Genomic DNA, 57,671 nt, shown 5'->3' with positions numbered 1-57,671 from the left:
TCTTCTATGGCAGGTTACAAGAACCAGGCATGGCAGAACATCGGTTCCTTGAAGAATACCGGTGTTGAAGCAGCTATTACCTGGCGTGCTATCCAGACCAAGGACTGGTTCTGGACCATGACATACAACTTCACTTACAACAAGAACGAGATTACCGACTTGAATGGTGTATCTGAGAATGGTGCTCCTGTTGTTAATACAAACATCAAGGTAGGTGATGGTTCTGGTGCTTATCTGCAGGCTAACCAGGTGGGTTATGCAATGAACTCATACTATGTTTACCAGCAGGTTTACGACAAGAACGGCAAGCCAATTGAGAACTGCGTAGTTGACCGTAACGGTGACGGTAAGATCAATGAAAGCGATAAGTATCTCTACAAGAGCCCAGCAGCTCCTGTAACTATGGGCTTCTCTTCTCGCCTGGAATACAAGAACTGGGACTTCGGTTTCTCTTTGCGTGCAAGCCTCGGCAACTATGTATATAACAATGTTGAGCAGGGCATGAGTAACATGAATACAGGTGAGTGGTTCTCTAACTCTTTGAAGTACTTCTCTAACCGTTTGAAGAGTACTGTTGAGAGAAACTGGCAGACCTACGAGATTACTTCTAAGTTGTCTGACTACTATGTGAAGAACGCTTCATTCCTGAAGTGTGACAACATCACATTGGGTTACAGCTTCAACAACCTGTTTAAGTCAAGCGGCTGGCATGGACTTTCAGGTCGTGCATACGCTACTGCATCAAATGTATTCACAATTACAAATTATGACGGCTTGGATCCAGAAGTAGGCGATGGTAATGACAACAACCTCTACCCACGTCCATTCTCTGTTGTAGTTGGTCTTAGCTTGAATTTCTAATAAGAAAGGATATTCATTATGAAAAAATATATTAAAAATATTGTTCCTGTAGCAGCACTCCTGCTTACAATGGGAACAACAACATCATGTGTCGGTGATTTGGATGTTACTCCGATTAACCCAAACATCCAGACAAACCTTAACATCGATGGCCTTTTCAACAAGTGCTACGCTAACTTTGCCATGGCTGGTAATGGTGGTGCTAATGGTGACTGCGACATTGATGGTATTGACGGTGGTACATCTGGTTTTGTACGCCAGACATTCAATGCAAACGAATTACCAACCGATGAGGCTATCTGCGGTTGGGGTGATGATGGTATAGCTGGCTTCTGCTATAATAGCTACAATGCCACAAACCCAATGTTGACCGGTTTGTATGCCCGTATTACAACAGGTATTGCTTATTGCAACCAGTATCTTGCTGAAGCAGGAGATCAGGATGCAACCAAGCTTGCAGAGATTCGCTTCCTGAGAGCATACGAATATTTTAGCTTGATGGACGGATGGGGCAACATCCCATTTACACTTCAGCCATTGACCAAGCCTGAAAGATATACCAGAGCACAGGTTTACGAATGGCTCGAGAAGGAGCTTCTTGAAATAGAGCCAAACCTTTCTGAAGCAAAGGCTAAGAAGTCAACAGATGCCGGTTACGGCCGTGTAGATAAGGCTGCATGCTGGTTGCTTCTCTCCCGTCTCTACCTCAATGCAGAAGTTTATACAGGCACACCTCAGTGGGAGAAGGCTAAGTCATACGCCAAGAAGGTGATGGATTCTTCTTATAAGCTGAACACCACAAGCGTAAACGGCTGGAGTGCTTACCAGATGCTCTTCATGGGCGATAACGGTGAGACAGATGCTGCTTACGAGGGTATCTTCCCTCTCTTGCAGGATGGTTTGAAGACCACAAGCTGGGGTACTACACTCTTCCTGTTGGCTTCTACCTACGATCAAGATATGCACGCAAATCCAAACAACCCTAAAGCTACCAATGGTACTGACCAGGCTTGGGGTGGTAACCGCGCTCGTCCTGACTTGGTGAAGAAGTTCTTCCCTAATGGTAACGTTCCAAATCTTGAAAGCTACGCTACAGCAGAAGCTGCCGGTGACGACCGTGCTCTCTTCAATGGTGTAAACCGTTCATTGGATAATGATGACGTTTCTACTTTCAAGAGCGGTTTCGGTGTTGCTAAGTTTACCAACTTCAAGACAGACGGTAGCGCAGGTCATGATGCTACATTCCCAGATGCAGACTTCTTCCTGATGCGTGCTGCAGAGGCATACCTGAACTTTGCAGAAGCTGATGCCCGCCTGCATGGTGATCAGACTACAGAGGAAGGTACCGCAGCTATCAATGCTATCCGCAAACGTGCACATGCCTCTACTCGTGAAGACAAGGGCTATTCTCTGAGCGATATCTGCGACGAATGGAGCCGTGAGTTCTACTTCGAGGGTCGCCGTCGTATGGATCTGATCCGTTTCAACCGTTATGGTGGAAATGTCAACTACAACTGGCAGTGGAAGGGTGGCACCAAGGAAGGCCGTAACTTCTCTAAAGATTTGAATATCTTTGCTATCCCAACCAACGAGTTGACATCTAACAAGAATCTGATTCAGAACCCTGGATATTAATTCGCAAACATAAAAAGGAATTCATTATGAAAAATATAATTAAATCAGCTCTACTCGTTGTCATGAGTTTAACTCTCATGACAGCTTGTAGCGACGACAATGACTCTAATCCGTCTATTCAGACACCAACAGAGTTCAAATTGAATACTCCAGCATTGGAGAATACACCAATCGATCTGGCGAATTCGTCTAAGATTATATTGACCTGCTCACAGCCAAACTATGGCTATACAGCAAGCGTTCAATATACAGTTCAGGTTGCAACAGATGAAAATATGACTGATGCTGTTGAGCTTTCAGAAACCAGCTCAAGTGCCAAGGTTGCAATTGATGCAGCTTCATTGGCAAGTACCTTGACTAACATCTATGTGCAAAAAGGCAAGACTGAGGCTGATTTCCCTATGGACGTTAAAGCTTACTTCCGCTTGAAGGCAAATATTGTGACCAGTAATGGTAATGTTGTAGAAGGAACAGAGATTCTTTCTAATGTAGTTTCACTCAACAAGATTCACCTCTTGTTCTCATTGCCACCAGTCAACTTGCCTAGCCATGTATATACTGTAGGCAACTTCTGTGATTGGAAATGGGACAATTGCTTCGATATGGTTCAGGTTTATGGTACAGAGGATACATTCTGGCATCTTGTCTATATCGACGATAGCGGTATCAAGTTTAATACTGCAGCAGCATGGAATAATAGCGAAGTTGGTTATGCTGGTATTACTGTTTCTGGCGACTGCAAGGACGACATCATTGACAATGGAGGCAATATCGCTTCCAAGAACCCAGGCTGGTATCTCGTAATCGTAACAACTTCTGTTGTAAACCGTGAAATCCACTATGACGTTCAGTTCAACAAGCCAACAATCTGGCTCATTGGTCCTGCAGCTGGTAGCGACGATTTCGCAGAGGAAGCTGAAGGCTGGTCATTCACCGTACCTACAACCAAGGACGGAGAATTCGTATCTCCTGCATTCGTAGGTTCAGTTCCTGCTGGTACTGATAAGGGTGTACGTATGTACGTTAAGATTCCTGGACACGACTGGTGGCATTCTGAGTTCGTCACATTAGACGGTAAGATCAAGTACCGTGCAACAGGCGGCGACCAGGATAGAGCTACAGGTTCTGTAGGTCAGCAGGTTCACCTCAACATCGCTAAGGGAACAGGTGAAATCAAGTAAATAACGATTTAAAATCGAAAGACAATGAAAAAGTTATCATTATATATCTCTATCGCACTTGCAGGCCTCTTTATGGGGTCCTGCAGCGAAGATTTCAAAGACTGGGCAGATCCTCAGACTAACCCACAGGAAGATGCCATCACAATTCCTGGCTATCAGGCAAGTGCTGTTAGCGCATTAGACCTGGCTAAAGTAGCAGAAGACAGCGTGAATGTTTATACCATCAGCTCTGCCACTCTTCCAGAAGGTTTCGAATTGGGAAACAGCCGAATCGAACTGACCCCTAAGGGTGTAGAAAATGCAACTGCAACAGAAGTAAAGACTTCTAATGATGGTAAAGCTACCAAGGCAGACTTGCAGGCTCTTATTGAAAGCGTTTATGGAAAGGCTCCTGTAGCTCGTACATTCGCCGGTCACGTTTACACAACTGCCGTAAAGGATGGACAGGCTGCTTTGATTGACGCAGGTACTGTGGAGGTTACTGCTACACCTGTAGCTCCTAACATCTCACAAAACTACTATATTATTGGTGGTACTTTGGATTGGACTGCTGATGCAGCAAAGACCCAGAAGTTCAACCATAGCGACATTAATGTTTACGACGACCCTATCTTCACAATCACAATTCCTGCAAAGGAGGGTGACGATACTTGGTTCGGTATTGTAGATGACGCAGCTTGCGAAGCTATAGCTGCTAATAATGACTGGAATTCTGTTCTCGGTACAGCAAAGGGTAACGGCAAAAACGCTCTGAATGAGACAGAGCAGTTGGATACCCGTGCAAAGGTTGGCGACGATGCTTCATTCAAGGTTCCTGCAAGTGCTGGTGCCAAGTACATCAAGGTTGAGATCAATATGTTGGACTACACCTACAAGATTACTCCTCTCTCATTCGGTGAGTACTTCTATGAGATTGGCGGTGATTCTAATTGGAAGACAACAAATGCCCTCTATGGTGGAAACGGAGACGGCAAGTATCAGGGATTCTATTACCTGAATGGCGAGTTCAAGTTCAAGCCACAGGCTGGAACTGATGAATGGGCTGGTGACTATGAATTCGATGGCGAAGGCAAGATTGCAGACAATGGTAACGGCAAGAACTGCCCTGACCCAGGTGCTGGTTTCTACAAGATTGACGTTGACTTGCAAGCTGGTACATATGCTCTGACTCAGATCAAGTCTATCACTGTCGTAGGTAACCACAATAAATGGACTGTAGACGATGCAAAATGCCATATGACATATAATGCAAAGGCAGGTTACTGGGAGCTCACCACAACATTGAAGGATGGCTTCAAGTTTGCCATGAACGATGATTGGGCTATAAGCTGGGGTGGCGCCAACGGCGATGCTACCGCTTACGACAACCTTTCAGTGAAGGATGGTAAGGACCTCAACGTTCCTGCTGGCGAAGGCACTTACAAGATTCAGCTCTACCTCTCTCACGAGGGTGCTAACAAGGTGGTTCTCACCAAGCAGTAAATAAACTACAAATAGATTTACTTCATCATAATAAATCTATATATTCAATAGGCGGCTCTCCCATTCCGGGAGCCGCCTATTTTTTCTTTATCATCATCCCTACATTTTTCCCAAAAACCTTGGAAGTTACGAGGAAAAGTCGTATCTTTGCCAACGAATAGCAATATTGCGTCCACGACCTTATAAAACGTAAGAAGATGGCAAGATTTATATACCCACGTGGAGGCAGAGTGTATGGATATATTTGATTGTTGGATTTATATAATGAAGAATATGAACATGTTTGAGCAGATGCCATTCAGCGAGAAGTATCCAGTCTTCCGCAAGTTGGCAGAAATAGGCGACCTCCGCAAGCTCTCCCGAGAGGAACTTGAGCTTTATGATGAGGACATCAAGAATATGCGTGATATATATGCCACCAGAAAGTTTGATGAGAAGAGAGGGATGGAAATAGGTATGAAAAAAGGTATGGAAATAGGTATGGCGAAAGGTATGGCGAAAGGTATGGAAAAAGAAAAGCTAGCCACAGCTCACCGCCTTCTATCAATGGGCCTTTCAGATGAGCAAGTATCAACTGTCACCGAGCTTCCGCTGAAGGAAATACAGAAATTGAAGGAACAAAATAGCTTTACAAGTTAAATACAGTGAAAATATCTCCTAAGGGAAGATTTTATTTCCCTTAAGGAAAAAAATATTTTCCCTTAAGGAAAAGAATAAATATCCTTAAGGGAAAATATTCTATCTCTACTTTCCCCATTTTACGGGAGTTTCTTCTTGATTGTCTTTTACCGGAATATTATTTACATAGCGTAATATTATGCTCGTTATGCATCGTAGGTTACACTTACAGCCATTGCGCTTTTTACGCAACGCAAATTACGCAATAAAAAACGAGATAGCCAAATGTTTTCTAGTTTTTTAATAATAATTATCTCCCAAAGCCGCATCTGATGCACAGACAATGAAAGCAAAAATGCAAACGATTGCGCAAATCATTTGATTGATTTACTGCTTATTTACGCATACCTATTGGATTTAATCGTAACTTTGCAACGGGCAAAGGTAAGCCGAACGAATGGCTAAACTACTACCCCATGAACAAAATAAATGAAACAACTAACTCTTGAATTATGAAGAAAATATTCACTACTCTTGCAGCCGTATTGGCAAGCGTAAATATGTTCGCACAGGGTTGGCCAGCCAACCATAGCGGCGTGATGCTCCAGGGATTCTACTGGGATTCCTATTTCGACTCAAAATGGACCAACCTCGAAGCGCAGGCTCCTGAACTGAGTAAGTATTTCAACCTCGTATGGATTCCGCAGAGCGCCAACTGTGGTGGAGATAAATCAATGGGATACGACGACTTCTACTGGTTTACCAACTACAACAGCTCTTTCGGAAACGAAAAGGAACTCCGCAGCCTCATCCAAACTTTTAAATCCAACGGCATCGGAACCATCGCCGACGTGGTTATCAACCATCGCAAAAATGTATCCAACTGGGTGGATTTCCCTGTGGAAACCTACAAGGGCGTAACTTACGAGATGAAATCCACCGACATCTGCGCCAACGATGACGGAGGCAAAACCAAGAAATGGGCTGACGAAAACGGCTATAAGCTCAGCAGCATTTACGATACCGGCGAAGACTGGGGCGGCATGCGCGACCTTGACCACAGCAGCCAGAACGTGCAGACCATCGTAAAGGCTTATCTTGACATGCTCCTCAATGACTTCGGCTACGCCGGATTCCGTTACGACATGGTGAAGGGATACAGCGGCAAATACACGGGCATCTACAATAATGCTACCAAACCTAACTATTCCGTAGGAGAATATTGGGATGGAAATGTATCTGTAGTCAAAAACTGGCTCAACGCCACCAAGGTGAATGACCAGATAACAAGTGCTGCCTTCGACTTCCCTATCCGCTACGTGGTGCGCGATGCCATCAAAGCCAACTGGTCAACCGTAAAGACCGATGGTCTGGCTAACGACCCAGCTTACAAGCAGTATGCCGTTACCTTCGTGGAGAATCACGATACAGAATATCGCTCAGCCAGCGAACAGCAGGACCCTATCCGCAAGGATACCCTGGCAGCCAATGCCTACATTCTGGCTTCGTGCGGAACCCCATGCGTATTCTACAAGCACTGGATTGACTGCAAGCAGGATATCAAGGCGATGATCAACGCACGCCAGCTGGCTGGCATCACCAACACCAGCAATACCACCTTCAATGCCTACAAAGGCAATGGCTATAACGGCATCATGACCGTAGGCAAGAAAGCTTCGCTCATCGCCATCGTAGGTCCTAACGCCAACCAGTTTGCTGCGCCTAATTCATACGCCGAACTTCTAAACGGCTACCACTACCGCTACTTCATGCCTAAGAAGGCAAACGTGGCTTGGGTTGATTTGGCTTCGGGTGATTACGAAGGCGTGATGAAGGCAAAGCTCGTGGCAGTAAGCAACGAGGATAATGCGCAGCTGGTTTACACCACCGACGGCACCGAACCTACAGCCAGCAGCAAGAAGGCAAAGAGCGGCGAAGAACTGGAGATTCCTTTCGGCGAGACAACCCTGAAAGTGGGCTTGCTGATAGATGGCGTTGTGAGCGGCGTGCTGACCCGTACTTACAAAGTAGAAAAGCCTGCAGCCTTCGAGCCATACGATATTACCGTTTATGCCAATGCCGACCAGGTGGGCTGGACCAGCGGTTTCAACTTCTGGGCATGGTGCGACAGTCCTAACGAGAACCTGACCGCTTCGGGTAAGTGGCCAGGCGACAAGGTTACCCAGAGCAAGGAAATTGAGGGAAAGAAGTGGTTCTATCAGACTTACAAGATCAAGAGCAAGAGCTACATGGTTTCCTTCGTATTCAGCACAGGCACAGGTTCTCCACAGACCGTAGATTTCGCAAATATAAATAAGGATACTTATCTGGAGATTCAGAACGAGAAGGATGGTGCGAAGTATAAGATTAAGGATGTTACAGCCGACATGCCATCTACCGGCATCAGCCATCCTATCATCGACAACAACGCCCAGAACGACCCATCCTGGTACACCCTGAGCGGTATGAAGATGATGAAGAAGCCATCACAGGCTGGCATCTACATTCACCAGGGAAAGAAGCAGATAATCAGATAAGATAAAAGAAATAAAATCAGATAAATGAGGCACGGATTACACGGATCCGTGCCTTATCTATACATAGGCTAGAAGTTTCTGTAAAAAACAAATCTATCAATTACTTAATCCACATTTCGCTTAATCTCCAGCGTCTGGTCGCAATATTCTATCACGGCAGGACGATGGGTGATGAAGATGATGGTCTTATCATGCGATGAAAGGATATTCTGAAGAAGCTGACGCTCGGTTTCCGGATCAAGCGCACTGGTAGCCTCATCGAAGAGCATGATGCTGCGATTGCGCAGAAGACTTCGGGCAATGGCGATGCGCTGCGCCTGTCCCTCGCTCAATCCGCCACCCTGTTCGCTACACAGGGTATCGAGTCCATCTGGCAAATCAAAAACGAAGTCGGCGCAACTCTGATGCAACGCTGCCCGCATCTCCTCGTCGGTGGCACCAATCTTGCCCAATCGCAGATTATCACGGATGGTACCGCTCATCAGCGTGTTGCCCTGCGGCACATACACGAAGTTGCAGCGATGCAAAGGCGAAAGCTCTGCCTGATTCCTGATTTCATCTCCTACCTTATTATATATAGTTACCTTTCCTTCCTGCGGATGGAGCAAGGCAAGAATCAGACGAATCAGCGTGGTCTTTCCCGAACCCGTTTCTCCCAATATCGCCGTACACGAACCCGGACAGAAATCGAAACTGAGATGATGGATGATGTTGCGCACCTGCTGGCGCTGGCTATCCGAGAATTCATCCTTATCGTAGGCATAGGAAATATCATCGAGACGGATGCCGCAAGGCGCAGGCACCAGGAGAGGTTCACCCTGCTCTTCCAGCGGATTCTCTTCCAGCTCCATCAATCGCTCGGCTGCCGTAAACACGCCCACGAAGGCAGGCGCCAGTTTGGTAAGATTACGTGCTGGCGTCTGTATCTTGTTTACCAATTGCAGAAAGGCGGTCATGCCACCAAAGGTAAGGGTGCCAGCTCCCATGCGCAAGGCTGCCCAGAGGAAGGCTACAAGATAGCCCAGGGCAAAGCCGAAGTTCAAGAAGAAATTACTCAACACATTGAACTTGGTACGCACCATCACATTGCCCCGCAACCGGCGCTGGGTTTCCTCCAGTTTCTCCACCATCGGCTTCTCCGCCTGCAAGGTCTTCACAAGCATGCGATGCTGGATGGTTTCCTGCAAGACGCTCTGCACCTGACTGTCGGAATCGCGCACCAAGCGAGTGAGGTATCGCATCTTGTTCATATAGATTTTGCTGAACGCCAGGAAGATAGGAATCATGATGACGATGACGACGGACAGCATCTTATCCATGGAGAAGAGATAGAAGAAGGCACCCAGGAACATCGCCAGCACACCCAGGGTGTTAGGCAATGTCTCCGTAAGGAAATCAACCACCTTGTTCACATCGTTCTCCAGGCGGTTGAGCACATCGCCCGAATGCATTTTCTCCCTGCCGTGCCACTCGGAACGCAGGATGCGATTGAGCATGCGCTGCTGCATGCGGTTTTGCGCCCTGATGCCCAACACGTTGCGAATCCAGATGCTTCCTACGCTCAAGGCGAAGTCGCAGAGAATCAGCAATCCCATCAAGCCCACCGCCCAATAGACATTGCCCTCTACGGAATGGGAGGCAACATCGATGGCACGCTTTACCGCCCATACCTGCGCCAGGCTCACGCCCACCGAAAGTAAGCCCATAGCAGCATTGAGGACAGCCTGCAGGCGGTTGCCCTTCCATACCACCCAGAGCCACACCAGCAGCATCTTGGCAGAATACTTGAATTTCGGAAGCTTGATTACTTTGAACATTGTCTTTATCTTTGTCTTTGATCAGCACCCCACATTAACTTTTCGCGGAGTGTGGAGAAGTAACGCTGGTTGCGCTGCTTCACTATCTTGATGGCATGCGGTGCCTTGCGGATGATGAGGCGGGTCTGCTCCGTCATACGCTCGCTGCGGCCATCGATGGCTACGAGATAGTTGTGGCTGCGGCTTTCCACATCTAGCACAATCTCTGCCGTATCGTTGATAACGATAGGACGGATGTTCAAGCTATGGGGTGCCACAGGAGTTAAACAGAAACTGCCGCTCTGCGGAATGATGATAGGTCCGCCATTAGAGAGGTTGTAGGCGGTAGAACCCGTAGGCGTGGAAACTATCAAGCCGTCCGCCTGATAGGTAACCAGGAACTCGCCATCCACCTGCGTGCGGATGGAAATCATGGAAGCATCATCACGCTTCAACACGGCAATATCGTTCAGGGCGAAAGGATAACCCGCCAGGATGCCGCCCTCAGGCTGCACCTGCAGCACGGCATGCTCCTCTATCTTACATTCGCCCGCATAAAGACTGTCGAGTGCCGGCTCTATCTCGCTAGGAAGCACGTCGGCAAGAAAGCCCAGTCGACCCATGTTCACACCAATGATAGGCGTACCCTTGGCACCCACCCGGCTAGCCGCCTTGAGGAAGGTACCATCGCCACCCATCGAGATGACGTAATCCACATCGAAGTTATAATCTTCAAAGACGCCTGCCGCCCTTACCTCCTGGTGCTCCACCTTGGTGAGGAAGTCGTAGAAGAGACTTTCGATATACACTTCTGCATCCTTTTTGTCGAGGTAAGAAAGGATTCTCATGATGGAAGCCGACTTCTTAGCCTGGTATTCATTGCCAAATATTGCGAATTTTAAATGTTGTTGTGCCATTTATTTTGTTATTTCAATTATTATTCTTACTTTTGCAAAGGTAATAATATTAATCGAATAATACGACAAAAAAATAAAAATTATGGCAAAGGTATATGAATTTCTTGCTAATGGCTTCGAGGAAATCGAAGGATTGGCTCCTGTTGACATCCTCCGCAGAGGTGGTGTTGAAGTAAAAACCGTGAGCATTACGGGTAGTGAATGGGTGGAAACCGCACATGGCATCACCCTAAAGGCAGACCTGAAGTTTGAGGATGTAGCCAGCTTTGAGGATGCCGACATGCTGCTTCTCCCTGGCGGAATGCCAGGCAGCACTCACCTGAACGAGCACGAGGGTGTGCGCCAGGCACTCATCGCACAGCACAAGGCAGGCAAGCGAATTGGTGCCATCTGCGCAGCTCCTATGGTTCTGGCAAGCACAGGCATCCTGGAGGGAAAGAAGGCTACCTGCTATCCTGGTTTCGAACAGTACTTCGGCGAGAACACCGAATACACCGCTACCCTCTTCCAGGAGGATGGCAACGTGATTACGGGCGAAGGTCCTGCCGCTACCCTTCCATACGCCTACAAGATATTGAGCTATTTCGTAAGCAAGGAAACAGTTGCAGCCTTGCAGGATGGCATGATGTATGATCATCTCATGAAGAACAAGCATTAGAATTCTTCACTCTTCACTTTTAACTCTTCACTTAAAATATGGATTACGTTATCATAGTAGCCGGAGGCAAGGGCCTCCGCATGGGAAGCGAGATTCCCAAGCAATTTCTGCCAGTGGCAGGCAAACCTATCCTGATGCGCACCATCGAGCGCTTTCATGAGTACGACCCAGAGCTGAGCATCATCCTGGTTCTGCCAGAGAGCCAGCAGGCATACTGGCACCAGCTCTGCGAGGAGTACCACTTCGACATCAAGCACCAGATAGCCAATGGCGGCGAAACCCGCTTCCACTCTTCCAAGAACGGACTGGCGCTCATCCCTGACAATGAGGATGGTGTAGTGGGCATCCACGACGGCGTTCGCCCATTCGTTTCCAAAGAGGTTATCGAGGAATGCTTCGAGACGGCACGCGAGGAATACGCTGCCATCCCTGTGTACGCCGTGACTGATACCCTGCGCTACATCGACCAGCACGGCGGCGGCAAGAACGTGCTCCGCAGCGACTACCGTGTGGTACAGACGCCTCAGGCCTTTGATATAGGACTGGCAAAACAGGCATTCAACCAGGAGTACAAGGAGCAGTTCACCGACGATGCATCGGTGGTAGAAAGCCTCGGCTGTCAGGTGGCAATGGTAGAGGGTAATAGAGAGAATATCAAGATTACCACTCCATTCGACATCAAGATTGCCGAAGCATTGCTCAACGAGAAATAAAACTATAAATTGTAAATTACAAATCGTAAGCTATAAACTATAAATTGTAAATTATAAACTATATGAGTAGTATTCTAGATCAAGACATCAAGTTCCTGCCCAACGTGGGACCCAAGACGAAAGAGATACTGAGCAAAGAGCTTGGTATCAACTCTTATGGTGACTTGCTGGAATACTTCCCATATAAATACGTAGACCGCTCGAAGATATTCCACATCAGCGAGCTCACCCCCGACATGCCATACGTGCAGATTAAGGGAAAGATTCTGAGTTACGAGGAGAGAGACACGGGCAAGCGCAACAGCATGCTGGTGGCCCACTTCTCGGATGGTTACGGCGTGGCAGACCTCATCTGGTTTCGTGGCACCCAATACATTCTGAAGAACTTCAAGGTGGGCACCGAATACATCGTCTTCGGAAAACCATCGGTCTATGGAGGCCGCTTCCAGTTTACGCATCCCGATATCGATGATGCCAGCAAACTGCAGATTACGGAGATGGGCATGCAGCCTTTCTACGGCATGACCGAGTTGATGAAAAAGCGTGGCTACTCTTCACGAAGCATCGAGAAGATAACCAAGAGTCTGGTGCGCATCCTCCCTCCCCTGCCCGAGACGCTGCCCGATTTCCTCATCAACCGCCTGCATCTCGTATCCCGTGATGCCGCCTTGCGCATGATTCATTATCCGCATTCGCATCAGGAGATGCAGAAGGCACAGGTAAGACTGAAATTTGAGGAACTCTTCTATGTGCAGCTCAATATATTAAGGTACGCGAGCGACCAGCGCCGCAAATACCGCGGCTACGTATTCAATCGCATCGGCGACATCTTCAACGGCTTCTATGCCCACAACCTGCCCTTCGAACTGACGGGTGCCCAGAAAAGGGTGATGCACGAGATACGAGCCGACATGTGCAGCGGCAAGCAGATGAACCGTCTGCTGCAAGGCGACGTGGGCTCGGGCAAGACGCTCGTGGCGCTGATGACCATGCTCATAGCCCTGGACAACGGTTACCAGGCATGCCTCATGGCACCTACCGAGATTCTTGCCGAACAGCATCTGCAAACCATCCGTGAATTTCTGAAAGGGATGGATATCCGGGTGGAACTGCTGACGGGCATCGTGAAGGGCAAGAAACGCAAGGAGATTCTGGATGGTCTCGCCACCGGTGCCGTACAGATACTGATAGGTACGCATGCCGTGCTCGAAGACCCCGTGTCATTCTGCCGCCTGGGCATTGCCGTGATTGACGAGCAGCATCGCTTCGGCGTGGAACAGCGTGCCCGATTATGGGCAAAGAGTGCCAATCCGCCTCATGTGCTGGTAATGACAGCCACCCCTATCCCCCGCACCCTCGCCATGACCATTTATGGCGACCTGGATGTAAGCGTGATAGACCAGTTGCCGCCAGGCAGAAAGCCCGTAAGAACCCTGCATAAGTTCGACAACCAGTTGACGAGTCTCTACCAGAGCATCCGTCACCAGATAGAGTTGGGCAGACAGGTTTACGTCGTCTTCCCGCTCATCAAGGAGAGTGAGAAGATGGACCTGAAGAATCTGGAGGAAGGTTATGAGACGCTGAAGCAAGCCTTTCCTGAATTCAGCCTCAGCAAGATTCATGGCAAGATGAAATCTGCCGAGAAGGAAGAGGAGATGGAGCGCTTCGTGAAGGGTGAGACCCAGATACTCGTTGCCACCACCGTGATAGAAGTGGGTGTGAACGTGCCCAATGCTTCGGTGATGGTAATTCTGGACGCACAGCGCTTCGGTCTCTCGCAGCTTCACCAGCTGAGGGGCAGAGTGGGACGTGGCAGCGACCAGAGCTACTGCATTCTGGTTACGAACTACAAGCTATCGGAAGAAACCCGCAAGCGCATTGACATCATGTGTGATACGAATGACGGTTTCCAGATTGCCGAAGCCGACCTGAAGCTCCGTGGTCCTGGCGACCTGGAAGGTACGCAGCAGAGCGGCATGGCATTCGACCTGAAAATTGCGAATATAGCCAAGGATGGTCAGCTGGTTCAACTGGCGCGCACAGAAGCCCAGGCCATCATCGACAACGACCCTCTCTGCGAGAAGCCTCAGAACTCCATCTTATGGAATAGACTCAGAGAACTCAAGAAAACGAATATCAACTGGGCGGCAATCAGCTAGGAGAGTTTAGAATTTACAGTTAAAAGTTTATAGTTATGAGTTTATAGTTAAGAGTAATCATAAAGTTCAAAGCTCAAAGTTCAATGTTCAAAGTAAAGAGTAATCATAAAGTTCAATGTTCAAAATTCAAAGTTCAAAGTAATGGATAGAAGACGAAAGCCTGCCATCAGGGAGCCTCGCCCCGACCTCACCATGGACGAGATGCGAGCCTATCTGATGGAGTTAAAAGAGATAGAAAGCGTTACAGGCATCAGATACATCAAACTGCACGTAACGGCTAAAATGATTATCGGAATCAGGGAGACATCGGGTAAGGAATTCACTATCAATCTCGATGATCTCTACCGTGCTTATCAGGAATGTCTCCGCTTTACAAGCCCGGAAGTGAAGAAATACATCTTCATGGGGCACTCACCCGCTGTGGCATTGCTCAGACTACTAACAAAAGTTAAAAGTTAACCAGTCACGTTAAATATAAGGCAGTTGGCGTTAACAGCCTTTGTTAATTGGAATATTTTTGTTATATTTGCAACGTCTATATAACAAAACTGCACCTTAAGGTATTTACCCACGCAGTTTTTGCAGAATTTCTTTTATGATTTTGCGCTTATTGACATCGACCTAAAAAGCAAATATAAAAAGTAGTATGAGTTTAAAAAAGCAAATAAAGAAGATTTCGGTCGTGGCGTTGTTGGCGTTAACAACTGTTCCGGTTTGCGGACAAGATCTGTTGGCAAGACAAGCACCAGTTGACCACCGTATGAAATCATTGGATACTCTTGCAGTATCACATTATCGATTGATGGAAGATAGAGAAAATCCTTCTGCTGAGTTGTACGAAGATTTCTCTAACAAGTATGCCCACAAGGCAACCGCATTGCCTGAACGTTATCGCATAGATCTCCGTCATTTCTGCATGCCAACATCTAGTCGTGTTGTCACAAGTAACTTCGGTTACCGTGCTAGCTTTGGCCGCCAACATAAAGGTATGGACATCAAGGTTTATATTGGCGACTCAATCCACGCTGCCTTCTCAGGCAAGGTTCGCATCGTAAGATATGACAGAGGTGGTTACGGAAAGTTCATCGTAATTCGTCACAACAATGGTTTGGAGACCATCTACGGTCACCTCTCTGCGCAGCTCGTTTCCGAGAATCAGGAAGTAAGAGCTGGAGAAGTGATTGGCTTAGGTGGCAATACAGGTCGAAGCACCGGTTCGCACCTCCATTTCGAGACCCGTCTCTGTGGTGTGGCATTGAACCCAGCCCTGTTCTTCGATTTCCGCAACCAGGATGTCACTGGCGATTTCTACGATTTCAAGCGTGACAGTTACGAGAACGAGTATGCTGAGGCTAACGCTGCCCGTGGCAAGGTTGGCAACGGCGGTTACACCAGAGAGCAGGTTAACGGTGGCGAAGTGGGCAGATATTCTGCCAGCCCTTCTGGCGAAAAGCTTTACCACAAGGTTAAGCCTGGCGAGACGCTCATGAGCATCGCAGAGAAGCGTGGCGTAAGCGTAGAAAAGATTTGCCGCCTCAACGGTTACAGAAAGGACAAGAAGCTTCTTCCTGGTCAGATTATCCGCTACTCTTAATCTTAAGATAAGAGCTACATAAATATAAGACATAAAAAAAAGATGTGCTAGAAAAATCTAGCACATCTTTTTTTTATGTCTTATCGATTTCTTATCGATTTAAAATCTGATTTCTAATCCGATTTTCTTTTCGTATTTCCTACCTATCTCTTACATGATTCCGAAGAATCGCAAAACATCGTTCAGGTTGGCTACCACCAACAGCAAGACGAGAATACCGAAACCTACATACTCGGCACGCTCCATGAACTTATCGCCTGGCTTGCGGCCTGTAATCATCTCGTAAAGAAGGAAGAACACATGACCACCATCCAATGCAGGAATAGGCAGGATGTTCATAAACGCCAGAATAATGCTCAGGAATGCGGTCATCATCCAGAAAGCATGCCAATCCCACATAGAAGGGAACAAGCTGCCCAAGGCTCCGAAACCGCCCAAACTCTTGGCTCCTTCCTTGGAGAACACATACTTCATATCACCTACGTAGCCTGCCAAGACGTTCCAGCCATACTTGATACCGGCAGGGAAACTCTGGAAGAAACCATAACTGATATGGGTTACCTTGTAATCGAGCATCACAGGATGATTATAGAAGCCAAACTTCACATTCTCCTTATCTGCCAACAACAGGACATTGTTCTTCAAGGTATCGCCAGAAGCCTTCATATACTCAACGCTGGCTGTTAATGCCTTTACGCTATCCTGATGGGTTGAAGCAGATGCAAGCACATCTCCAACACGTCCCAACTCCAACTGGAAGTCGTTGAACGACTCAACCTTCTTGCCATTAATCGCCAGAATCTTATCGCCCTTAGCCAAACCAAGCTTGCTGGCAGGAGAATCCTTCATCACGCTGTCAATCTGAAGCGGAATATAAACCTCTACGAAGCGAGGACTCTCCTTAATCATGCTCAGCATGTCGAGGTCGCCCGGCAAATTCAGGCTCATCGGCTTGCCATTACGGATGATATCCACACGAGAGGCGGTAGAAATATCGCGATACATATCGCCATCGAAGGTCTTGAACTCGCCCTTCTCTGTACCCACCAGGATATCATGATCCTGGAATCCAAGCGCCTTGGCCTCGGTATTGAACTTCATACCCTGGGTCATGTCCTTGGTAGAAACATAATCATCGCCCCAGTGGAAGAGAATCATAGAATAGATGAAGAGCGCCAACACGAAGTTGACCAGCACACCACCCACCATGATGAGCAGACGCTGCCAAGCTGGCTTGCTGCGGAACTCGTATGGCTGTTCTGGCTGTTTCATCTGCTCGGTATCGAAACTCTCGTCAATCATACCCGAAATCTTGCAATATCCTCCGAGAGGCAACCATCCCAAACCGTAAGTGGTATCAGAGTTCTTTGGCTTGAACTCGAAAAGATGGAACCATGGATCGAAGAACAGATAGAACTTCTCTACTCTTACGCCGAAGAGTTTGGAGAAGAAGAAGTGTCCGCCCTCATGGAGCAGCACCAAGATGGAAAGCGACAGCATCAGCTGCAACGCTTTGATCAAAAATACTTCCATTTATTTACTTTGAACTTTGAACTTGGAACTTGGAACTTTATGATTAGTCCTACGTTCTGCGTTCATTTTTAACTATTAATTATTAATTCTACATTATTAATTATTACTTGTGCATCAGCTCTGTGGCTATGCGGCGAGCCTCAGCATCTGTCTGCAGATAAACATCGAGATCAGGGTTGCTGTCGAAGGTGGCCTTTGCCATCGTTTCTTCGATGATATCCGCCATCTGGAGGAAACCACATTCGCCCTTGCGGAAACCGGCATTCACAATCTCGTTGGCTGCATTCACGATGCACGACATGTTACCACCTTTCTTAATGGCATCGAAGGCAAGCTGGAGACACTTGAACTTCTTGTAGTCTGGCTCGAAGAACTGCAAGTCCTGAGCCTTGAAGAGGTCGAGACGGTCGCCATTGAGATGCAGACGCTGTGGAAAAGAGAAGGCATACTGGATAGGCAGGCGCATATCCGGCACGCCCAACTGAGCCTTTACCGCTCCATCGGCAAACTGCACGGCACTATGCACGATGCTCTGCGGATGAATCAGCACCTCTATCTTCTCAGCAGGAACGCCAAAGAGCCACTTTGCTTCTGTTACCTCAAAACCCTTGTTCATCAGAGAAGCAGAGTCGATGGTAATCTTGGCACCCATATCCCAGGTTGGATGCTTGAGGGCATCGGCAGCAGTTACCTTCTCCAGCTGCTCGTGGGTAAAGTTGCGGAAAGGACCGCCCGAGCAGGTGAGGAGAAGTTTCTCCACCTCGTTGTCGCCCTCGCCTACCAGACTCTGGAAAATGGCACTGTGCTCACTATCCACAGGAAGGATAGGTACATGAAACTCCTGGGCAAGATTGCAGATCAACTCACCCGCCACCACGAGGGTCTCCTTGTTGGCAAGACAAATTTTCTTGCGGGCCTTGATGGCATGGATGGTTGGCTCCAAACCCGAGAAGCCCACCATGGAGGCAAGCACCATATCGATAGGTTCAGCCTGCACAATATCGCAGAGAGCCTGTGCACCAGCATAAACCTTGATATCAGGTTCGTCACTAAGCATATCCTTCAGCTCCTCGTAGCGAGCCTCATTGGCTATGACCACAGCAGCCGGGTGGAACTTGCGAGCCTGCTCGGCAAGTTCCTGCACTCGGTTGTTGGCGGTGAGGCAATACACCTCGTAAAGGTCACTATGCTGCTCGATGACATCCAGCGCCTGTGTACCGATACTTCCCGTAGAACCGAGAATACATATTTGTTGTTTCTTCATCATTATATCATTTATAAGTCAAGCAATCCTTCGGGGATTGCCATTCTGATTTCCTTCTTTTCTGCACTCACTTCCTCGATGAGGTCGTTGCTGGCAGGAATGAGGATGTCATCGCCTTCCGGGGTTGTCACCTCGAAGAGGAGATTGAGGGTAGAATCATCTACACGGTCGAGTGTTCCAACCAGCTTTCCACTTACGGAATCCACCAGGTTGAAACCGATGATTTCTGCCCAAGTCATGTTCTCTCCGTCGCTATCCGAAAGATGACGAGGGAAAAAGACCTCGCAACCCGTATAGTTGCGTGCCTGCTCCTGGGTGTCGATGTCCTCAAACTTCACGAGCACATTCTCATCGTTCTTGAAGCGATACTCCTCCAAATAGAAAGGTACGAGGATGCCATCGATGTCGAGCACCAGATACTCAGCATCTACTCTGTCGAAAACATCATCGGTGATGGCGAAAGTAATCTCGCCCTTCACACCATGAGGCTTGCCCAACTTACCTATCTTATATACTTCGTCTCGTCTTATCATACTTTACTTTGAACTTTGAATTTTAATCGCAAACACGAGTAATCTTGGCACCCAAAGCATCGAGGCGCTGTTCGATGTCCTCGTAACCACGGTCGATTTGGGCGATGTTGGCGATACGGCTCGTACCATTGGCACTCATCGCAGCAATCAGCAAGGCAATACCCGCACGGATATCAGGACTGGTCATTCTGCCAGCACGCAACTTAATCTTATGGTCGTGACCTACCACTACGGCACGGTGAGGGTCGCAGAGAATAATCTGGGCTCCCATGTCGATGAGCTTATCTACGAAGAAGAGGCGGCTCTCGAACATCTTCTGATGGAAAAGTACGCTGCCACGAGCCTGCGTTGCCACCACCAGGAGTACAGACAGAAGATCTGGCGTAAGTCCTGGCCAAGGTGCATCTGCCAGCGTCATGATGGTTCCGTCGATAAAGGAATCTACCACATAGTGCTTCTGCTCAGGGATGACGAGGTCATCACCCTCTACCTTCACCTTCACGCCCAGACGGCGGAAAGCATCAGGAATGATACCCAGGTTCTTGACCGACACATCCTTGATGCGGATGCCCTCGCCACACATGGCAGCCATACCGATGAAGGAACCCACCTCAATCATATCAGGCAGGATGCGATGCTCGGCACCATGCAATTTCTTCACACCCACGATGGTGAGCAGGTTGCTGGCAATACCGCTAATCTGGGCACCCATCGAGTTGAGCAGATGGCAGAGCTGCTGGATGTATGGCTCACATGCCGCATTGTAGATGGTAGTGGTACCTTCTGCCAGCACCGATGCCATGATGATATTGGCAGTACCCGTAACCGAAGCCTCATCGAGCAGCATATAGCAGCCCTTCAGCTTCTTGGCCTGAATCCGATACACATTGCGCTCCTCATCATGCACAAAGCTGGCACCCAAATACTTGAATCCCAGGAAATGGGTATCAAGACGGCGACGACCAATCTTGTCGCCACCCGGCTTGGCGATGGTAGCCTTGCCACATCTGCCAAGCAAAGGTCCAAACATGAGCACACTGCCACGAAGCGAAGAACACTTCTTGACGAACTCCAGACTGTCGAGATATTCCAAGTTCAGCTCATCACTTTGGAATGTATAGTCATGACGACTGTTTTGGGTAACCTTGACACCAATTTCCTTGAGCAACTTGATGAGGTTGTTCACGTCCAGGATGTCAGGCACATTGGTGATGCGCACTGGCTCATCGGTAAGGATGGTGGTACAGATCACTTCCAGTGCCTCGTTCTTGGCTCCCTGTGGCGTGATGGTACCCTTGAGCGGATGACCGCCCTCTATGATGAAAGACTCCATAGGCTTCTCTATCTATATCTTATTATAAAAAGGTGATTACTTTTTCTTCTTGTTATTGGCTGCAGCATTACGGGCTGAGGCATCCTTCACTTTCTCAAACTCAAAGGTGTCGAGATTCAACTGAATCCTGCCATCGGTGAATCGGGCCAAGTCGGAAGCCACCTTCTGCTCGTCGCAGGAACCATGGCTCCACTGAACCAGATTGCGATGCATCTGGTTGGCAGTCAATCTCACCAGTTCATCACGCTCCTCACCAGGTTCCATGGTCTTCAACTTATCGAAGATTTCGAAAAGCATGGCTCCATAATGGCGCACAGGAATTCTCTGCATCGGATAATCTATCGGTGCAGGCTTCTTGGATATCTTCTCGGCATCCTGTACATCATAAGGGTAATCAATGTCGAGCTGAAAACCGCTCATGATGGCGAGATGGTCCCAAAGCTTCTGCTCATGGTTCTCCACGCCCCTGTTTTCAGGGAACATACGGTCCATGATAGCGATGATGGCTTCAGCACAATGCTGGCGCTCGTTGCGGTCTTCCAACTGCACACAGTAGTCTACCATCTGCTGAATCTCGCGTCCATACTCTGGCATAACGAGTTTCTCTCGCTGCGTATTATAATCTAATCCTTCTTTATTCATATTTCAATTTTTGTAAATTCATTCAAGGCCGCCAAGCCCTGCGCACTAAATTAACTTCTTAGGCATCTTGGCCACAAAGTCCTTCAAGTAGAAAGGAACGAAGTAAGCCACATCCTCAAACTTTCCTTCCACAAATCGCTTCTCGGCAAGCGGAGCCATGTTCTTTGCCAATGGCTCTATGCCTTCCACGAGGTGGGCATTAGGATGGTTGATAGTCTCCATGCACTTGGCTGCACCGTTTCCGAAGAAGTATACAGGGTGCTTGTCAAGATACTCCTTGTAGGTATCAGCATCCACGATATCCGCCTGGATAGGACGAACCACCTTCAGGGCGCGGTCGAGCACTTCGGCATAAACCTCCATGCGGCGGGCATCGAGCATTGGTATGATGAGGGCGTCTTCCTCCTCTGGATGTTCGCCAAGCAATACTGGCACTGCCATCAGTTCGAGGGTAGGAACGGCGATGAGTTTCACGCCTCGTCCATAACAGATGCCCTTCGCCATACTCACTCCGATACGCAATCCGGTATAGGAACCAGGACCACAACTTACAGCCACAGCCTCCAGTGGAAGACCATGAGAATCGAGGAAATCAAGAGCCTCATCTACATACACACCCAACTTAACAGCATGGTTAGGACCTGAGTGATCTTCCTTGTTAAAAATCACCTGTCCACTATCACTAATAGCCACTGAGCACACGTCCGTACTCGTCTCAATATTCAATATACACGACATAATTAAAAAATATATTCTTAAATAAGGTGCAAATATACTCATTTTCTCGCTTTTTTTTGTACTTTTGCAGAAATTTAACGCGAAAGATTATATGATACAGTCAATGACAGGCTTCGGAAAAGCTACCGCGGCCTTTAAAACAAAGAAGATTAATGTAGAGATAAAGTCATTAAACAGCAAGAATCTGGACCTCTCTACACGTATTGCTCCTCTCTACAGAGAGAAGGAGATGGAGATTCGTCAGTATATCGCTAAGTCTCTGGAAAGAGGCAAGATAGACTTCTCTATCTGGGTTGAGAAAGATGCAGCTACAGACGCTACTCCTATCAACGCAGAACTTGTTCAGAATTATTATCAGCAAATCAAGAAGATTTCTGCTGAAACCGGTATTCCTGAGCCAACAGATTGGTACAGCACTTTGTTGCGTCTTCCTGATGTAACAACGAAGACTGACGTGGAAGAACTGACCGACGAGGAGTGGGAAGTGGCAAAAGCTGCAATTTGCGAGGCTGTGAACCATCTCATCGCCTTCCGCCAGCAGGAAGGAGCCGCTCTCCAGAAGAAATTCACCGAGAAAGTGGATAACATTCAGGCTCTGCTTGCAAGCATCGAACCTTACGAGAAGGCTCGTGTTGAAAAGATCAAGCAGAACATCGTGAGTGGCTTGCAGCAGATTCCGAATGTGGAGTACGACAAGAACCGCCTGGAGCAGGAGCTTATCTACTACATCGAGAAGCTCGACATCAGCGAGGAGAAGCAGCGCCTTGCCAACCACCTGAAATATTTCCGTGAGACCATGAACGAGGAAGGTCACGGCGTGGGCAAGAAACTCGGCTTCATCGCTCAGGAGATGGGACGCGAAATCAACACCACTGGTTCCAAGAGCAACCAGGCTGAAATGCAGAACATCGTGGTGAAGATGAAGGACGAATTGGAACAGATTAAGGAACAAGTGCTGAATGCACTTTAATTGGAAAGTAAAATGAAGAACGGATTATTGATTTTCAGTGCCCCATCGGGCAGCGGCAAGAGTACCATCGTTAACTGGCTGATGAAGGAGCATCCTGAGTTGAAGCTGGCCTTCTCTATCAGTTGCACCTCTCGTGCTCCTCGCGGTACAGAACAGAATGGTGTGGAATATTTCTTCCTCTCGCCAGAGGAATTCAAGGCGAAGATTAAGGCCGACGAGTTCCTGGAGTATGAGGAAGTTTACCAGGACCGATTCTATGGTACCTTGAAGTCGCAGGTAGAGAACCAGCTAGCCAATGGCGAGTCGGTGATTTTCGACGTGGATGTAAAAGGTGGTGTCAACATCAAGAAATTCTATGGCGAACGTGCCTTGAGCATCTTCGTGCAGCCTCCTTCGGTAGAGGAGTTACGTCGCCGTCTGGTGGGTCGCAATACCGATGCGCCTGAAGTTATCGAGCAGCGCCTTGCCAAGGCTAGCTTCGAGCTGACCTTCGCTCCTCAGTTTGACCACGTGGTTGTAAACGACGACCTGGAGAAAGCCCAGCAGGAAGTTTACCAGCTAGTAAAGGACTTTTTGAGCGAATAATTGAAATGAAAAAGGTAGGAATCTTTGGCGGAAGCTTCAATCCTATCCATACCGGCCACATCGCATTGGCTAAAAGCCTTTGCGAGAAGGCGGGGTTGGACGAGGTGTGGTTTATGGTCTCCCCCATGAACCCATTCAAGAAGACAGCCACCGACCTGCTCGATGACCACCTGCGCCTGGAAATGGTAGAGAAGGCTTTGGAGAAGGAGCCTCAGCTGAAGGCATGCGACTATGAGTTCCGCCTGCCCAAGCCTTCCTATACCTGGCACACGCTGCAGGCCATCAGCAAGGATTATCCGGAAACAGAGTTCACCCTGCTGATTGGCGGCGATAACTGGGCGGCATTCGACAAGTGGTATCACCATGACGACATCCTCGCCCACTACCCCATCGTGGTTTATCCTCGCCAAGGCTCCAGCATCGGTGAGGTTCCGGCAGGTGTAACCATCGTAGAGACTCCCCTGCTCAACATCAGCAGCACGGAGATAAGACAACACATCAAAGAAGGAAAGAGCATCGAAGGAATGGTTCCTCCATGCATCGAGAAGCTGGCTATCAAAAACTACAGCCCTCTCTCAACTTCCCTCTAAACTCTTTAAACACTCCATTAAATCACATTTAACAACAAATAGAAAGATATGGGTTGGAAAGAAATTATCAAGAAGTGCCTGAGCTTAGTTTCGGCTCCTATTCGCAGGAATGCGAACTTCTTTGTGTTCATGTACTTATTAGGCATGATCAGTTCTATCGTGACCACACCAGCCAAGGGGTCTTTGTATGGTAATCTGTTCCTGGAACTCTTTACCGACCTCTACATCTTGTGTGCCATCCTCGCCATCTTCCCTAGGAAGGTGCGTTTGGGCTTGCGTGGCGTGCTATACCTTATATTATATAGCGTCGCTGCCGCCGACACCTATTGCTTCGTGAATTTCGGTGCCACGCTCAATCCTTCTATGCTGATGCTGGTGGGCGAGACCAACAGTTCGGAGGCTAGCAGTTTCCTCTCGGCGCTCATCTCTACGGAAGTCATCTTCAGTAGTGTGGGCTGGATTTTACTCCTGGCACTCATCCAGATACTCATCGCCCTCTTCCGCAAACAGCTCATCAAGGTTTACGTCTTCCTCATCACCGTACTCGAATTGGCTTCGCTCAAAAAACGGTTGATGGCCATTCCCCGTATGACGGCTGCCATGCCAGCCACCTTCGGTATCCTCTGTCTGGCGCTCCTGATTACAGGCGTCTGTACTTCCTGGCACAACAAGGCGGCTTATCACAAGCTCATGAATGGAAGCACCATCGGTGAAGTGGAGCATATCCTGACGGAGAAAAACCATGCCGTGCTCTATCTGCCAATCTACCGACTCCACTTCAGTATCTACGCCAACCAACTGGCGGCACATCAGATTACCCAACTCATCCATGCTGCCCATGAGGTGAAGGTAGATAGCTGCAGCTATCGCTCGCCTAACATCGTATTGATTATCGGTGAGAGCTTCGGTCGCCATCATTCCCAGCAGTATGGCTATTTCATGAATACCACCCCTCTGCAGGTGGCATTGGAGAAAAGCCGCAAACTGACCAAGTTTACCGATGTGGTAACCTGCTGGAACCTGACCAGTTTTGTATTCAAGAACATGCTTTCTACCCATGTTGTGGGCGAGAAGGGTGAATGGTGCGACTATCCGCTCTTCCCGGAGGTGTTCCGCAAGGCAGGCTATAACGTTACCTTCATCACCAACGAGTTTCTTCCACAAGCCAAGGAGGCGGTTTATGATTTCAGCGGCGGCTTCTTCCTGAACAACCCGGAACTGAGCAAACTGCAGTTTGACCATCGCAACACCCAACTCCACGATCTGGACGATGGACTTCTGAAGGATTACGACGACAGTTTGAAGAACTTCCAGAAGGAGCACAACCTCACCATCTTCCATCTGATGGGACAGCACGTGAACTACAAACAGCGCTATCGCATGAATCAGGGCAGATTCTGGGCAAGCAGTTATGAGGATAAGCGCCCTGAGCTGACCAATGCGCAGCGCAAGATGCTGAGTCATTACGACAACGCCACCCTCTACAACGACTCCATCGTGGCACAAATCGTGAAGCGATTCCAGAAACAGGATGCCATCGTCATCTACGTGCCAGACCATGGCGAGGAATGCTATGAGGAGAACCGCGGCTTCATCTGCCGCAACCACTCTGCCAATATCGACTGGCCTCTGGCACACTATGAGTTTGAGATTCCATTCTGGATTTATTGCTCACCGAAGTACATCAAGGCTCACCGCAAGATTTACAAGCAGATACGTGCCGCCAAGGACAAACGATTCATGACCGATGCCCTGCCTCACCTATTATTATATCTGGCAGGCATCGAAACTCCAACCTACAAGGAAGAGTACAATATCCTGAGTCCGAAGTACAACGAAATGCGCCCACGCATTCTCAAGAACTCTGTAGATTACGACAAGCTTCGTGATGAATATTATAAGAAACAAGAAAAGAAAGGAGCAAAGAAATGAATCAATCGATACTTTCAAGAAATGCATGCAATGCATTGAGAGGACTTGCCATCATCGGCATCTTCCTGCACAACTACTGTCATTGGCTCGGCCCTATCGTCAAGGAGAACGAGTATCAGTTCTTCCTGCGCAACGCTGACTGGCTGACACAGGTGCTGGCGAATCCCGACATCAACCTGCCAATCCACCTGCTGTCGTTCTTCGGCCATTACGGTGTGCCCGTGTTCCTCTTTCTGAGTGCCTACGGACTGGTGATGAAGTATGAGGCAAAACCGCATATCACAGCAGAACAGCAAGCCCAGATGTATAGCATCTCGGGCAAGAACCAATCGTGGAGAATCAATTGGCGTGAACCTCTGCGCTTTATACGCTATCATTATCTGAAGCTCTTCAAGATGATGATTGTGGGATACGTGGCATTCACTCTGATAGATTACATCACCCCGGGTTCTCGCCACTACGAGGTATTGGGCATCGTTTCAATGTTGGGCATGTTTAATAATGTGCTGCCTAATCCTGACGACATCATCTGGCCGGGTCCTTACTGGTTCTTCGGTCTGATGCTGCAGTTATACATCGTATACCGCTTGTTTCTCTATCGCCGTCATTGGGGATGGACGGTGGGACTGATGCTTATCTGCATCGGCATCCAGCTCATCCTGGGCTTCGATAATCCAGAAAGCGAGGCGATGAACCGCTACCGCTACAACTTCATGGGCGGCATGCTGCCATTCGGACTGGGCATCCTCTATGCCCGCTATGGCGAGAAGATACTCATGACCTTTCATTCGCCTATCACCAATTTCTTCGGCTGCATCTTCTGCATCTCGCTGATTTACAGTTTGAGTCTTAACATGATAGGATGGACCTTTGTTCCGTTCTTCATCTGTCTGCTCTGCGTACTCGTGGCAGAGATGCTGCAAGACATCAGTTGGCTGTCAGGTATTTATAAGGTATTGGAGTGGATGGGCAGCATATCAGCCGCCCTCTTCGTGAGTCATCCGATTACCCGCAAAATCTTCATTCCTATCAGTCGTCATGGCGACATCTATGCCGGATTGCTGCTCTACATCATTGCCAGCATCTGCATAGCGTGGCTCTTTACCCAACTGATGAAGAAAATTCCGAATCCGAAGTACTAAACAAAGAGACAACCCATCATGCCAACACTCTCAAATAAGAATATAGTTATGACCATTGCTTCCCTGGCAATGGTCATAACCTTTATTGTTTATATAGAACATCATCATTGCCAGGAACAACTGTTGGCTCTATCGGGTGCCATCAGCAGTATCATGGCAAATGTCACGCATAGCAACAACCTCAATCTCCTGCTCATCGTCTGCATCATCGTTGTCGCCCTGTTAGATATCATCATCTATGCTTATCAAATGAACCAGAAGAAAAGTTTAACGATAAGAAGAATGAAAGGTGATATGAACGAGATACAGGCAGAAATAGCAACAACAAAAGACAATTTCACCCAAGAACTGGCTGAAGTATCCCGAAAACTGGAATCGCTCATCAAGAAAGACCAAACCGTAATCAACAGACAGAAAGAAGAACTAGCCAGCAAAAACAACAGATTAAAGGAACATACAAAAGACATCGCAGCCATTAGTGACGGTTTAAAAAGCCTGTATTATATTCTGAATGATGAAGAGGATCTCAAGTTAGACAAGCAGCAGATAGAAAACATCACCAAATGCTACAGACTGATAGACGAAGACTTTGTTTCTCTTCTTGAGCATTTAAAGGGGAAACCGATCACCCCTAAAGAAGAGATGCTTAGCATTCTTTGGAGAATCGGAAAGGACAAGGAATCCGTGATGAAGATTCTAGGACTATCCAAAGACGGCTATCGCCAATTGAAATTTCGCACGTTGAAAAAGCTCAAGCAAGAAACTTCATTCAAGCGTTTTTGTGATAATCTGGAGTAATTATTCAAATCATTTGATTTCATATCGTTTGGATATCAATGATTTACAAGAAACGCTCTATAACATGCTATTGCATATTCCAAAAGAATCTGTTACCTTTGCAGTCAATTATTCACTCAAACCAAAAAGAAAATGACAGATATTCTTGTTCTTACATTGACCCTTCTCATCGCTTGGGGTGCCTATACTCTAGTAGGCAAAAACAGCAATGAAAAAAGCAAAGGCATATTGAGTCTGGCTTATATCTTCTGCATCATGACCGCCATGGAATATTACCAGGGAGGCATTGCGGGATGCATCGTTATCCTAAGCATTTCACTCGCACTCATATTCCTTCGTTATTTATGGAAGTCAGGACATAAACTTCCATGGACTATCACTCTTCTTGCCGAATGGACCTTCCCCATCGTTTTCTATAACACACTGGATAGATTCAGCGGACTATCCAGCGGAATATGTTTGGCAATTACACTTGCATCCACCCTCATAGGATTGGGAATTATCGTTTTTATCATCTTCAAACAAGAAAAATAACTCCTTTCATTTCGTTGAATCATTTTTTTTATGTATTTTTGCACAGAAGTATATAAAAACAAGAATGAATTGGAAGATTAAAGACATAGAACTGGCGAATATCAGCAGATTTCGCGGAGAATTGATGGGAGCGGCGATGCTCTTCATCATCCTCTTTCATGTGGCATTGCCTAGGGAAGACGCCTTCTACGGACTCCGAAGGATGGGCAATGTAGGAGTAGATATGTTCTTATTCCTCAGCGGAATAGGACTGTGGTTCTCGTGGATGAAAACTCCTTCGGCAAGGCATTTCTTCATCCGCCGCTATCTGCGCATCTATCCCACCTGGCTCATCATCGCCTGTCTTTTCTATATTCCTGGCTTTCACGGCGGAAGCACCTGGAATTGGATCAATCTCTTTGGCGAGATAACCATCAACTGGGGATTCTGGCTGCACGACGAGCTTAACTTCTGGTATATTCCTGCCACGATGATGCTCTATCTCTTTGCCCCTGCCTACATGGAACTCATCAAACGGCATCCTATCTACCGATGGCTGCCGGTGGTGATGATTATGTGGTGCATCCTGGTACAATACGTTACGCCCATCCATCATGCCGTAGGACATCTTGAAATATTCTGGAGTCGTGTACCTATCTTCTTCATCGGCATTAACATGGGAGAGATGGTGCGACAGAAACAGACGCTGGATGGTGCATCGATATGGATGATATGGCTCATGTTCCTGATGACCCTGATGGCAAGCATCTTCCTGGAGCAGGAGAAACACGGCATGTTTCCACTCTTTCTGGAGCGCATGCTCTACATCCCGCTCACCATCACCAGCATCCTGCTGCTCAACCGTATCTTCCGCCGCACTCCCCATTGGTTCAACCGAAGCTTTATGCTTGTAGGAGCACTCAGTCTGGAATGTTATCTTATCCATATCCACTTTGTACTCAAATACATAGAGCCTCATCATTGGGGCTATTGGCCTACCTTCTTTGCCTGCATAGGCATCACTCTGCCTGCAGCATGGATACTGAGTAAGATAGCAGGATGGATTTCCAGAGAATTATCTAAGATTATCAAATAAAAAAGGTTTTTATGAACGAGAATAAAACAAAAGATAGTAAAGGTTTTGCTGCCTTGATGCGACTGATTCGCCCCAAGCAGTGGATTAAGAACATGTTTATCTTCGTGCCACTTTTCTTTGGTGGTGCCCTATTTCATACCGATGCCTTGCTGGCTGGCTTGATTACCTTCATAGCCTATAGCTTTGCTGCATCGAGCATCTATTGCTTCAACGACATCTATGATGTGGAGGCAGACCGCCGCCATCCCGTGAAATGCCATCGTCCGATAGCATCGGGAGCGGTGAGCGTAAAACAGGCATACGGACTGATGTTCCTGATGTTTGCCCTCTCGATGGGAGCGTGCAGTTTGCTCGATTCATGGAAAACAATGGGCGTCATTGCCTTCTATTGGCTTTTAAATCTCTGCTATTGCGCCAAGCTCAAGCAGTATGCCATCATCGATGTATGCATCGTAGCCTTCGGTTTCGTGCTCCGTCTGTTGGCTGGTGGTATAGCCACCCAAATCGTTCTGAGTAAATGGATTGTGTTGATGACTTTCCTTATCACCCTCTTCATGAGTTTTGCCAAGCGCCGCGATGACGTCTTGCGAATGGAGAAGACGGGCGAGGCACCTCGCAAGAATACCAGCAGATATAACCTCACATTCATCAATCAGGCGATAACCATCACCGCCTCAGTTACCCTGGTATGCTACATCATGTACACCGTGAGCCCAGAGGTTATCGAGAATTTCCACACAGAATACCTCTATCTTACCAGTGTCTTCGTATTGGTAGGCTTGCTGCGCTACATCCAGATAGCCGTGGTTGACCAGAAAAGTGGCGACCCTACGAAGATTATTCTGCGAGACAGAATCACCCAGTTTATCGTCCTCGCCTGGCTACTTTCATTCCTCTTCCTTATCTATATAGAATAAGGAGAGCACATCTTTATAAAAGAGTACATCTTTATAAAAGAGCACATTTTAAACACGGAAAAAGAAATGAAGAAGAAATTATATTGTTTCGATTTCGACGGAACCCTCACCACGAGCGATACATTGCTTGAATTCATCAAGTATGCCAAGGGAAAGGGACGCTTTCTGATGGTATTCCTGATGTATAGCCCCTTACTGGTGCTGATGAAGCTGCACCTTTATCCTAACTGGAAGGCAAAACAGCAGATTTTCGCCCATCTCTTCGCCGGAATGCGCATCGAGAAATTTGATGCGCTCTGCCGTGGTTTTGCCGAAGAGAATCAGCATCTGCTCCGTCCCAAAGGTATTACTTTGGTACATGAAGCATTGGTTGCAGGGGCAAAAGTATTCATTGTCAGCGCCAGCATCGACAACTGGGTACGCCCTTTCTTTGAGATCCGCAACCTGAAAGGCATCCAGGTTTTGGGTACTCAGATAGAGGTAGTAGATGGCAAACTTACAGGCTATTTCAAGTCGAACAATTGCTACGGCAAGGAGAAGGTGAACCGCATTACAGAGGCACTAGTCTCTTCGCAAGCATCACATTCTGAATCTGCAAAATCTTTCGAGCGTTCTGAATATGAGATAGAAGCCTTTGGAGATAGTCGTGGCGACAAAGAGATGCTTGCCTTCGCCGACAAGGGACACTTCAAACCATTCAGAGAATAATAAACTTCCTGTTACAGAAAATAACATGATAAGAAATACTGAGAATATAACATGAAAAGAAATACAGACCTCGACTTGATACGAGCCATCCTCATCATTCTCATGATATTGATTCATATTGTGAGTTTCGGCAATACATACCCACATCTGAAGGCTGGCATTCTCTCGTTTATGATGCCTACCTTCCTCATCATCACGGGTTATCTTGTCAATATCGAGAAAACCGGAAGACAGATGAGAAACTATCTGAAATGTCTCGCCCTGCCCTATGTCATCATGGTGACAGGATTCTCAGTCCTCTCCTATTATATGCCGGTGAGAGATGGCATCACAGAGCTCTCCCTCTCCCAGATAGGCGAGAAAATCTTCATCACTTCCATCGGGCCCTATTGGTTTATCCAAACTATGATTATCTGCGGAACCCTCTATTACTTCAGCTTCCGTGGAAGGAATTGGAATGATTTACACAAGAATTATACAAAAAGAGATACCTATGCCAGCCTTTTCGTCTTCGCACTTACGCTGCTCCTGATATCAGAAACTCCAGCCCTATCGGCAAGTGCGGCTGCCTATTATTTCATCGGTGTAGTTATCCGACAGAGCAAGACGGAGTGGAGCAAGCTGTTCCGCCACGAATTCTTCGCCATTTTCCTGTGGATTTATCTGCTCTACCGCGATGACTGGTACGACTGGGGCAACCTGGCCATCGTCTTCTCCTGCTGGTGCTGTATCAGTTGCCTGCTGTTCCTGCAACACCTGCTCGATATTCCAGAACGCTTCAAGGATTTCAGTCCCATGATAGAAAAAGTGGCAAAGGTGACCAACAGAATCAAGGACACCTTATTATATATAGGGCGCAACACGCTGCCTATCTATCTCTTCCACCCCATCTTTACGATGGCTGCGAAGTTCTATCATCCCCTCTTTGCCTGGGATCCGAGCGAGATTTCGTTTGCTGCCGTCACCGTTATCCTTGCCATTATAGGCAGTCTGCTCATCGCCAAGGTGATGGAGAAGACCAAACTGGCTTATCTCTTCGGAAAAGGGAAATTATTAAGATAAATCCAGACAGATCAATATTTTGTAGAAAGAATATTTGCTAAATACAGGAAAAAGGCGTATTTTTGCACGCCGAAAAAGATAAAACGATGAATATCAAGAACAAGATAAACAACATGGATGACTCCAAACGAGAGAAGTTGGGCGAAGTCATCAGATTCGGCATTGTAGGCGGACTAGCCACAGTGCTGCAATATGGCATCTACCTGGCCATCATGCCAGTGTTGAGCCATTTCATTCCACAATTGGGCGACCATACTCTGGCTACTGCCGCCAACACCATCGCCTATGTCGTGAGTTTCATCTTCAACTTCATCGCCAGTACCCGCTATACATTTAAGGTGAAAGCGAATGCCAAACGAGGAGCAGGATTCACACTCTCGCATGTCGTCAACTATTCGATGCAGACCATCTGCCTTAACCTCTTTGTTGGTCTGGGGCTAGCTAAACAATGGGCGATGATTCCAACGCTCTGCATCTGCATTCCTGTAAACTTCTTATTGGTAAGATTTTTCTTAAAGAAATAGAAAAGAGAAAGAAATGAAAAAGGTATTCGATATTTTTAGAATCAAGCGAGAGGAAAGAGGAGCGGCACTCGTGGCACTTATCATAGCATGTGCCCTCAACGCCCTGACTATCATCAAGTACTACGCTCAATTCTCGCAAATCACAGATAGCTATCATAAGCTTTTCGTCAAAACCTTCCATGTGGCAGGTTTCGACCCACTTACCTACAGCATTGTATCTCACTGGGACACAGAATACAATGTATATCGCCACCCGCTGCTGGCGTTCTTCATGTATATTCCCAACCAAATCAACCAAGCGTGTATAGAACTCACGGGAACAAATGGTGTCCAGTTGATTGTGGGAGCCATTCTGGTATTCTGTGCCTTCTATTCATTCATCTTCCTTTACAGGATATTCAGAGAAGTAATTGGTACCGAGCGCTTTGATGCCAACCTACTCTCTGCGTTCTATTTTTCATTTGCCTATGTGATGGTTTCGGCGATGGTACCCGACCATTTCATCATGTCGATGACGATATTGCTCTGTACGCTCTATATCACAGGCGTCTGCATCAAGAAAGGCAGAAAGCTCACCATCTGGCAAACCATCCTGCTCTTCGTATTTACCGCAGGTGTTTCACTCAACAATGGTTTGAAAACCTATCTTGCTGCTCTCTTCACCAACGGCAGGAAGTTTTTCGGAATCAAATACTTCCTGCTAGGCGTCATCCTGCCAGCTGCCCTCATGTGGGGCTTTGCAAGATGGGAATACCGTACCTTCGTATGGCCTAAGGAGATGGCCCGGCATGAGGCTAAGATGAAGAAAAACAAGGAAGCCACAGCCAAGATTTACCAACAGTATCGGGATACTGCTCAGGTAAAAGACTCGGCAAAGGTAGAAGCAGCCGTCAAGAAAATCATCAAAGACAAAGCACACGCCAAATATGTGCGCGACCATAAACAGATATGGAACAAGAACACAGGCAAGCCTATCGCCAAGGGCGAATTCATGAACTGGACCGATAAAACAACCTCCAGAGGCGAAACCCTGGTAGAGAATTTCTTCGGCGAAGGCATCATGCTGCACCAGAAGAACCTCCTGGGCGACGTATTACGCAACCGTCCGGTCATCGTGAAATATCAATCGCCCGTCAATTATGTGGTAGAGGCATGCATCGTTCTGCTTTTTGTACTTGGAATCCTTGCCGGAAGGAAGTCTAAGTTCCTATGGCTCACCATGACGTTCTTCCTGCTGGATGCCGCCCTCCACATCGGTTTGGGCTTCGGCATCAACGAGGTTTACATCATGACGGCACACTATATGTATGCCCTTCCTATCGCCATCGCCTTCCTGGCGCTCAAGGCAAAAGAAAAGAGCATCAAATGGGGATTCAGAGGATTGATGATCGCCATCACCCTCTATCTTTGGATAAGCAATGGCTATCTGCTGGTGAGCTACATGCTAGGATAAGAAGCCTGAACCACAAGAAGCTGTTATCCAAAAGAAGCCTTGATCCAATGGATGATATCCTCATGCTTCATATCAAACTTACGGGCAAAGAGGCGGTTGCTTTGCTTCAACTCCTCTTTGTCTGCTAAGGTCCAGACGTATGGATTCCCTCGTTTCCAATCAATGAGTCGCATGCAGCCTTCGTATTCATCTTTTTCTGAGTACAAGGCGGCTCTGAAGGCAGGATGGTTCCACACCAGGGTTTGTAAGAAGAATTCATCAGGACAGAATGTGTAATTGAATCTCTTCAACACAAACGGCTTCTGGCTCACCACATACTCCACGCATGCCTGCGTGATGCTCACCCAGTTGGCACCTTTGGCAAAATCCATCTTTGGGCGATGCAGGAAAGGCATAAGCAACATGGAAAGATATTTGTTGAGTCGCTTGGTGATGGCATTCAATGCCCCATACTTCGAACGGGTAAAACTCGTAAAGAGCCAATAGCGCATCATCTTCCTGCGGCAATCCCATTCAAATTCCGCACCATGATTAATGCCCACAAACTCCTTACCCTGATGCTCATCGAAGAACTGATGAATGTAATCCTGCGATTTAATAGGCAAATCCTGTCCACTCAGCAGATGGTAGTAGGCATAAGGTCCATGCTTCAAAGCCTCCTCGAAAAGCACATACTCCGCCTTAATCTGACTCAGATTTCCCCAACGCACATCTACCCTCTGTTTCAAAACAAAGAGGCGGGCCTTGGAAAGAGCCAGCGGTTCGGCACCATCAAGCATATTCGATTTCCGGTCGATATGCAGAAATATATCATTTCGCTCATCATCGAGCATCGACAGCAATACCCTAAGAAGCGGCAAGCTGCCATGAGCCATTATCAGGAAAGCATGTTTCATTGTTACTATCTTTATCTGTTTTACTGTTTCAAATTACCATATTCACATCATGGAAAACTCCATCAATATGGACGCAAAGATACATCAAATAAAAGAGAACACAAAATAAAACTCCGTTTTTATCTAAAAAAGCCACAAAATAAAGCTTATCATTTTGAAGATTCAGAAAAAACAATTACTTTTGCAGCGTTAAGCCGATAATGCCGGATGCATCTATCCGACAAAAGGAGAAATAGAACAAGAGAAAATAATCAGAAAATGAACAATATATTTAAGATTAAAAAAGAAGAAAGGCTCTTTGCCTTGATTGCACTCATCATTATCATCGCCTTCAATGTGCTGATGATAACCTATCATTTTGAAGATTTCGGCAAACCGAAGGCTGGATTCTGGACGCTCTTTACCAAGAACTTTCAGATTTCAGGTTTCGACCCATACACCTATCTTACCCTCTCGAAGTGGAAGGTGTATTACACGGAGTATCGCCATCCCATGCTCCCATTCTTCCTCTATCCTTTCTCGGTACTGAACGGTTGGCTGATAGAACTCACCTCAAGAAACTGGGCGACTACCATCGTAGCGGTGATGATGACTTTCTTCTCCACCTACTCCACACTCTTCTTCCGAAGAATTTTCAGAGAAGTGATGCAGTTGAAGGCAATAGACAGCAATGTGCTTACGGCAATGCTCTTCTCCTTTGCCTACGTGCTGCTCGTCACCTTTGTGGATGACCATTTCGGCATGTCGCTTTTCTTCCTGTCGATGACACTTTATATAGCAGGCAAGCAGCAGCTGGAACACAGAAGCATGCCTTGGTGGCAAAGTGCCCTGCTCTTTTTCTTCACAGCAGGCATCACGCTGAGCAATGGCGCCAAGACTTTCCTTGCTGCCCTCTTTACCAATGGAAAAAGACTCTTCCGTCTGAAATATCTGGCATTGGGAATCATCTTGCCTACCCTGCTGATAGGTGCTGCAGGCATTTATCAGAACAAGGCATTCATTATTCCTAATCGCCTGGAAGGAGAACGACTCGTTGCTAAGAAAGCAGCAAAAGACAGCACCTTTAGGGCAAAAATGGAACAGAAACAAAAGCACGATAAGGCTATCGCTGGCAAGAAAATCCAGAAACGAGGCATGCTTTCATGGGCTGATATGTCTATCTCCCGTTCTGAATCATTGGTAGAAAACGTTTTTGGCGAATCGCTTATCCTTCATAGAGAGCATCTGTTGGAAGATATCCACAGCCATCGCCCGATTTTCGTGAAATACCAGACTCCTATTCCTTATATCATAGAGGGTATCATCGTCGTTTTGCTGTGCATAGGCTTTTGGATGGGAAGAAAATCAGCCTTTCTCTGGCTCACAGCCTCATGGGTGGCATGCGATGCCTTCATTCATCTGGTAATGGGATTCGGACTGAACGAGGTTTATATCATGGCTGCCCATTGGGCGTTCATCATTCCAATCTGTATCGGATACATCATCAGAAGCTGTAAGGAGAAATATCTGCCTTATCTTCGTGGAGGACTCGCAGTCATCACCATCTTCCTGTTCTTCTATAACAGCACGCTGATATTCGAGTATCTAACAAGATAAAAAAGTATCTTAGATTAAAACCATCATGCTGAAAGTAAGTATCTTAACCCCTATCTATGGGGTAGAAAAATATATCGAACAGTGCGCCCGTTCACTGTTCGAGCAGTCGTATGCATCTATCGAATACATCTTTGTAGATGACTGTACCCCCGATAAAAGTATCGGTATCCTACAATCGCTTCTCAAAGAATATCCAGAAAGAGCACAACAGGTACGCATCATCCACCACGACAGAAACCGGGGCGTGGGTGCCGCAAGACAGACGGCATTGATGGCGGCTACAGGCGATTACCTTTTATTTGCCGATAGCGATGACATGCTGCCGAAAGATGCTGTAGAGAAACTGACCACAAAAGCCGAAAGCACCCATGCCGACCTGATTGATGGCGGCTACCGGGAATGGTGCGAAGGAAAAGCAGGAAGACTCCAAAAACCTTTTGACGTTTCTGATGAGAAACTACTCAAACTGCTCATTTGCCAGAACATCATCACCAATCGTCTGTGGGGCAGAATCTATAAGCGTTCGCTCATCATGGAGCACAGGATATTCTTTGAAGAGGGCATCAACTATGCAGAAGATCTTTTCTGGAATGCCCAGTTCATGTTTTATGGCAAAAAGGTGAACATCGAAGATGCGGTATATTACTATCGCACCGACAATGAGAATTCCTATAATCACAATATCTCCGAAAAGAATCTCCTGTCATACTTCAAGTCAACCCGCCGACTCATCGATTTTTTCGAGCAGAATGATAAGGAGCATCAGTATCTCAGGGCCACAGAGATAGGCATCGTCAATGCCTACCGCTGGGCGGCAAACGCACAGGTAGCCTTCGAAAAGGTGGATCAGGCACTCGCCTACAAGCCTAAGAGCTGCCTCATCCGCCTTATCATCAAGCTCATCAAAAAAGGCGTACCTGTCAAGAAGGTGAATCTTATTTACCTCGCTTACAGAAGGCTATACACTCTTCTAATATCTGCACCTTCAGCAGTTTCATGATACAGAAGTAGATGGTGGCTGAAACCAGCAGACGAACCAGCAGCAAGAGATAGATGTTCTGCAGGCTGCGGGTCATGAAATAGGTAACTACCATCGTGGCTGCCGCACAGAGCATGAATGGCAGTATATCCTTTGCCACATCCAGGAACCGCAATCCGGCAACACGCTTCAGCATCCACTGCCAGACCAAGAGCCAGGCTATAATAAACAAAGTGTAGGCTATCACCATGGTCTGGATGCCATATTGATGACAAAACAATACCAAGGCGAGCAAACCCACTACCTGACCGATGTTGCACCACATATACACATCAGAACGCCCCTTGCTGATAGCCAGGTTCTGATAGAGCGTATAAATCGGCATAAAGGCACCGCTCACACAAAGAATCTGCAACAGCGGCACGCTGGCTATCCATTTCTCATGAATCGTAATCAAGATGAATTCACGTGATACCAGGGTCAAGCCAAACATCAATGGGAAAGAAAGGAACGCCGTGAAACGGAGCATCTTTCTAAACACCATCAATTCGCGGTTCTTATCGTCCTGGATAGAAGCCAAGACGGGTTGCGCTATCTGTCCCACCGTATTGGCAACAAACGAATTAGCCTTGGTATCCCAGTTATAAGCCTGGCTATAGTTACCCACATCATTAATCGGATAAAATCGGCCAAACACAAAGGTCAAGACATTGTTGCTCACCGTATTGATGATATTGGTTACCAGAAGTTTCACGCTGAATCCAAACATTTTCCTCACGGGTCCGAAATCGATATGAAAGTTCGGGCGCCATCCCGTATAATAATATCTTCCGATATTCAACACGAGGATGAAGATAACCTGCTGCCAGGCAAGACTCCAGTAAGCCATCCCGTTGAATGCCAGCACCAATCCCACGACATTCGAACTAATCAAAGCCATGAAATTAACAATGGTTATCTCCTTGTTCATCATGTTCTTCATCATATACCCGTTTTGGGCGATACCAAACGAAGAGATGAAGAAACTCAGAAACACGAAGCGCGACAAGGAGGTGAGACAAGGCTGATGGAAGAAATCAGCTATCAGCGGCGCACAGAAAAAGAGCACCACATACATGGTAAGACTCACCAGGACATTAAACCAGAACACCGAATTATAATCGTTGTCGGTGGGTTTCCTGATATTCACCAATGCCTGGGTAAAACCGCTACTCTGCAGATTGCCCGCAATCAGGGTGAAAATGGTGAGGATGCCGATAATACCATAATCGGCTGGCGACAACAAGCGCGCCAAGAAGATGCCAAAGAGGATATTGAGAACCTGGGTGGAGCCACTGTTCATAGCTCCCCAAAACAATCCCTTGGCGGTTTTTTCCTTTAATGATTCTGCCATCGTTTCTATCTGATAAATATGGAATATTACTTGATTTTACTTTTTAAAGTGCAAAAGTAGCATAAATAGTTTGAAGTTCAAAACTTTTTGCTTACTTTTGCAGTCGTAAAACAGAAAAAATATGGATATTAAGAACATCAAGAAGGAATGGAACGCCACAATACTCGATATATTGAAGGCATTCATCGACATCTGCAACAAGTATCACCTCAGATATTACTGTTGTGCCGGCACCGCCATCGGAGCCGCCCGTCACCACGGAATGATTCCCTGGGACGATGACATCGACGTGCTGATGCCACGCCCCGACTACGACCGTCTGCTCGAAATCGCCAAACACGAAGACTTTGGCAAATACGAGGTAGTGACTCCCTACAACAACGAATCGTACCCTCTGTATTTCTCCAAACTCGTGAATCGCGAAACCACTCTTATTGAGGAGAAGGAGCGTCCCTGCATCATCGGTCTTTACGTAGATATCTTCCCTCTTGATGCCACCGACGATGACCTGGAAACGGCGAAGGCTCTGTATCGCAAATACTCAAAGACCATCAACCGTCTGAACGCCGTAACCACTCACAACACCTTCATCGATTACATTTCCCTGCTCCTGCACAAGGAAACCTGGGGCCGGTTTGCCATCAAGACGCTTGCCTTCTTCTGCCGCAGCAAGATGCGCCACCATCTTATCCAGCAGATGGACGAGATGAGTCATCGATATGACTTCGACAAGGCGAAGAACGTACTGGTGAATACGGGTTCCTACCATTACAAGGAGATTTTCCCGAAGGAATGGCTTGGCAAGGGAAAGAAATTTCCATTCGAAGATACCACCGTCTTGCTGCCGGAACAGGCAGATACCTATCTGCGCCACTTCTTTGGCGACTATATGAAGTTCCCACCCGTAGAACAAAGAGTGGAAAAGCACCTGCGCTACTATCTTAACATGGAAAAGAGAGAAACGTGGGACGAGATTAAAAGAAAGCTATAACACAAGAGAGGGTGTGTCATAAGCTTCTTAGGATATAGATAAGGCACGGATTACACGGATTACACGGATTTATAGTGCTAATATAAGTAAAGCGATTATCATCTCTCTTAAAAATCCATGTAATCCGTGTAATCCGTGTAATCCGTGCCTAAAAGCTGTAAAGGACTGACTTTATGATACACCCTCATTTTATTCAGATGTGCTCTTTCCCACATCCTGCAAGGTATGTCCAAAACCTTCTTCCACATCAAAAAGCGGTCTCCAGCCCAAAGCCTTGAGCTTATCCGTATTAAAGGTTGCCTTGGTGATAGGCGTGGTATTGCCCTGCTGCGCATCCTCCTCAGGAATATCAAACACCACCTTCCTATTCGCTTTCCTGGCTATCAGCTCTGCCAATTGGCGGATGGAGATATTTGATTCAGAATGCGCCACATTATAGGCATTGCCCCTTTCACCATCCAGCAAGAGGCGCAGGATGGCATGGGCAGCATCCACCACATAGAGCCATGACCGGAAAGCCTCTCCCTTACTCTTCAGAACGATATCCTCACCCTTCAGGACATTGCGGATAAACTGGGCATATACCCTATTATCGCTCTCGGTAAAGCCTGGACCATAAGTATGACTCAATCTGGCTATCACCACATCGGCATCATACTCTGCTCCGTATGCCATGCAAAGCGTCTCTGCAGCTCGCTTAGACGATGGATAGCAGGCACGCACAGAGGCACAATCCACATATCCGCTGCTCTTCTCGGTAAACTCAGAACCATCGCCTTCGCCATAGATCTCGCCGGAAGAAACGTAAACCATGCGCTTCATGCGATGTCTCAATCCATATTCTATGAGATGGGACACACCATTGATATTGGCTTTCATCACCTCTACAGGTTCCCGACTGAAGAAATTAGGACTCGCATTGCTTGCCGCATCTATAATGTAATCCGCTCCCTCAGCCAACTCATCATACACAGATTCCACCATCATTCCATTCATGCTCTTGATGACAGGCTGGGTGACATCTATCTTTGCAAAAAAGAAAGACTCATCTTCCCAATAAGCCGCAAACTTCTGCTGGGCACGTTCCTTATTACGACCAGCAGCAATCACTTTGTAGCATCTGGCTGGATTCTGCATCAGCACATCCACAATGCAACCTCCTACCAATCCCGTGGCACCCACCACAAGAATGGTCTTGTCACGCAAACGCTCCAAGTCTAATCCATCCTGGAAAAGACGGGTTATATCTTTCTGATAAGATGAAAAATCTAACATAAATCTAACAGTTGCCTAACATTTCCAACTTTAATCCATATTCTCATATAAAAGAGAACCATACTCCAACGTTATTTGAGCCAAGACTCCGGCTGAACCTTCATCAAAGCTTTCAGAATTTCCAGATCCTCCACAGTAGTAATCTTGATGTTCTTTTCTGAGCCAGGCACAATATGCATCTGTCTGCCTCCCAGTTCCGCCATCAAGGTACAGGATGCCACCGAATTGGTGATGCCTTTCTCCTTGGCTTCCTCATGGGCTGCGATGAGGTTTCCCAACCGGAAAGTCTGAGGTGTCTGGGTACGGATTAACTTATCACGAGGAATACTTGTATTAGTCGTGAAACCATCCTCACTCTCCAGGATAGCCTCTCTACATTTGATACCCGTAATGGCATAACCGTACTTTTGGCAGATGGCGATATTGGATGAGATGATGTCTTGCGACAAGAGTGGGCGCACGGCATCATGCACCAAAACCAGGTCATCGTCACCACAGCCCATTTTCTTCAAGCCGCAGATACCATTATGGATAGATTCCTGACCATTGCTGCCACCAGGGAATATCCATTTCAGTTTAGTGATGCAAAACTGATTGGCATAGGATTGCAACACGGTTTCCCAGCCCGCCAGACACACCACAGCAATTCCCTGAATATCGGGATGCTTCTGGAAAGCCATCATCGTATGAATGATGATAGGACAATTATCAACATGCATAAACTGTTTTGGGATATCTTGTCCCATACGATTGCCAGAACCTCCGGCTATGATAAGTGCATAGTTCATATCTTATATCTTTAAAATGAATTATTTCTGAATGATTCTTGCAGGATTCCCCACTACAGTTGCTCCATCAGGCACATTCTGGAAGACTACGGCTCCAGCCCCTATCGTTACATGATTACCAATGCGGACAGCACCAAAGACAGTTGCTCCCGTATAGATTTTCACATCATTTCCTATGGTAGGCCTGCCGCCCTTACCATTTCCCAACGTCACCATCTGCAGGCAATAGAAATCATCACCTATGGAGTCGGCATTGAGATAGGTGGCATAACTATGTTCAAAATGTGCTCCTTTTCCAATATGCGGGCACCAGATAGTCATGGTTCGTTCTGGCGGCAACAGCCAACTGATGAATACCGAACGATACTCTCCCAGGCGATAATAGAAGAGATTACGGAAACTTCTTTCACGAGTGCAAGCCTTGATGAAGTTCAGTATCGTTGGCTTTTGGTCCTGCACCTTGAGCAAATCAAGGTCTATCTCCTTCTTGTGAAGCAGATACATGGCTATGTGTGGGATCATTCTCACCGCAGAAGCCGATAATATGATAGTTTGTGCTATTGGATTCATGTTGCAAAGATACAATAAAATATAGAAACCATCATGCTTTTCACAGAAATTATTACTTAAGTAATCCTAAAACAATAAAAAAGCGCCAGTCTCCCGACTGACGCTTCCTTAATTTATCAAATATCGCTTACCAGATGTTACTCTCACCTGAAAAGCCTATTCCTATTAAATTTAAAAACTAAAGTTATTTACAATTGTCTAAAACATGAATATGAAAGTTATTTTTTATTTGAGTAATACTGTTTTATACGAATCAATTATTCCTGCCATCAAGTACAAGCCCAATGCAAGAGTTATCTTTTCAAGTGCAAAGATAGGAGAAAAAATCGCAATATAGGGGTAAAATCTGTTTTTTAGAGGGTAATAATTGTTCACCACCCATATTTAAACAGCAAAAATAACCCCCATAGTAAATTTATCCACCTATTTTTTGAATATACCTCGCACCACGAACCAGGCATGAACCACCAAGGTGGTGATAATGCCATAATTATTCCTCATCACCACGAAGCGTTCCTTGAGCGAAGCCTTATGATTCTGTATCGACATCCCCCCATCCAGATAGTTGGTGATGACGGCATTGACATTGCGTAAAGGCAGATGGCGACGTTCTGCCTCTTTCATGATGCGGATACACCAATCCACATCAGCCGAAAGCCGATAGTGTAAATCATAATGCACCTCTCGGGCAATATCGGTACGGGCATAGAACGACTGATGGCACACCAGCATTCCCCATTTAAACGAACGCCAGGTCAACTTCTTGGGAGGAGTGAGACGACGATGGCGTAGGAAGCACCCCTCATCATTCACAATATCGGTATCACCATAAAGCACACCAGGCAAGATTTCTCCTTCGCCTACGCAGCCTTCTACATACTCCAAGGTGTCTTCCGAAGGAAACACGTCGCCCGCATTCAGAAACACGAGATAGTCACCCGTGGCTCTATCAATGCCCTTATTCATGGCATCATAGAGACCTTTGTCGGGTTCTGAATAGACAACAATCTCATGGGCATTCTCCCCCACTTGCGCCTTATGCTGATATGCCTTGACCATTGCCAGCGTCTTATCCTTAGACACGCCATCGATAATCAGATGCTCCACATTGCAATAAGTCTGCTTATTGACGCTATCCAATGTACGCTGCAATACACTTTCGGCATTAAACGTACAGGTAACTACGGTGAATTTTATCATAGATGATAGTTTTTGTAGGCCAATGCCTGATTATACACCTCTATATATCTAAGTGCCACTGAATGCTGCGAGTAGCATTGGGTCACCTTATGCAGGCAAGCCTGCTGCAAGTTCTTCATATCGGCTTCTTCCAATACCCAATGAATGCCCTCTGCCAAATCATCAGAATCCCGATAGTTGGCCACATAGCCGGTCTTCTGATGGTCTATCATCTCAGGGATACCACCCACCTTAAAGCCCACACTAGGCACACCACATGCCATAGACTCCATGATGGTGTTTGGCAAATTATCCTCCAGAGAAGGCAGAACAAAGACATCAACGGAATTATAGATATTCACAATTTGCTTCACATCGCTCACATAGCCCAGGGAATAAGAAGGCAAAGACAATTCTATCTCCTCGGAATGCCCTCCCAAGATGGCAATAGCCGTATGCTTCACCATATCCGGATATTTCTTCACCAACCTGTCTATCGCCTCTACGAAATACTTCATTCCCTTTCGCTCATCCGTTACACGCTGAGAAACAAAGAGAATGATACGCTTGTCGGCAGGCAATCCGGCACGCAAGCGTGCTTCAGCCTTGTCTTGCGGACAGAACACATGTGTATCAATCGGATTCGGAATATTAGTAATGCGCTGACCTACGAAGAGCGCACTCTTCTTGGCCTGTTGCTCCAGCCATCTGCTGCAACTTACGAAATGAATGTTGGCACCATGATACAGTTCCTTCTTGCGCCCGAATATCTTGGCAGAAACGTCGTTCTTGCTTCCCTTATGAGGCAAGAGCGGGCAACTTCCACAGGATGAGGCATAGCGGTTGCATCCACGGGCATAATGACAGATGCCCGTAGCAGCCCAAAGGTCGTGCATAGTCCACACCACCGGTTTTCCACTCTTCAAGATCTTCCGGATGCTTTTCAATGAGAGCATACCCTGGTTGATCCAAGAAAGATGGATGACATCTGCTTCCTGAAACTCACGAAGCTTGGTAATATCCGATCCTGCCGTTGCCATATCTACTTCCCAAAGATGATGCTTCGAGAAATGAAGATGCCAGAATACGCACCAACGCTCCCACAGGAAGTTCCAGCGCAACTTGGAGGAACGGGGCAAACTGACAACGGTTATGTCATCAGTCTCCTTATCACGCACCAGCATCTTAGCCTTAACACCATTGTTGTTAAGGGCATCCATCAGGCGATTGGCAGCTACAGCCGCACCGCCTGTCTTCTCACTTGTATTTACTATAAGTACTCTCATCTTCTTATAATAGCTTTTATTTATAGCTTTCAGTTGCAAAGATAACGAAAAAAAATGTGCTAACAAAAGAAATGAAGGCTTTTCTTTCAAGATTCGCCTCAAAAAGTGGGATGACAGTCAATAAGACTAGTAATAAAACCTTTTATCACTAATAGAAAAAGTTATGTTCCTTAGAAGAAAGTTATGTTCAAAGCTTTTGAACTTAAGTTCAAAGCCTTTGAACATACGTTCAAAAGCTTTGAATATACATTCAAAGGTTATGAACAAAGATTGAGATAAGCCTCAAGCAAAAAGGTGATGAACCAAGATTGAGATAAGCCTCAAGCAAAAAGAAACATGCCACAACTCTCAACGAGCTGTGGCATGCACTTATGTTTAACTTAAAAAAATCTAATCAAAATAGTCTCACGACCTTCTCAATTATCTGTTAAACAATCTACCTTAAAACCTAATAACTAAAAACCTAAATCTATTACTACTAACCTAAACAATCTATTAACCTTTTGACGGTGCAAAGATACGATGATTTTTTCTATTTACCAAATGTTTCATCAAAAAAATGCTTCCTTTTTGAATATTTTTTGATTTGCATCAAAGGAATTGCTATAAATCAATAGTTCTTAACACCTTTTGAGTGTAATTATGCCCTTTGTATCAACACGGTAGCATAAGCAGAGATTCCTTCCATTCTTCCCGTAAAGCCGAGCTTTTCGGTGGTTGTTGCCTTAATGGAAATCTGATCCTCATCCACTCCCATCACTTCTGCCAGACAAGCCTTCATGGCTGGCACATGAGGATTGAGTTTTGGGCGTTCGGCGCAGACTGTGGCATCGATATTGCCCAAGGAATATCCCTTGGTAGCAATCAGGTCCATAGTCTTCTTGAGCAATATCTTGGAATCCACATTCAGCGTCTCTGCTGCCGTATCAGGGAAGTGATAACCGATGTCGCGCATATTGGCAGCACCCAAAAGTGCATCGCAAATGGCATGTATCAATACATCAGCATCGCTATGACCCAGCAATCCCAACTCATAGTCTATCTTGATTCCTCCGAGCCACAAATCGCGGTTCTCCACCAGTTTGTGGACATCATATCCAAATCCTACACGTATATCCATATTATATTTCTCCAAAATCTATAAATTATCAACTATAAACTATTAACTATCAACTTAAAGAACTATCTCTTAAAAAGGTCCTTCAAACCATCCATATCGAATGAAAGAGTGAAGCGCAAGGTCTGGTCCAATGGGTTACTCTTGGCAGTAGCCACCACATAGGCAGCATCCAGCGAGAAGACGTTCATCTTGAAACCGGCACCCACGGTGAAGTACTTACGGTTACCCTTGCTCTGGCTCTCATGGTGATAACCGGCACGAAGCGCAAACTTATCGTTATAGATATATTCAGCACCTAAACCATAGTTGATTTCCTCCAGCTCCTCCTTGAAACCGCCAGGAGCATCGCTGAAACTCTTGAAGATACCGCTGATACCCGAAATATCATTATACTCACGGTGCACACGCTCATCATATTCCAAGTTATCCTCTCCCTCTTTCTGAGCAGGAACGGTAGGAACCAGATACTTATTGGCATCGGCAGAGATCGTGAAACGGTTGTACTCGTCAATAGGAATCATCAGGGATGCACCCAGACGCATGTTGGTTGGCAGGAACTCACCATACTCTTTACCGCTGAAAGTAATCTTACTACCGATGTTAGAGATATTCAAACCCACACCCAACTGGCACTCACGTGGTCCGATATTGATATAGTTCTGATAATAAGCAGCAATATCGGCAGCAAAGGCTGAAGCTGGAGAGTTCTCCTCCTTATAGTCGAAACGCAAGTCGGAATAAATCCAGCGGATAGCTGCAGCCAGAGAGAACTTCTCGCTCAGCATCATAGAGTAAGCCACATCCAGCGACATCTCGTATGGGTTGACGGTCTCGGCATTGGAGTTCACAGTAGGATCACTGGTATATACCTCACCCATGTTGAAATAGCGGAGAGAGGCTGACACGGCACTATAGTCTCCGATGCGATAGTAACCCGACAGATAAGCCAGGTTCATATCGTTGACCAAGGAGCGCAGCCATGGGGTAAAGTTCAAAGCCACTCCTGCCCTTGAAATCGTAAACGGATACTTGGCTGGGTTCCAGTACTGCGAATTCACATCCGGATCGGTAGCCGCACCCACATCTCCCAAACCGCCACCACGGGCATCAGGAGCTATGGTCTGCGAAATCACCGCATAGTTCACCGGATTGAAAAGAGACTCTTTCGTATCGTCATCTTTCGCACTTGCATTCAATGCGAACACAGAGAGCAAGCTTATGGCGAATATCTTGATTGTTCTTCTATTCATCATTTCTTATATTATTTATTGTTTCATTATTCTTTCTTATTATTCAAGCACTTACCTCATCTGGAAAGCTTATCTCACAACTATCAGTTTTCTTGTCTTCGAAGTGTAACTGCTTCCTTCAGAAGCCACCTTCACCCGATACAGATAAACACCCGTACCCAATGGTCGTCCGCCATCTACCGACAGGTTCCATCTCATTGTATAGGTATCAGATGTAGGGATTCCACTCTCAGCATGACGCCAGAGCTGTCTGCCTGATGTATCAAAGAGTTCGATAACCACATCCATGTTGCTCTCCCTTCTATCATGCGATACGATGAAGGTGGTAGAGGTCTTTGCCGGATTCTCTGTCACACCAATATCGAAGAGCGACGGACGCAAGCCTGACACCACATTGAAGTTGAGCGTTGTGGCAGAACTGTTGTTCTGGATGTCCCAAGCTCTGAAGGTAAGCTGATGCTTGCCTGGTGCCAACTCAGGAATACTATAATAGGTAGAACCACTGGTATAGGTACCGAAATCGTAGGTGAAATGATCATTAAGATTGTAAGTCTTGGTCATATCACCATCAATCACCAACTGCAAATCGTGACCGATACCACTTCCTGCAGCATTGATGCCATCCCTATCCGAAAGCTTAGCCACAAAGAATGGAGTGGTATTCACATCGCCTCCATCCACAAATGATGGCGAGTTAAGATAACAGTAGATAGATGGACCGATGGAATCGTTTCTTGATTCTACGCTACCCCCCACCGTAAACTTTTCACTGGTTCCATGAGCTCTCATCGTCTTATCATTGCTGATGGAATAAAGGTTCAGCAATCCCGTAGCATCCGAATAGTTGATATCCTTTGGAACGGCAAAGCTGAAAGAGAACTTTCCGTTTGATACGCTGTCAGAGCCCTGATAGAGCGTTTTCTGGCGATCATAGAACTGGAAGGCTTCCTCTGCTTCTTTGGTGTCATTCAGCTTACAGGTAATGAGTTCTCTGGAATCTCTCACCGTAGCAGTAACCACGCCCTGATAGTCAGTCTTTCCTTCAATATGTCCGGCAATCCTGGCTATCGATCCAGCCTTCAATTTCGGCATCGTATCAGTACGTTCGCAAGCAATGCCATTGATAGAATCGAGCACCACCTTCATGGTAGGGAAATTCAACGACAAGGCAGGATCACCCAGCAAAGAATATTGCAGATGGTTTTGCGTGCGATCACTCTCACCTTCTTTCGCTGCTCCGGTCATCACATCATTCTGTGCCAACCGGTGGGCTTCGCCAATAGTGATAGGCTTGCCATTCACCGTGCTCAACACACGGCGCATGAATGCACGGTTAATATATTTGTTCTCCTGGGCAAACACGGTACGTGTGGTACCATAGAAAGCCACAGCTCCTCCATTTGCATTCAGCAAGGCGGTCTCGCCAACCGTAGAAACCACGCCATCGAATGGCATAATGTCGCAGGAAGCCGTTACCCACAAAGGCAAGTTAGCATTACGGAAGTTTTCAAAATCCGTTATCGAGAGCACTGCTTCATGCGATATCTGCGTCTGACTTCCGTGTCCGGCATAATCCATAATCAGGGCACCCGCGTTTTGCTGCTGCTTGATGATTCTAGTCACCTCCGGATAGGTATTACCCGTAGAAGAGGTCTCTCGGGTATAAGCGTCCCACATCACCTTCTTTACCAGATAGTCAGGATAAAGCGTAGCCACATCATCAGCCACTTCATTCGCATCCTTCATGTGGAGGTTGTCGTTACCGTCGTCACCCATGAACATCAGGGTGTTCTGCCAGGCACCTGCATTTTCGTTCTTCATATAGTTGATGGTCTTATCAACCATAATCTTGGCTTCTTCGGCTGTAGTCACAGGGAATCTTCCCACGGCAATATCCTGCAACTCCGTTTTAGGATCTCCGCCTTTTCCTTCGCCGATGATACCCAGCCAACTATCGCTTACATAACAGTATACCTCACTGAATGAGTCTTCACTCTCATGACAGAGCAGATAGTCGTCAGGATTCAGTTTGCGGCAATCGGATGTAAGCATTCTATTATCCCACACGCAATCTCCGAAAAGCAAGAGATATTTCGGCATATCTTCTGCCTTGGTTGCCTTATCGGTCAACATACGCAGATAGCGGCGATAGGCATTGGCATCTGGGGTTCCACTGGAGAATTCATTATACAGTTCATCAGCAGGAACAATGTTCACACGGAGACTATCATGGCTTTCGTGGAATTCCTTCAGTCTCTGAGCCTGCTTCAACAGTTTCTGAGATGTAGGAATGATGATGACCATATCAGCCGAAGGATCTGCATGATGATCCTGGTTGGTGATGCCATAAACATACTGGGCAGCAGGCACCTGCTTTCCAAATCCTATAAATGGCATTTCGGCTTTCCAACTAACGGAAACATAATCCAAGCGCACAGGACCTCCCGTCAGCGGCTTGATGGAAATCGTATCTTTCTCCTTTATATCGGAAAAGATATAAACAGCACTTTTCACCACACCCTTGGAATAAGAACCTCCCGAACTGTTGATAGGGAGTTTCAGGGTCAGCGTCTCCAAAGCGGTTCCATTCCTGAGAATTGAAACCGTACTGTTGATACCTGAGCTTACTGCCACTGTCACCTTTCCACCCGGATTTCCCGTTTTATTGGTAATCACCACATTCTGGCTTTCTCCCACTTTCACGGCAGTTGGGTTGAAGAGATTCCTTCCTCCCGGGAACCAGCTGTAGCCATCCACCTCATAAAGCGAGTGATAATGTTCACTCTTTGGATAGTTGGCCTGCACAAAGGCAGCCGAATCTATCAAGGTAGGAGCTTCATCAGTCTGGGTAATGAAATAATAGCCATAATCAGAATATGGATTTCTAACACGAAGGTCGTTTTTCCAGCTCACAGGCCCACGTGCATAGAAATAATGCTTTCCATCCACCACACACTGTTCTACTTCCTTCAAGTCATCGGTCTCCTTGATATCGTTCGCATAAAGGGCCTCATTTTGCAGATTACCGCCATAGCCATAGATTTTCACCTTATTGATATCGGTAAAGCCAGCTCTACGCACCACATCCGTAGTCAGCTGATGCACACCTGTTTCACTCACTCTAATCTTAGCCCATTTCCCGCTTGCCAACACCGAGTGTGCTGCATAGATGGAATTAGCAGCATTACCTGCACGACTCTGCAGGCGAGCCTTGAGTTGGGCACGCTTCAAGGGGCGGGCTTTCACGTCCAGCATGAAGCTCGCCAAAACCTGATAACGATTGTTTCGGAATACCAAAGGAGAGAAAGCAACAACCAGCAAACCCTCTTTACGGCATTCAGTAACTTGCTGGTTGATAGCCACCTGCTCAGGGAGCGCAGCTCCCGAGAGGCGGTTATAGTTTACAATATCGGTAGCCGGCATATCCACATACTCCGGATATTTCACCTCTACCGTATAAATAGAGTCTTGATAAGCTCCTTGCAGGGGGAAGGAATACACAAATTGAGGCAACACCGAATCTACCTTCACTTCTTGCGAGGTGAGGTTAAAGAATTTCTGTGCCGAAGCAGGCATTGCCATCGCCATGAGGCACAACCATAGTCCGAAGATTTTCAAAATCTTATTTCTGTTCATATATTCCTAAGCAAGGATTTTAGATCCATCCCATAAAGGGACTTCAATTCGATTATTTACAATGAAAGTCGAGCACCTTTCTATCTTCCAGATAGCCCTCCAGGTGGTCGTCAATCTTCACAGGGCCACAGCCTGTGGGACAACCCGTATAGAGCAGGTCTCCCGTCTTCAGCGTGAAGTACTGACTGATGTACGAGATAATCTCATCCACCTTGTAGAGCATATCGCTCGAACAGCCTTCCTGCACATTCTCACCATTGATGTTGAGATGGAAATGGATGGCCTGGATGTCGCGGAACTTCTGGATATCTACCCATTCGCCGATGGCGGCAGATCCGTCAAATCCCTTGGCAAGTTCCCATGGCTGTCCAGCTTCTCTCAGTTTCTTCTGCATCTCGCGTGCCGTAAAGTCGATGCCCACGGTCACTGCGTCATAGTAGCGATGGGCAAAGCGTTGTGGAATGGTCTTGCCCAACTTGCAGATGCGCACCACCAGTTCGGTCTCATACTCTATTCTTCCCAGATGATCCGGGATGAAGAAAGGCTTGCCGTTGTTGAGCAACGCCGAATCGGCCTTGGTAAAAATAACAGGACGCTCTGGTTTAGATAACGTTCCATGCAGCGATTTATTGTGTTCGGTATAGTTCATACCGATAGCAAATATCTTCATAACCCCAAAAATATATATAAAAAAGAAATGGGAGTTAGAAGCAAAGCTAAGCTTTAACTCCATAACTCCCGGATATTCTAATTTAACTATAAGTCAAATTAATGCTTGCTTTTGAGTAATGATTACTCAGCAGCAAGAGTAAAGCGCTGGTAAGCAACGATCTTGAGATCCTTGCTCTGAGAAGCGAGATACTGAGCAACAGTCTGCTTGTCGCCATCACCGAACTGGAACTCCTGGTCAACGAGGCAGTTCTCCTTGAAGAACTTAGCCAGACGACCATTAGCGATGTTCTGGATCATAGTTGGGTTCAAAGAAGCAGCCTTCTCCTCACCTACAGTCTTCTTGATGTTGCGAGCCTCCTCAGCCTGCTCAGGAGTCAACCAACCCTTCTTGGTGTTGCTCTCGATGTGATCCTCAGAGTCAACGTGAGCTGGGTTGATGCCAGCCTTCTTCAAAGCAGCGTTAACTGCCTTCTCTACGAGCTCCTCCTTAGTCTTGGCAACAGCAACCTCGAGCTCTGTCTTCTTTGTCTCCTCAGAAACAGAAGACTCGTCGAGAGCTACAGGGCGCATAGCAGCTACCTGCATAGCTACCTTGTGACCAGCCTCCTCGTTGTTCTCGTTGAGCTGAACCATAGTACACAAAGTGTGCTTGTTCATGTGGTCGTAAACCTCGATGTTATCACCCTCAAGAACGCAGTAGCCGTCGAGCTCCATCTTCTCGCCAGTGATACCAGAGCGCTGTGTAACAGCAGCCTGAGCATCAGACTCGCCAACCTTCAAAGCCTTCACCTCGTCGAGGGTATGAGCCTTGGCAGCGATAGCAGCGTCGAGGATGTCAGATGTCAACTTGATGAAGTCAGCACCGTTAGCTACGAAGTCAGTCTCACACTTCAGAGCGATGATAGCAGCGAAATCGTTAACCTTCTTAACGAGAACGCAACCGTTAGAAGTCTCACGGTCAGAACGTTTAGCAGCGATAGCGAGACCACGCTCACGGAGCAACTCCTTTGCCTTATCGAAATCACCTTCAGCCTCTGTGAGTGCCTTCTTAACGTCAGCAAGACCAGCACCAGTCATAGCGCGAAGTTTCTTGATATCTTCAATTGAAACAGCCATAATATTTTTCTAATATTAAAAGTTAATAATAATCTTTGGTTTAAAAGTACTAAAGCCATCGAATCATAAAACAGAATCAATGGCTCCAGTATATTTTTGTTTGCCTAATTACTCAGCCTCGTCCTTGCGAGCAGCCTTCTTCTTAGGCTGATCCTTCTGCTCTGCAGCAGCCTTGTCGTCAGCCTTCTCAGCCTTACGCTCCTCAAGACCCTCAGCGATAGCACCGCAAACTGCAGCGAGGATAGCCTCTACTGAGTCCTTAGCGTCATCGTTAGCTGGGATAACGTAGTCGATATTCTTTGGATCTGAGTTAGTATCAACGATACCGAACACAGGGATACCAAGACGGTTAGCCTCCTTAACGGCGATGTGCTCCTTCATTACGTCAACAACGAAGAGTGCGCTTGGGAGACGAGTCAAGTCTGCGATAGAACCAAGGTTCTTCTCCAACTTAGCACGCTGGCGGCTGATCTGCAGCAACTCACGCTTTGAGAGGTTAGAGAATGTACCATCGTTCAACAGCTTGTCGATGTTTGTCATTTTCTTAACTGCCTTACGGATTGTAGGGAAGTTGGTAAGCATACCACCAGCCCAACGCTCGTTTACGTATGGCATATTGATAGAAGCTGCCTTCTCGGCAACTGTATCCTTAGCTTGTTTTTTAGTAGCGACAAACAGGATCTTCTTACCTGTCTTGGCGATTTCCTTGAGGGCCTCAGCAGCCTCGTCAACCTTAGCAACAGTCTTGTTGAGGTCGATAATATGAATACCGTTACGCTCCATGAAGATGTAAGGAGCCATTGCTGGGTTCCACTTGCGACGGAGGTGTCCGAAGTGGCAACCTGCCTGAAGTAACTGGTCAAAATTTGTTCTTGACATTGTCTTTTCTTGTTTAAATGTTGTTTACTTTCTTTTTGAATTCTAATCTAGAATCAGTCGATGAGTAGTCCCCGATTAATGGAATCTCACCGATTTAGATACTAAACTTGTTAGTTCAGCTATATATAATCTGTATATATATAAAATATGTATAAGATTAACGCTTGCTGAACTGGAAGCGACGACGAGCCTTTGGCTGACCTGGCTTCTTACGCTCAACAGCACGTGAGTCACGTGTCATGAAGCCTGCATCCTTCAAAGCCTTCTTATCGTTAGCGTCGATTTTAACGAGTGCGCGAGCGATAGCGAGGCGGAGAGCCTGGCTCTGACCTGTGAAACCACCACCATCGAGGTTTGCCTTAATATCATACTTACCCTCAGCCTCGAGCAACTGCAATGGCTGCTTTACTACATAGCGAAGGATTGCTGATGGGAAATATGTCTCAATATCTTTCTTGTTAATTGTGATCTTACCTGTACCCTCTGTGAGGTATACACGAGCTACAGCGCTCTTACGGCGACCAATTGCATTAATTACTTCCATTCTACCTTAAATTATTTATACTGGTTAATATCAATTGCCTTTGGCTGCTGAGCCTCATGCTTGTGCTCTGTGCCATCGTAAATGAAGAGGTTGTCCATCAAAGAGCGACCGAGAGGGCCCTTTGGCAACATACCCTTAACTGCGTGACGGAGGATCTTGTCCATACCATCAGGACGCTTGCGCAACTCAGCTGGAGTATTGAAGCGCTGACCACCAGGGTAACCAGTGTAACGTGTGTAAACCTTATCAGTCTCCTTCTTGCCAGAGAATACAGCCTTAGCTGCGTTGATAATGATTACGTTGTCACCACAATCTACGTGTGGAGTGAAAGTTGGCTTGTACTTACCACGAAGCAACTTAGCAACCTTTGAGCAAAGGCGACCAACTACCTGGTCTGTTGCGTCGATTACAACCCACTCTTTCTTAGCTGTCTCCTTATTAACAGAGATAGTCTTGAAACTTAATGTGTCCATTTTAAAATTTAAATTTACTACTAAAAAACGTTTTTAATCTTTTTCTTACTCACTTATGTTTCGGATAGGTGATTCTCTAACCGCAAATCCCGGCCACAGGATGTGCTATTAACACACCATACCCAGGGGACTCTAAGTGTATCCCCGAAATAATCGGACTGCAAAATTACACATTTTTATTTGATTATGTGAATGTTACGAGTCCTGCACCCCATCTTTTATGAATCTTTAACTCAATTTACGCTTTATTACTCATGATAAGCAATAAAAAAGCCCCCTCAGCACTTTTGCCGAGGGAGCTTATCTAAAGCTTATTCTAAACCCATTTTTCAGGGATAACGAGAAATCTGAATTACTTCAAAACCACCTTCTTGCCATTGATGATGACAAGACCCTTGGCTGACTTGCTTACACGCTTGCCATCAAGAGAATAAACATTGCCTGCCTTAGTAGCCTTGTTGACAGTGATGTCGCTGATGCCGGTTGCAACCTTCTCAGCCTCTTTAGCCTCATCTACAATCTTCTGAGCCTCAGCCAGGATAGCGTCAATTCTAGCCAACATCGCGTTGAACTGCTCCTGAGTCAAGTCTTCCTGATAAAGCTTCATGAACATCTGGCTCATCTCTACATTGAGGTCATCCAGCTTGGTTAAGTACTCATCCTTTACTGTTGGACACTCTGAGTCAAGGGTAGAGATGTATTCATCCATCTTCTGAGAAGCTGGATAATACTTTGCGTTAAACTGAGCCATCCACTCATCCTTCTGTGCCTGAGCATACAAGTCGGAGATATTCACCTTGAAATAACCAAAGCTCTCTACAAAACCATCAATCTTGCTTTCTGTATAAGGAGCCGTAGGATCGGCTGGTGCCTGAGCAAACTCAGCAGCAAGGTTCTTCCAATACTCTGCAGATTCATTTACCGCAGAAAGGTCATACTCAGGGAAATCCTTCTTTATCTTTGCTATTTCAGCATCCAATGAAGCGAGCGTTGCAGTGATGTCATCCAGCAAAGTGCTGGCTTTCTTTGATGCAGCCAAGAGGGTATCAGCCTTTGCACTGATAGCATCAAACTGATTACACATCTCCTTAGCCTTTTCTGCAGACTCGATAGGACCACCCATCATGACAGGCATGTAAACCTGCATCATCTCGGCATCCAGGTCATCGAAAGAAGGCGCATAATAATTCTGCACGTTCTCAGGAACCTTTCCCAAACATTCAGACTTATGCATAGAAGCATTCTGATAATGAGTATTCACCTGGAAAGAATAAACCTCCTGCTCTGCATTCTTCACTGCATCCTTGAGACCTTCTGCCATCTCTGCTACTTGAGCCTGATAGCTTTCAACCTCTGCAGCAGTAAGAGTCCCTGCAGCAAACTTATCCTTCACTTCAGCAGCCATATCAGAAAGACTGCTCTTATTAAATTCCAACGAGCCCTTTGTATCTTCTGCATCCGCATACTTCTCGTTGATTTCCTTCAACATGGCGTCGATGTTCTGCTGCAAGTCACTGATAGACTTCTGCAGTGCATCATACTGCTCTTGTGTTGCAAGTGTCTGACCCTCTTCTGCAGCTGCGGCAAATGGCTAGGCAGCTGATACTGAAACTGCTGGTGCTGCGCTCAACATGAGCATAGCGGCAAAAAGTAGTTGTTTCTTCATTTTTACTCTCTTTTAAAATGTTAATACTAAAAAATATTATTTTACGATTTTATAAACCTTGTTTCCCTGCTTCACGATATAAATGCCGTGACGTATCTCCTTGGCAGATACCAGGCGACCATTGATATCGTAACATCTCATCTGACTCTTATCAGTGTAGTCAGTAGTGATGGAGCCAATGCCCGTAGAACTTGCTGGTACCACGATGAGTTCCTTTGAATCGTAAGAAAGCTCACCCTCCTTCTTGGCGTTTACTACCAGAGCATAGGCGGATCCTGATTCCAGACCGGAGAATGCGAACTCAGTCTTACCATTGGTAGAAACCTTCTGATAAGCTGCCACAGGCTCGTGCTTCAGGGCATTGCATCCCAAAAGAACATCGTCGATATAGAAGGCACCGGAAGTACGCTGGATGACTTTCAGTCTCACAGAATCAGCCAACTCCGGCAATTCATAGCTGTAAGTATTGCCCGAAGCCATGTCGGTACCACCCTGCAAGGCGGCAATCTGCTTCCATTCTCCATCCTGATAAGCCTCTACTGCCAAGGTTGCCTTGGTTGAAGAAGAAGACTTGGCGAAGAACTTCACAGAAGAGATACGTTCCTTGGCAGATGCCATCTTCAGATAGGAATCCATCTTGTTCAGACGGAGACAAGGCACTTCCTCGCCATACGAAGTCATGCTCAGGTTTCCATTGGTTTCCCAAAGTGATGGCATGCCCTCCAGTTCGTTGCCGAAGTCATAGCCCTTCTGGGTTGCCTCTGAAGCATAAACCAACTTATGCAAGGTCACCACGTAATCGTCTACGGTATCCATACCTGTCCATGAAGCCGTGAAGCCCGTTTCATCCACAGCTGTTGTCTTCACATCCGTCACAT

The 57,671-nt window shown here is 46.6% G+C and carries 52 protein-coding genes (2 of these 52 only partly in view); 27 read left to right on the top strand and 25 right to left on the bottom strand.

From position 1 onward, the window contains the following. The 6 genes from KUA49_RS02900 to KUA49_RS02875 all read left to right on the top strand — a co-directional run. Window positions 1-861: the end of a SusC/RagA family TonB-linked outer membrane protein gene (locus KUA49_RS02900; RefSeq protein ID WP_218411892.1), read on the top strand. Its footprint begins 2,223 nt before the window's first position; only the last 861 of its 3,084 coding nucleotides appear in the window; its start codon lies beyond the left edge, outside the window; the stop codon is at window positions 859-861. 18 nt (window positions 862-879) lie between these two features. Continuing rightward, window positions 880-2,496: a RagB/SusD family nutrient uptake outer membrane protein gene (locus tag KUA49_RS02895; RefSeq protein ID WP_218411893.1), complete on the top strand. Its 1,617-nt coding sequence runs from the start codon at window positions 880-882 to the stop codon at window positions 2,494-2,496. A gap of 26 nt (window positions 2,497-2,522) precedes the next feature. After that, window positions 2,523-3,677 carry a SusF/SusE family outer membrane protein gene (locus tag KUA49_RS02890; RefSeq protein WP_218411894.1) on the top strand — a complete coding sequence of 385 codons (1,155 nt, stop codon included), beginning with the start codon at window positions 2,523-2,525 and terminating at the stop codon, window positions 3,675-3,677. Window positions 3,678-3,701: 24 nt separating this feature from the next. After that, on the top strand, window positions 3,702-5,159 hold the full coding sequence (locus tag KUA49_RS02885; RefSeq protein WP_218411895.1) for a DUF5115 domain-containing protein: 1,458 nt from the start codon (window positions 3,702-3,704) through the stop codon (window positions 5,157-5,159). A 264-nt stretch (window positions 5,160-5,423) separates the two neighbouring features. Then, window positions 5,424-5,798 carry an Rpn family recombination-promoting nuclease/putative transposase gene (locus KUA49_RS02880; protein WP_218411896.1) on the top strand — a complete coding sequence of 125 codons (375 nt, stop codon included), beginning with the start codon at window positions 5,424-5,426 and terminating at the stop codon, window positions 5,796-5,798. A gap of 491 nt (window positions 5,799-6,289) precedes the next feature. After that, complete coding sequence (locus tag KUA49_RS02875; RefSeq protein WP_218411897.1) at window positions 6,290-8,314, top strand: alpha-amylase family glycosyl hydrolase; 2,025 nt, start codon at window positions 6,290-6,292, stop codon at window positions 8,312-8,314. A 104-nt stretch (window positions 8,315-8,418) separates the two neighbouring features. Here the strand turns inward: KUA49_RS02875 and KUA49_RS02870 are convergent, their stop codons facing one another. Together KUA49_RS02870 and KUA49_RS02865 are read right to left on the bottom strand one after the other, a co-directional pair. Continuing rightward, window positions 8,419-10,131 carry an ABC transporter ATP-binding protein gene (locus KUA49_RS02870; RefSeq protein WP_218411898.1) on the bottom strand — a complete coding sequence of 571 codons (1,713 nt, stop codon included), beginning with the start codon at window positions 10,129-10,131 and terminating at the stop codon, window positions 8,419-8,421. Between the two features lie 5 nt (window positions 10,132-10,136). Then, entirely contained in the window at window positions 10,137-11,027 is an 891-nt protein-coding gene (locus KUA49_RS02865; protein WP_203041135.1) for an NAD kinase, read from the bottom strand. 82 nt (window positions 11,028-11,109) lie between these two features. On the opposite strand from KUA49_RS02865, the gene KUA49_RS02860 reads away from it, so the two are divergent. From KUA49_RS02860 to KUA49_RS02840, 5 genes are all read left to right on the top strand, one after another. Beyond that, window positions 11,110-11,685 carry a DJ-1 family glyoxalase III gene (locus tag KUA49_RS02860; protein ID WP_218411899.1) on the top strand — a complete coding sequence of 192 codons (576 nt, stop codon included), beginning with the start codon at window positions 11,110-11,112 and terminating at the stop codon, window positions 11,683-11,685. 38 nt (window positions 11,686-11,723) lie between these two features. Then, window positions 11,724-12,398 carry a 2-C-methyl-D-erythritol 4-phosphate cytidylyltransferase gene (locus tag KUA49_RS02855; protein ID WP_203041137.1) on the top strand — a complete coding sequence of 225 codons (675 nt, stop codon included), beginning with the start codon at window positions 11,724-11,726 and terminating at the stop codon, window positions 12,396-12,398. 62 nt (window positions 12,399-12,460) lie between these two features. Further along, a complete protein-coding gene (gene recG, locus KUA49_RS02850) occupies window positions 12,461-14,557 on the top strand; it encodes an ATP-dependent DNA helicase RecG (protein WP_218411900.1) in 2,097 nt (698 codons plus the stop codon). Window positions 14,558-14,698: 141 nt separating this feature from the next. Then, complete coding sequence (locus KUA49_RS02845) at window positions 14,699-15,016, top strand: hypothetical protein (RefSeq protein WP_218411901.1); 318 nt, start codon at window positions 14,699-14,701, stop codon at window positions 15,014-15,016. A gap of 187 nt (window positions 15,017-15,203) precedes the next feature. Further along, entirely contained in the window at window positions 15,204-16,151 is a 948-nt protein-coding gene (locus KUA49_RS02840) for a peptidoglycan DD-metalloendopeptidase family protein (RefSeq protein ID WP_218411902.1), read from the top strand. 150 nt (window positions 16,152-16,301) lie between these two features. Here the strand turns inward: KUA49_RS02840 and rseP are convergent, their stop codons facing one another. From rseP to tsaB, 6 genes are all read right to left on the bottom strand, one after another. Continuing rightward, window positions 16,302-17,684, bottom strand: coding sequence for an RIP metalloprotease RseP (rseP, locus tag KUA49_RS02835; RefSeq protein WP_218411903.1), 1,383 nt, complete (start codon window positions 17,682-17,684; stop codon window positions 16,302-16,304). 103 nt (window positions 17,685-17,787) lie between these two features. After that, window positions 17,788-18,948 carry a 1-deoxy-D-xylulose-5-phosphate reductoisomerase gene (locus KUA49_RS02830; protein ID WP_218411936.1) on the bottom strand — a complete coding sequence of 387 codons (1,161 nt, stop codon included), beginning with the start codon at window positions 18,946-18,948 and terminating at the stop codon, window positions 17,788-17,790. A gap of 11 nt (window positions 18,949-18,959) precedes the next feature. Beyond that, complete coding sequence (gene rimM / locus KUA49_RS02825) at window positions 18,960-19,481, bottom strand: ribosome maturation factor RimM (protein WP_203041142.1); 522 nt, start codon at window positions 19,479-19,481, stop codon at window positions 18,960-18,962. A 22-nt stretch (window positions 19,482-19,503) separates the two neighbouring features. Further along, window positions 19,504-20,814, bottom strand: coding sequence for a UDP-N-acetylglucosamine 1-carboxyvinyltransferase (murA, locus tag KUA49_RS02820; RefSeq protein WP_203051240.1), 1,311 nt, complete (start codon window positions 20,812-20,814; stop codon window positions 19,504-19,506). A 36-nt stretch (window positions 20,815-20,850) separates the two neighbouring features. After that, a complete protein-coding gene (locus KUA49_RS02815; RefSeq protein WP_218411904.1) occupies window positions 20,851-21,456 on the bottom strand; it encodes a DUF4290 domain-containing protein in 606 nt (201 codons plus the stop codon). A 45-nt stretch (window positions 21,457-21,501) separates the two neighbouring features. After that, on the bottom strand, window positions 21,502-22,194 hold the full coding sequence (gene tsaB / locus KUA49_RS02810) for a tRNA (adenosine(37)-N6)-threonylcarbamoyltransferase complex dimerization subunit type 1 TsaB (protein WP_218411905.1): 693 nt from the start codon (window positions 22,192-22,194) through the stop codon (window positions 21,502-21,504). Between the two features lie 91 nt (window positions 22,195-22,285). Between tsaB and KUA49_RS02805 the strand changes: the two genes are divergently transcribed. The 13 genes from KUA49_RS02805 to KUA49_RS02745 all read left to right on the top strand — a co-directional run bounded on the left by KUA49_RS02805 (window position 22,286) and on the right by KUA49_RS02745 (window position 34,484). Beyond that, a complete protein-coding gene (locus KUA49_RS02805) occupies window positions 22,286-23,164 on the top strand; it encodes a YicC/YloC family endoribonuclease (RefSeq protein ID WP_218411906.1) in 879 nt (292 codons plus the stop codon). A gap of 12 nt (window positions 23,165-23,176) precedes the next feature. Beyond that, window positions 23,177-23,749, top strand: coding sequence for a guanylate kinase (gmk, locus tag KUA49_RS02800; RefSeq protein ID WP_218411907.1), 573 nt, complete (start codon window positions 23,177-23,179; stop codon window positions 23,747-23,749). Between the two features lie 5 nt (window positions 23,750-23,754). After that, a complete protein-coding gene (nadD, locus tag KUA49_RS02795) occupies window positions 23,755-24,339 on the top strand; it encodes a nicotinate (nicotinamide) nucleotide adenylyltransferase (protein ID WP_218411908.1) in 585 nt (194 codons plus the stop codon). Window positions 24,340-24,387: 48 nt separating this feature from the next. Further along, window positions 24,388-26,271, top strand: coding sequence for a phosphoethanolamine transferase (locus tag KUA49_RS02790; protein ID WP_218411909.1), 1,884 nt, complete (start codon window positions 24,388-24,390; stop codon window positions 26,269-26,271). Then, on the top strand, window positions 26,268-27,413 hold the full coding sequence (locus tag KUA49_RS02785) for an acyltransferase family protein (protein ID WP_218411910.1): 1,146 nt from the start codon (window positions 26,268-26,270) through the stop codon (window positions 27,411-27,413). Before KUA49_RS02790 ends, KUA49_RS02785 begins: the two co-directional genes overlap by 4 nt. Window positions 27,414-27,461: 48 nt before the next feature. After that, on the top strand, window positions 27,462-28,211 hold the full coding sequence (locus KUA49_RS02780; protein WP_218411911.1) for a hypothetical protein: 750 nt from the start codon (window positions 27,462-27,464) through the stop codon (window positions 28,209-28,211). 132 nt (window positions 28,212-28,343) lie between these two features. Then, the gene (locus tag KUA49_RS02775) at window positions 28,344-28,745 is read left to right on the top strand and encodes a hypothetical protein (RefSeq protein ID WP_218411912.1); all 402 of its coding nucleotides are present in this window, start codon (window positions 28,344-28,346) and stop codon (window positions 28,743-28,745) included. Window positions 28,746-28,809: 64 nt separating this feature from the next. Beyond that, on the top strand, window positions 28,810-29,820 hold the full coding sequence (locus KUA49_RS02770) for an acyltransferase family protein (protein WP_217762736.1): 1,011 nt from the start codon (window positions 28,810-28,812) through the stop codon (window positions 29,818-29,820). 11 nt (window positions 29,821-29,831) lie between these two features. Then, window positions 29,832-30,737, top strand: a complete 906-nt coding sequence (locus KUA49_RS02765) for a decaprenyl-phosphate phosphoribosyltransferase (RefSeq protein ID WP_218411913.1) — start codon at window positions 29,832-29,834, stop codon at window positions 30,735-30,737. 66 nt (window positions 30,738-30,803) lie between these two features. Continuing rightward, window positions 30,804-31,445 (top strand): HAD family hydrolase, encoded by a 642-nt coding sequence (locus KUA49_RS02760; protein WP_203041155.1) that lies wholly within the window; start codon window positions 30,804-30,806, stop codon window positions 31,443-31,445. 51 nt (window positions 31,446-31,496) lie between these two features. After that, window positions 31,497-32,507 (top strand): acyltransferase family protein, encoded by a 1,011-nt coding sequence (locus KUA49_RS02755; protein ID WP_218411914.1) that lies wholly within the window; start codon window positions 31,497-31,499, stop codon window positions 32,505-32,507. Window positions 32,508-32,593: 86 nt separating this feature from the next. Then, a complete protein-coding gene (locus KUA49_RS02750; RefSeq protein ID WP_203041157.1) occupies window positions 32,594-33,031 on the top strand; it encodes a GtrA family protein in 438 nt (145 codons plus the stop codon). Between the two features lie 13 nt (window positions 33,032-33,044). After that, entirely contained in the window at window positions 33,045-34,484 is a 1,440-nt protein-coding gene (locus KUA49_RS02745) for a DUF6080 domain-containing protein (protein WP_218411915.1), read from the top strand. Window positions 34,485-34,507: 23 nt separating this feature from the next. On the opposite strand, the gene KUA49_RS02740 is transcribed toward KUA49_RS02745, so the two are convergent. Beyond that, the gene (locus tag KUA49_RS02740) at window positions 34,508-35,380 is read right to left on the bottom strand and encodes a beta-1,6-N-acetylglucosaminyltransferase (RefSeq protein WP_256624768.1); all 873 of its coding nucleotides are present in this window, start codon (window positions 35,378-35,380) and stop codon (window positions 34,508-34,510) included. Window positions 35,381-35,638: 258 nt separating this feature from the next. Here KUA49_RS02740 and KUA49_RS02735 point away from each other — a divergent pair, with 258 nt between their 5' ends. Together KUA49_RS02735 and KUA49_RS02730 are read left to right on the top strand one after the other, a co-directional pair. After that, on the top strand, window positions 35,639-36,976 hold the full coding sequence (locus KUA49_RS02735) for a DUF6080 domain-containing protein (RefSeq protein ID WP_218411916.1): 1,338 nt from the start codon (window positions 35,639-35,641) through the stop codon (window positions 36,974-36,976). A 25-nt stretch (window positions 36,977-37,001) separates the two neighbouring features. Continuing rightward, complete coding sequence (locus KUA49_RS02730; protein WP_218411917.1) at window positions 37,002-37,976, top strand: glycosyltransferase family 2 protein; 975 nt, start codon at window positions 37,002-37,004, stop codon at window positions 37,974-37,976. Here the strand turns inward: KUA49_RS02730 and KUA49_RS02725 are convergent. Beyond that, window positions 37,912-39,348: a lipopolysaccharide biosynthesis protein gene (locus tag KUA49_RS02725; RefSeq protein ID WP_218411918.1), complete on the bottom strand. Its 1,437-nt coding sequence runs from the start codon at window positions 39,346-39,348 to the stop codon at window positions 37,912-37,914. The two genes, KUA49_RS02730 and KUA49_RS02725, sit on opposite strands and share 65 nt — an antisense overlap. A 121-nt stretch (window positions 39,349-39,469) precedes the next feature. On the opposite strand from KUA49_RS02725, the gene KUA49_RS02720 reads away from it, so the two are divergent. Further along, entirely contained in the window at window positions 39,470-40,339 is an 870-nt protein-coding gene (locus KUA49_RS02720) for a LicD family protein (protein ID WP_218411919.1), read from the top strand. A gap of 189 nt (window positions 40,340-40,528) precedes the next feature. Here the strand turns inward: KUA49_RS02720 and KUA49_RS02715 are convergent, their stop codons facing one another. The 15 genes from KUA49_RS02715 to KUA49_RS02645 all read right to left on the bottom strand — a co-directional run. Beyond that, window positions 40,529-41,614: an NAD-dependent epimerase/dehydratase family protein gene (locus KUA49_RS02715; RefSeq protein ID WP_218411920.1), complete on the bottom strand. Its 1,086-nt coding sequence runs from the start codon at window positions 41,612-41,614 to the stop codon at window positions 40,529-40,531. A 71-nt stretch (window positions 41,615-41,685) separates the two neighbouring features. Further along, window positions 41,686-42,402 (bottom strand): IspD/TarI family cytidylyltransferase, encoded by a 717-nt coding sequence (locus KUA49_RS02710; protein ID WP_218411921.1) that lies wholly within the window; start codon window positions 42,400-42,402, stop codon window positions 41,686-41,688. A 21-nt stretch (window positions 42,403-42,423) separates the two neighbouring features. Next, on the bottom strand, window positions 42,424-42,972 hold the full coding sequence (locus KUA49_RS02705) for a serine acetyltransferase (protein WP_218411922.1): 549 nt from the start codon (window positions 42,970-42,972) through the stop codon (window positions 42,424-42,426). Window positions 42,973-43,395: 423 nt separating this feature from the next. Beyond that, window positions 43,396-44,172 (bottom strand): glycosyltransferase family 2 protein, encoded by a 777-nt coding sequence (locus tag KUA49_RS02700; RefSeq protein ID WP_218411923.1) that lies wholly within the window; start codon window positions 44,170-44,172, stop codon window positions 43,396-43,398. Next, window positions 44,169-45,437, bottom strand: coding sequence for a glycosyltransferase family 4 protein (locus KUA49_RS02695; RefSeq protein WP_218411924.1), 1,269 nt, complete (start codon window positions 45,435-45,437; stop codon window positions 44,169-44,171). Before KUA49_RS02695 ends, KUA49_RS02700 begins: the two co-directional genes overlap by 4 nt. Before the next feature lie 640 nt (window positions 45,438-46,077). Further along, a complete protein-coding gene (gene ispF / locus KUA49_RS02690) occupies window positions 46,078-46,557 on the bottom strand; it encodes a 2-C-methyl-D-erythritol 2,4-cyclodiphosphate synthase (RefSeq protein ID WP_203041168.1) in 480 nt (159 codons plus the stop codon). A gap of 62 nt (window positions 46,558-46,619) precedes the next feature. After that, window positions 46,620-47,807, bottom strand: coding sequence for a type IX secretion system outer membrane channel protein PorV (porV, locus tag KUA49_RS02685; protein WP_218411938.1), 1,188 nt, complete (start codon window positions 47,805-47,807; stop codon window positions 46,620-46,622). Window positions 47,808-47,876: 69 nt separating this feature from the next. Continuing rightward, window positions 47,877-51,443 (bottom strand): type IX secretion system sortase PorU, encoded by a 3,567-nt coding sequence (porU, locus tag KUA49_RS02680; RefSeq protein WP_218411925.1) that lies wholly within the window; start codon window positions 51,441-51,443, stop codon window positions 47,877-47,879. Between the two features lie 52 nt (window positions 51,444-51,495). Next, window positions 51,496-52,113: a fumarylacetoacetate hydrolase family protein gene (locus tag KUA49_RS02675; RefSeq protein ID WP_203051217.1), complete on the bottom strand. Its 618-nt coding sequence runs from the start codon at window positions 52,111-52,113 to the stop codon at window positions 51,496-51,498. A 122-nt stretch (window positions 52,114-52,235) separates the two neighbouring features. Then, complete coding sequence (gene tsf, locus KUA49_RS02670; RefSeq protein ID WP_203051216.1) at window positions 52,236-53,231, bottom strand: translation elongation factor Ts; 996 nt, start codon at window positions 53,229-53,231, stop codon at window positions 52,236-52,238. 108 nt (window positions 53,232-53,339) lie between these two features. Further along, entirely contained in the window at window positions 53,340-54,110 is a 771-nt protein-coding gene (gene rpsB, locus KUA49_RS02665; RefSeq protein ID WP_203041173.1) for a 30S ribosomal protein S2, read from the bottom strand. A 157-nt stretch (window positions 54,111-54,267) separates the two neighbouring features. Next, a complete protein-coding gene (rpsI, locus tag KUA49_RS02660) occupies window positions 54,268-54,654 on the bottom strand; it encodes a 30S ribosomal protein S9 (RefSeq protein WP_006848006.1) in 387 nt (128 codons plus the stop codon). A gap of 11 nt (window positions 54,655-54,665) precedes the next feature. Beyond that, entirely contained in the window at window positions 54,666-55,127 is a 462-nt protein-coding gene (gene rplM, locus KUA49_RS02655; protein WP_089544422.1) for a 50S ribosomal protein L13, read from the bottom strand. Between the two features lie 352 nt (window positions 55,128-55,479). Next, window positions 55,480-56,616, bottom strand: coding sequence for a hypothetical protein (locus KUA49_RS02650; RefSeq protein WP_318331665.1), 1,137 nt, complete (start codon window positions 56,614-56,616; stop codon window positions 55,480-55,482). Window positions 56,617-56,829: 213 nt separating this feature from the next. Continuing rightward, a protein-coding gene (locus KUA49_RS02645; protein WP_218411927.1) for a M6 family metalloprotease domain-containing protein crosses the window boundary here: on the bottom strand, window positions 56,830-57,671 show its 3' end. It continues 1,981 nt past the right edge of the window; 842 of the gene's 2,823 nt are visible here — the last part of the coding sequence; the start codon falls outside the window, past its right edge — the gene reads right to left on this strand; it ends in the stop codon at window positions 56,830-56,832.

The sequence above is a fragment of the Segatella copri genome (assembly GCF_019249655.2).
Lineage (GTDB): Bacteria > Bacteroidota > Bacteroidia > Bacteroidales > Bacteroidaceae > Prevotella.
Note: the sequence above shows the minus strand (reverse complement) of the source record. Positions and strands in the feature narration are given on the sequence as shown.

Bases quoted from the DNA above. Each gene is read 5' to 3' on its own strand.
- KUA49_RS02895 (WP_218411893.1), top strand. From the start codon at position 880: ATGAAAAAATATATTAAAAATATTGTTCCTGTAGCAGCACTCCTGCTT.
- KUA49_RS02890 (WP_218411894.1), top strand. From the start codon at position 2,523: ATGAAAAATATAATTAAATCAGCTCTACTCGTTGTCATGAGTTTAACT.
- KUA49_RS02885 (WP_218411895.1), top strand. From the start codon at position 3,702: ATGAAAAAGTTATCATTATATATCTCTATCGCACTTGCAGGCCTCTTT.
- KUA49_RS02880 (WP_218411896.1), top strand. From the start codon at position 5,424: ATGAAGAATATGAACATGTTTGAGCAGATGCCATTCAGCGAGAAGTAT.
- KUA49_RS02875 (WP_218411897.1), top strand. From the start codon at position 6,290: ATGAAGAAAATATTCACTACTCTTGCAGCCGTATTGGCAAGCGTAAAT.
- KUA49_RS02870 (WP_218411898.1), bottom strand. From the start codon at position 10,131: ATGTTCAAAGTAATCAAGCTTCCGAAATTCAAGTATTCTGCCAAGATG.
- KUA49_RS02865 (WP_203041135.1), bottom strand. From the start codon at position 11,027: ATGGCACAACAACATTTAAAATTCGCAATATTTGGCAATGAATACCAG.
- KUA49_RS02860 (WP_218411899.1), top strand. From the start codon at position 11,110: ATGGCAAAGGTATATGAATTTCTTGCTAATGGCTTCGAGGAAATCGAA.
- KUA49_RS02855 (WP_203041137.1), top strand. From the start codon at position 11,724: ATGGATTACGTTATCATAGTAGCCGGAGGCAAGGGCCTCCGCATGGGA.
- recG (WP_218411900.1), top strand. From the start codon at position 12,461: ATGAGTAGTATTCTAGATCAAGACATCAAGTTCCTGCCCAACGTGGGA.
- KUA49_RS02845 (WP_218411901.1), top strand. From the start codon at position 14,699: ATGGATAGAAGACGAAAGCCTGCCATCAGGGAGCCTCGCCCCGACCTC.
- KUA49_RS02840 (WP_218411902.1), top strand. From the start codon at position 15,204: ATGAGTTTAAAAAAGCAAATAAAGAAGATTTCGGTCGTGGCGTTGTTG.
- rseP (WP_218411903.1), bottom strand. From the start codon at position 17,684: ATGGAAGTATTTTTGATCAAAGCGTTGCAGCTGATGCTGTCGCTTTCC.
- KUA49_RS02830 (WP_218411936.1), bottom strand. From the start codon at position 18,948: ATGAAGAAACAACAAATATGTATTCTCGGTTCTACGGGAAGTATCGGT.
- rimM (WP_203041142.1), bottom strand. From the start codon at position 19,481: ATGATAAGACGAGACGAAGTATATAAGATAGGTAAGTTGGGCAAGCCT.
- murA (WP_203051240.1), bottom strand. From the start codon at position 20,814: ATGGAGTCTTTCATCATAGAGGGCGGTCATCCGCTCAAGGGTACCATC.
- KUA49_RS02815 (WP_218411904.1), bottom strand. From the start codon at position 21,456: ATGAATAAAGAAGGATTAGATTATAATACGCAGCGAGAGAAACTCGTT.
- tsaB (WP_218411905.1), bottom strand. From the start codon at position 22,194: ATGTCGTGTATATTGAATATTGAGACGAGTACGGACGTGTGCTCAGTG.
- KUA49_RS02805 (WP_218411906.1), top strand. From the start codon at position 22,286: ATGATACAGTCAATGACAGGCTTCGGAAAAGCTACCGCGGCCTTTAAA.
- gmk (WP_218411907.1), top strand. From the start codon at position 23,177: ATGAAGAACGGATTATTGATTTTCAGTGCCCCATCGGGCAGCGGCAAG.
- nadD (WP_218411908.1), top strand. From the start codon at position 23,755: ATGAAAAAGGTAGGAATCTTTGGCGGAAGCTTCAATCCTATCCATACC.
- KUA49_RS02790 (WP_218411909.1), top strand. From the start codon at position 24,388: ATGGGTTGGAAAGAAATTATCAAGAAGTGCCTGAGCTTAGTTTCGGCT.
- KUA49_RS02785 (WP_218411910.1), top strand. From the start codon at position 26,268: ATGAATCAATCGATACTTTCAAGAAATGCATGCAATGCATTGAGAGGA.
- KUA49_RS02780 (WP_218411911.1), top strand. From the start codon at position 27,462: ATGACCATTGCTTCCCTGGCAATGGTCATAACCTTTATTGTTTATATA.
- KUA49_RS02775 (WP_218411912.1), top strand. From the start codon at position 28,344: ATGACAGATATTCTTGTTCTTACATTGACCCTTCTCATCGCTTGGGGT.
- KUA49_RS02770 (WP_217762736.1), top strand. From the start codon at position 28,810: ATGAATTGGAAGATTAAAGACATAGAACTGGCGAATATCAGCAGATTT.
- KUA49_RS02765 (WP_218411913.1), top strand. From the start codon at position 29,832: ATGAACGAGAATAAAACAAAAGATAGTAAAGGTTTTGCTGCCTTGATG.
- KUA49_RS02760 (WP_203041155.1), top strand. From the start codon at position 30,804: ATGAAGAAGAAATTATATTGTTTCGATTTCGACGGAACCCTCACCACG.
- KUA49_RS02755 (WP_218411914.1), top strand. From the start codon at position 31,497: ATGAAAAGAAATACAGACCTCGACTTGATACGAGCCATCCTCATCATT.
- KUA49_RS02750 (WP_203041157.1), top strand. From the start codon at position 32,594: ATGAATATCAAGAACAAGATAAACAACATGGATGACTCCAAACGAGAG.
- KUA49_RS02745 (WP_218411915.1), top strand. From the start codon at position 33,045: ATGAAAAAGGTATTCGATATTTTTAGAATCAAGCGAGAGGAAAGAGGA.
- KUA49_RS02740 (WP_256624768.1), bottom strand. From the start codon at position 35,380: ATGAAACATGCTTTCCTGATAATGGCTCATGGCAGCTTGCCGCTTCTT.
- KUA49_RS02735 (WP_218411916.1), top strand. From the start codon at position 35,639: ATGAACAATATATTTAAGATTAAAAAAGAAGAAAGGCTCTTTGCCTTG.
- KUA49_RS02730 (WP_218411917.1), top strand. From the start codon at position 37,002: ATGCTGAAAGTAAGTATCTTAACCCCTATCTATGGGGTAGAAAAATAT.
- KUA49_RS02725 (WP_218411918.1), bottom strand. From the start codon at position 39,348: ATGGCAGAATCATTAAAGGAAAAAACCGCCAAGGGATTGTTTTGGGGA.
- KUA49_RS02720 (WP_218411919.1), top strand. From the start codon at position 39,470: ATGGATATTAAGAACATCAAGAAGGAATGGAACGCCACAATACTCGAT.
- KUA49_RS02715 (WP_218411920.1), bottom strand. From the start codon at position 41,614: ATGTTAGATTTTTCATCTTATCAGAAAGATATAACCCGTCTTTTCCAG.
- KUA49_RS02710 (WP_218411921.1), bottom strand. From the start codon at position 42,402: ATGAACTATGCACTTATCATAGCCGGAGGTTCTGGCAATCGTATGGGA.
- KUA49_RS02705 (WP_218411922.1), bottom strand. From the start codon at position 42,972: ATGAATCCAATAGCACAAACTATCATATTATCGGCTTCTGCGGTGAGA.
- KUA49_RS02700 (WP_218411923.1), bottom strand. From the start codon at position 44,172: ATGATAAAATTCACCGTAGTTACCTGTACGTTTAATGCCGAAAGTGTA.
- KUA49_RS02695 (WP_218411924.1), bottom strand. From the start codon at position 45,437: ATGAGAGTACTTATAGTAAATACAAGTGAGAAGACAGGCGGTGCGGCT.
- ispF (WP_203041168.1), bottom strand. From the start codon at position 46,557: ATGGATATACGTGTAGGATTTGGATATGATGTCCACAAACTGGTGGAG.
- porV (WP_218411938.1), bottom strand. From the start codon at position 47,807: ATGAATAGAAGAACAATCAAGATATTCGCCATAAGCTTGCTCTCTGTG.
- porU (WP_218411925.1), bottom strand. From the start codon at position 51,443: ATGAACAGAAATAAGATTTTGAAAATCTTCGGACTATGGTTGTGCCTC.
- KUA49_RS02675 (WP_203051217.1), bottom strand. From the start codon at position 52,113: ATGAAGATATTTGCTATCGGTATGAACTATACCGAACACAATAAATCG.
- tsf (WP_203051216.1), bottom strand. From the start codon at position 53,231: ATGGCTGTTTCAATTGAAGATATCAAGAAACTTCGCGCTATGACTGGT.
- rpsB (WP_203041173.1), bottom strand. From the start codon at position 54,110: ATGTCAAGAACAAATTTTGACCAGTTACTTCAGGCAGGTTGCCACTTC.
- rpsI (WP_006848006.1), bottom strand. From the start codon at position 54,654: ATGGAAGTAATTAATGCAATTGGTCGCCGTAAGAGCGCTGTAGCTCGT.
- rplM (WP_089544422.1), bottom strand. From the start codon at position 55,127: ATGGACACATTAAGTTTCAAGACTATCTCTGTTAATAAGGAGACAGCT.
- KUA49_RS02650 (WP_318331665.1), bottom strand. From the start codon at position 56,616: ATGTTGAAGGAAATCAACGAGAAGTATGCGGATGCAGAAGATACAAAG.